Annotated in this window: 42 protein-coding genes and 1 rRNA gene (1 of these 43 running past the window's edge); 31 read left to right on the top strand and 12 right to left on the bottom strand. The window is 73.1% G+C overall.

The features are described from left to right. Together rrf and ACH4E7_RS28605 are read left to right on the top strand one after the other, a co-directional pair. Positions 1-91, top strand: a 5S ribosomal RNA gene (gene rrf, locus ACH4E7_RS28600); the annotation flags it as partial. Between the two features lie 61 nt (positions 92-152). Continuing rightward, the gene (locus tag ACH4E7_RS28605; protein WP_396251941.1) at positions 153-998 is read left to right on the top strand and encodes a phosphatase PAP2 family protein; all 846 of its coding nucleotides are present in this window, start codon (positions 153-155) and stop codon (positions 996-998) included. Here ACH4E7_RS28605 and ACH4E7_RS28610 read toward each other — a convergent pair. Beyond that, positions 991-1554 carry an acetate uptake transporter gene (locus ACH4E7_RS28610; protein ID WP_396251942.1) on the bottom strand — a complete coding sequence of 188 codons (564 nt, stop codon included), beginning with the start codon at positions 1552-1554 and terminating at the stop codon, positions 991-993. The two genes, ACH4E7_RS28605 and ACH4E7_RS28610, sit on opposite strands and share 8 nt — an antisense overlap. 267 nt (positions 1555-1821) lie before the next feature. Beyond that, entirely contained in the window at positions 1822-4368 is a 2547-nt protein-coding gene (locus ACH4E7_RS28615) for a SpoIIE family protein phosphatase (RefSeq protein ID WP_396251943.1), read from the bottom strand. A 584-nt stretch (positions 4369-4952) separates the two neighbouring features. On the opposite strand from ACH4E7_RS28615, the gene ACH4E7_RS28620 reads away from it, so the two are divergent. From ACH4E7_RS28620 to ACH4E7_RS28660, 9 genes are all read left to right on the top strand, one after another. Continuing rightward, on the top strand, positions 4953-9482 hold the full coding sequence (locus tag ACH4E7_RS28620) for a HAMP domain-containing protein (protein ID WP_396252042.1): 4530 nt from the start codon (positions 4953-4955) through the stop codon (positions 9480-9482). A 366-nt stretch (positions 9483-9848) separates the two neighbouring features. Then, positions 9849-10484: a response regulator gene (locus tag ACH4E7_RS28625; protein ID WP_396251944.1), complete on the top strand. Its 636-nt coding sequence runs from the start codon at positions 9849-9851 to the stop codon at positions 10482-10484. A 191-nt stretch (positions 10485-10675) separates the two neighbouring features. Next, on the top strand, positions 10676-13357 hold the full coding sequence (locus ACH4E7_RS28630) for a DNA translocase FtsK (protein ID WP_396251945.1): 2682 nt from the start codon (positions 10676-10678) through the stop codon (positions 13355-13357). Positions 13358-13700: 343 nt separating this feature from the next. Next, on the top strand, positions 13701-14561 hold the full coding sequence (locus tag ACH4E7_RS28635; protein WP_396251946.1) for a helix-turn-helix domain-containing protein: 861 nt from the start codon (positions 13701-13703) through the stop codon (positions 14559-14561). A 97-nt stretch (positions 14562-14658) separates the two neighbouring features. After that, positions 14659-16149 carry a 30S ribosomal protein S12 methylthiotransferase RimO gene (rimO, locus tag ACH4E7_RS28640; RefSeq protein ID WP_396251947.1) on the top strand — a complete coding sequence of 497 codons (1491 nt, stop codon included), beginning with the start codon at positions 14659-14661 and terminating at the stop codon, positions 16147-16149. Beyond that, entirely contained in the window at positions 16146-16784 is a 639-nt protein-coding gene (gene pgsA / locus ACH4E7_RS28645) for a CDP-diacylglycerol--glycerol-3-phosphate 3-phosphatidyltransferase (RefSeq protein ID WP_396251948.1), read from the top strand. Before rimO ends, pgsA begins: the two co-directional genes overlap by 4 nt. Next, a complete protein-coding gene (locus ACH4E7_RS28650; RefSeq protein WP_396251949.1) occupies positions 16781-17278 on the top strand; it encodes a CinA family protein in 498 nt (165 codons plus the stop codon). Before pgsA ends, ACH4E7_RS28650 begins: the two co-directional genes overlap by 4 nt. Positions 17279-17593: 315 nt before the next feature. After that, the gene (locus tag ACH4E7_RS28655; protein ID WP_030290911.1) at positions 17594-17962 is read left to right on the top strand and encodes a helix-turn-helix domain-containing protein; all 369 of its coding nucleotides are present in this window, start codon (positions 17594-17596) and stop codon (positions 17960-17962) included. A 57-nt stretch (positions 17963-18019) separates the two neighbouring features. After that, entirely contained in the window at positions 18020-18313 is a 294-nt protein-coding gene (locus ACH4E7_RS28660) for a hypothetical protein (protein WP_396251950.1), read from the top strand. 61 nt (positions 18314-18374) lie between these two features. Here the strand turns inward: ACH4E7_RS28660 and ACH4E7_RS28665 are convergent, their stop codons facing one another. Further along, positions 18375-23111, bottom strand: a complete 4737-nt coding sequence (locus tag ACH4E7_RS28665; RefSeq protein ID WP_396251951.1) for an ATP-dependent helicase — start codon at positions 23109-23111, stop codon at positions 18375-18377. 194 nt (positions 23112-23305) lie between these two features. Here ACH4E7_RS28665 and ACH4E7_RS28670 point away from each other — a divergent pair, with 194 nt between their 5' ends. The 7 genes from ACH4E7_RS28670 to rny all read left to right on the top strand — a co-directional run bounded on the left by ACH4E7_RS28670 (position 23306) and on the right by rny (position 30934). Continuing rightward, positions 23306-24817 carry a S8 family serine peptidase gene (locus ACH4E7_RS28670; protein WP_396251952.1) on the top strand — a complete coding sequence of 504 codons (1512 nt, stop codon included), beginning with the start codon at positions 23306-23308 and terminating at the stop codon, positions 24815-24817. A gap of 74 nt (positions 24818-24891) precedes the next feature. After that, positions 24892-25497: a GNAT family N-acetyltransferase gene (locus tag ACH4E7_RS28675; RefSeq protein WP_396252043.1), complete on the top strand. Its 606-nt coding sequence runs from the start codon at positions 24892-24894 to the stop codon at positions 25495-25497. Next, positions 25494-25688 (top strand): DUF3046 domain-containing protein, encoded by a 195-nt coding sequence (locus tag ACH4E7_RS28680; protein WP_396251953.1) that lies wholly within the window; start codon positions 25494-25496, stop codon positions 25686-25688. Before ACH4E7_RS28675 ends, ACH4E7_RS28680 begins: the two co-directional genes overlap by 4 nt. Before the next feature lie 37 nt (positions 25689-25725). Continuing rightward, positions 25726-26943: an AI-2E family transporter gene (locus ACH4E7_RS28685; RefSeq protein ID WP_396251954.1), complete on the top strand. Its 1218-nt coding sequence runs from the start codon at positions 25726-25728 to the stop codon at positions 26941-26943. Positions 26944-27139: 196 nt separating this feature from the next. Next, positions 27140-28255, top strand: coding sequence for a recombinase RecA (gene recA / locus ACH4E7_RS28690; RefSeq protein ID WP_396251955.1), 1116 nt, complete (start codon positions 27140-27142; stop codon positions 28253-28255). Between the two features lie 4 nt (positions 28256-28259). Beyond that, complete coding sequence (recX, locus tag ACH4E7_RS28695) at positions 28260-29321, top strand: recombination regulator RecX (protein WP_396251956.1); 1062 nt, start codon at positions 28260-28262, stop codon at positions 29319-29321. 143 nt (positions 29322-29464) lie between these two features. Further along, positions 29465-30934 carry a ribonuclease Y gene (rny, locus tag ACH4E7_RS28700; RefSeq protein ID WP_396251957.1) on the top strand — a complete coding sequence of 490 codons (1470 nt, stop codon included), beginning with the start codon at positions 29465-29467 and terminating at the stop codon, positions 30932-30934. Positions 30935-30985: 51 nt separating this feature from the next. On the opposite strand, the gene ACH4E7_RS28705 is transcribed toward rny, so the two are convergent. From ACH4E7_RS28705 to ACH4E7_RS28725, 5 genes are all read right to left on the bottom strand, one after another. Continuing rightward, positions 30986-32710, bottom strand: a complete 1725-nt coding sequence (locus tag ACH4E7_RS28705) for an FAD-dependent monooxygenase (RefSeq protein ID WP_396251958.1) — start codon at positions 32708-32710, stop codon at positions 30986-30988. A gap of 122 nt (positions 32711-32832) precedes the next feature. Next, complete coding sequence (locus ACH4E7_RS28710; protein ID WP_396251959.1) at positions 32833-33681, bottom strand: amino acid ABC transporter permease; 849 nt, start codon at positions 33679-33681, stop codon at positions 32833-32835. Beyond that, entirely contained in the window at positions 33678-34328 is a 651-nt protein-coding gene (locus ACH4E7_RS28715) for an amino acid ABC transporter permease (protein ID WP_396251960.1), read from the bottom strand. The genes ACH4E7_RS28710 and ACH4E7_RS28715 overlap by 4 nt, the downstream gene beginning before the upstream one ends. Before the next feature lie 56 nt (positions 34329-34384). Beyond that, a complete protein-coding gene (locus ACH4E7_RS28720) occupies positions 34385-35290 on the bottom strand; it encodes a glutamate ABC transporter substrate-binding protein (RefSeq protein WP_396251961.1) in 906 nt (301 codons plus the stop codon). 118 nt (positions 35291-35408) lie between these two features. Further along, positions 35409-36182: an amino acid ABC transporter ATP-binding protein gene (locus tag ACH4E7_RS28725; RefSeq protein ID WP_396251962.1), complete on the bottom strand. Its 774-nt coding sequence runs from the start codon at positions 36180-36182 to the stop codon at positions 35409-35411. A 382-nt stretch (positions 36183-36564) separates the two neighbouring features. Between ACH4E7_RS28725 and ACH4E7_RS28730 the strand changes: the two genes are divergently transcribed. Then, positions 36565-37323, top strand: coding sequence for a response regulator transcription factor (locus tag ACH4E7_RS28730; RefSeq protein ID WP_396251963.1), 759 nt, complete (start codon positions 36565-36567; stop codon positions 37321-37323). A 6-nt stretch (positions 37324-37329) separates the two neighbouring features. Then, the gene (locus ACH4E7_RS28735) at positions 37330-38763 is read left to right on the top strand and encodes a sensor histidine kinase (RefSeq protein ID WP_396251964.1); all 1434 of its coding nucleotides are present in this window, start codon (positions 37330-37332) and stop codon (positions 38761-38763) included. 6 nt (positions 38764-38769) lie between these two features. Here ACH4E7_RS28735 and ACH4E7_RS28740 read toward each other — a convergent pair whose 3' ends face one another. Next, positions 38770-39789 carry a TAXI family TRAP transporter solute-binding subunit gene (locus tag ACH4E7_RS28740; RefSeq protein ID WP_396251965.1) on the bottom strand — a complete coding sequence of 340 codons (1020 nt, stop codon included), beginning with the start codon at positions 39787-39789 and terminating at the stop codon, positions 38770-38772. Positions 39790-39885: 96 nt separating this feature from the next. Here ACH4E7_RS28740 and miaB point away from each other — a divergent pair, with 96 nt between their 5' ends. Both miaB and ACH4E7_RS28750 read left to right on the top strand, forming a co-directional pair. After that, positions 39886-41388, top strand: coding sequence for a tRNA (N6-isopentenyl adenosine(37)-C2)-methylthiotransferase MiaB (gene miaB / locus ACH4E7_RS28745; protein WP_396251966.1), 1503 nt, complete (start codon positions 39886-39888; stop codon positions 41386-41388). An 87-nt stretch (positions 41389-41475) separates the two neighbouring features. Then, a complete protein-coding gene (locus ACH4E7_RS28750) occupies positions 41476-42174 on the top strand; it encodes a hypothetical protein (RefSeq protein ID WP_396251967.1) in 699 nt (232 codons plus the stop codon). Positions 42175-42178: 4 nt separating this feature from the next. Here ACH4E7_RS28750 and ACH4E7_RS28755 read toward each other — a convergent pair whose 3' ends face one another. Continuing rightward, positions 42179-42424, bottom strand: a complete 246-nt coding sequence (locus tag ACH4E7_RS28755; RefSeq protein ID WP_396251968.1) for an antitoxin — start codon at positions 42422-42424, stop codon at positions 42179-42181. Positions 42425-42657: 233 nt separating this feature from the next. Between ACH4E7_RS28755 and miaA the strand changes: the two genes are divergently transcribed. The 5 genes from miaA (at position 42658) to hflX (ending at position 49339) form a co-directional block, all read left to right on the top strand. Then, entirely contained in the window at positions 42658-43617 is a 960-nt protein-coding gene (gene miaA, locus ACH4E7_RS28760; protein ID WP_396251969.1) for a tRNA (adenosine(37)-N6)-dimethylallyltransferase MiaA, read from the top strand. 237 nt (positions 43618-43854) lie between these two features. Then, the gene (locus ACH4E7_RS28765) at positions 43855-44367 is read left to right on the top strand and encodes a hypothetical protein (protein ID WP_396251970.1); all 513 of its coding nucleotides are present in this window, start codon (positions 43855-43857) and stop codon (positions 44365-44367) included. 50 nt (positions 44368-44417) lie between these two features. Beyond that, positions 44418-45323, top strand: a complete 906-nt coding sequence (gene dapF / locus ACH4E7_RS28770; RefSeq protein ID WP_396251971.1) for a diaminopimelate epimerase — start codon at positions 44418-44420, stop codon at positions 45321-45323. A 177-nt stretch (positions 45324-45500) separates the two neighbouring features. Next, the gene (locus tag ACH4E7_RS28775) at positions 45501-47840 is read left to right on the top strand and encodes a RelA/SpoT family protein (RefSeq protein WP_396251972.1); all 2340 of its coding nucleotides are present in this window, start codon (positions 45501-45503) and stop codon (positions 47838-47840) included. Beyond that, positions 47837-49339 carry a GTPase HflX gene (hflX, locus tag ACH4E7_RS28780; RefSeq protein ID WP_396251973.1) on the top strand — a complete coding sequence of 501 codons (1503 nt, stop codon included), beginning with the start codon at positions 47837-47839 and terminating at the stop codon, positions 49337-49339. The genes ACH4E7_RS28775 and hflX overlap by 4 nt, the downstream gene beginning before the upstream one ends. 48 nt (positions 49340-49387) lie before the next feature. Here hflX and ACH4E7_RS28785 read toward each other — a convergent pair whose 3' ends face one another. Both ACH4E7_RS28785 and ACH4E7_RS28790 read right to left on the bottom strand, forming a co-directional pair. Beyond that, the gene (locus ACH4E7_RS28785; RefSeq protein ID WP_396251974.1) at positions 49388-50560 is read right to left on the bottom strand and encodes a trypsin-like serine peptidase; all 1173 of its coding nucleotides are present in this window, start codon (positions 50558-50560) and stop codon (positions 49388-49390) included. 28 nt (positions 50561-50588) lie between these two features. After that, complete coding sequence (locus ACH4E7_RS28790) at positions 50589-51797, bottom strand: trypsin-like serine peptidase (protein WP_396251975.1); 1209 nt, start codon at positions 51795-51797, stop codon at positions 50589-50591. Positions 51798-52133: 336 nt separating this feature from the next. On the opposite strand from ACH4E7_RS28790, the gene ACH4E7_RS28795 reads away from it, so the two are divergent. The 4 genes in view from ACH4E7_RS28795 to ACH4E7_RS28810 are tightly spaced (at most 9 nt apart) and all read left to right on the top strand, a layout consistent with a single transcriptional unit that may run on beyond the window. Next, complete coding sequence (locus ACH4E7_RS28795) at positions 52134-53969, top strand: IucA/IucC family protein (RefSeq protein WP_396251976.1); 1836 nt, start codon at positions 52134-52136, stop codon at positions 53967-53969. Continuing rightward, the gene (locus ACH4E7_RS28800) at positions 53861-54532 is read left to right on the top strand and encodes a GNAT family N-acetyltransferase (RefSeq protein WP_396252044.1); all 672 of its coding nucleotides are present in this window, start codon (positions 53861-53863) and stop codon (positions 54530-54532) included. The genes ACH4E7_RS28795 and ACH4E7_RS28800 overlap by 109 nt, the downstream gene beginning before the upstream one ends. Before the next feature lie 9 nt (positions 54533-54541). Next, positions 54542-55933 (top strand): lysine N(6)-hydroxylase/L-ornithine N(5)-oxygenase family protein, encoded by a 1392-nt coding sequence (locus tag ACH4E7_RS28805; RefSeq protein WP_396251977.1) that lies wholly within the window; start codon positions 54542-54544, stop codon positions 55931-55933. After that, positions 55911-57671, top strand: partial view of an IucA/IucC family protein gene (locus tag ACH4E7_RS28810; protein ID WP_396251978.1) — the 5' portion only. Its footprint extends 63 nt past the window's final position; the window shows 1761 of its 1824 coding nt (coding positions 1-1761); its start codon is at positions 55911-55913; its stop codon lies beyond the right edge, outside the window. The genes ACH4E7_RS28805 and ACH4E7_RS28810 overlap by 23 nt, the downstream gene beginning before the upstream one ends.

The following is a 57671-nucleotide window of genomic DNA, read 5'->3' on the forward strand; positions in this document are numbered from 1 at the left end:
GCCCGGTTACATTCCGAACCCGGAAGCTAAGCCTCACAGCGCCGATGGTACTGCAGGGGGGACCCTGTGGGAGAGTAGGACGCCGCCGAACAATTATTCCAAAAAGACCCCCTCCCATTCGGGAGGGGGTCTTTTTGCGTTAACCTCTGCGAATGCAGAACCTGACCCTGACCTGGCAGTCCGCCGGGGGTGCCGCCGCCGGCCTCTACGGAGGCGCGTACGTCGCCGCGCAGGCCCGGAAGCCGGGGGTCTCGGGCCTGCTGCGGGAGGCCGGCACGCTGTTGGCGCTGTTCGCGCTCTGGCAGCTGGTGGGGCACCTGTCGGTGATGAGCACCGACCACGCGCTGGACCGGGCGAGCTGGATCCACCGCGCCGAGCAGGTGGTCGGACTGCCGGACGAGGCGTCCTGGCAGGCGGCGATCACGCCATACCCGGTGTTGGTGAGGCTGGCCAACTACTACTACGCGGTCATGCACTTCACCGTGATGCTGGGCGTGCTGCTCTGGGTGTTCGTACGGCACCGGGAGCGCTACGCGTGGGTGCGCAACACGGTGGTGATCACGACCGCGGTCTGTCTGCTGGTGCAGTTCATTCCGGTGGCGCCACCGCGGATGCTGCCGCAGAGCGGCTTCGTCGATGTGGCAGCCGAGTACGGGCAGTCGGTGTACGGGGGCGCGGTCGGCGGGGTGGTGGTCGCCGATCAGTTGTCGGCGATGCCCTCGGTGCACGTCGCCTGGTGCGTGCTGGCGGCGGTCGCGGTGGTGCGGGTGTCACGGAGCCCGTTCCGCTGGGTCATGGTGCTGCACGCGGTGCTGACGGTCGCGGTGGTCGTGGTGACGGCCAACCACTTCTGGGCGGACGGAATCGTCGCCGTCGCGATCCTGCTCTTCGCCTGCACCGTCGTGGCGTTGGTGGCACGCCGACGGGGTCGGGTCTCCGTCGAGACGGAGACCCGACCCCGCAGTGGTTCCGAGGAGCGGCCGAAGCAGGTCACTTGACCGGCAGGGCGACCTTCCCCCAGGAGCCGTTGCTCAGCGCGGAGGTGGCCCAGTACCAGGCGACGAGCCCGGAGACGGCCGCGATCCAGCCGGCCGCCTTGGCGAGGCCGCCGTACCCGCCGAAGGCGGCGATGGCGGACAGCACCAGGGAGACCGTCAGCAGACCGTAGACGGCGCGGCTGAACAGACCGGCGCCCCAGCTGGCCGCCGTGAGGCTGAGGGCGAGCAGGGCCCACAGCAGCAGGAACAGACCGGCGGCGTTCTTGCTCGCGCCGCCGGCCGCCGACCAGGTCGCCCAGAAGGCGCCGAGGCTGGTGAAGGCGGTGCCGGTGAAGCCCTCGCCGCGGCGGAGCTGCCACAGGCCCGCGATGAAGAGGGTGACGCCGCCGAGCAGGTGGGCGAGGTGGGCCGCGTCCCCGACACCGGTGCCGTGCAGGATGCCGGTGGAGAGCAGACCGTAGGCGAGCAGTGTCAGGCCGAGGGCGAGGTAGCCGAGGTTACCCGCGTCGGCTCCGGTGGAGCGGGCGTTCGATGCCCCGGTAGCGTCGTTGCTCACCGGAGGCTCCTTTCACTCTGGGCGCGCGCAGGGCGCAGTGACGCTTGGTGTCGTTTCGATGAGTGGGTGCGCGCGACCGCGCCGAGGGCGCACGGCAAAAGGCCTGCGCGGGCGCCGGTCAGAAGTGAGGTCAGAAGTGATGGGCCAGCGGAGAGCCGCTGGTCACGTCCCCGCCGGGGGATTCCCCGGTGAGATCGGTGTACCCGGCCTTGCTTGCTTGTACCCTTGTGAAGATAACAATTTGTGACCGTGTCACCTGTGGAATGCTCACGACTGGCGCTGGTTGGGCACCCGCAGGGTCAGGATCGCCATGTCGTCGGACGGCGGCTCCGGGGCGAAGCGCTCGACCGCGCGTTGCACCCGCATCGCGACCGCACCGGCGGTCAGGCCGGTGCAGCCGGTGAGCACCTCGGCCAGGCCGTCGTCACCGAGCATCCGTCGACCCTCGCGGCGTTCGGTGACGCCGTCGGTGACGCAGAGCAGGACCTCGCCGGGGGCGAGCACCAGGTGTTCGGCGGTGAGGTCGAGGTCGTCCATGACGCCGAGCAGCGGCTGCGGGGTGGCGGCACGGTCGACCCGGCCGTCGGTGCGCAGTCGCAGCGGCAGCGGGTGGCCGGCGCAGACCAGGGACAGTTCGGTGCTGCCGTCCGGGCGGGGTGTCAGTTCGCCGTAGAGCAGCGTGAGGAAGCGGCTGCGCGAACCCTCGTCCAGGATGGCCGCGTTGAGTCGGCGCAGCACCTGCGGGGCGTCCAGGCCCTCGCGGGCGAGCAGACGCAGCGAGTGCCGGGCCAGGCCGGTGACCGAGGCGGCCTCGGGGCCTGTGCCGCAGACGTCGCCGATGGCGAAGCCGTAGGTGCCCTCGCGGATGGTGAACAGGTCGTAGAAGTCGCCGCCGACCTCGTTGCCCTCGCCGGCGGCCTGGTAGTAGACGTCCACCTCGACGCCGGGGATCTCGGGCAGGTCGGGCGGCAGCAGGCTGCGCTGCAGGGCCTGGCTGGTCGCGGTGCGCTCGGAGTAGAGGCGGGAGTTGTCCAGGGCGAGGGCGGCCCGGCGGGAGAGGTCCTCGGCGAGTTCGAGGATCTCCTGGCGGAACCGGACGCCGGCCGGGACGCCGAGCGCGAGCAGGCCGATGACCCGGTTGCGCGCGGTCAGCGGCAGCACCACGGTCTCGCCGAGCAGGCCGGCCAGTTCGGGGCTGTCGGTCAGGCCCCGGGTTTCGGCGGTCTCGGCGGGCGCGGCCCAGAAGCGGACGCCGTGGGTGGGGCCGGCCTCGGGGGCGGGGGTCTTGTCGAGCAGCTCGCGCAGCGGGTCGATCCGGTCCTCGTCCTCGTGCAGGACGAAGGCGAGACCGGCCGAGGAGCCGTGGTCGCCGTTGGTGTAGACGGCGCACCAGGAGGAGAGGGTGGGGACGGCCATCTGGGCCATCAGGGCCAGGGTCTGCTCGTGTTCGAGGGTGCCGGCCAGCAGGTCGGAGGCCTCGACGAGGAAGGAGAGCGAGCCGCGGCGCAGCCGTTCGAGCTCGGTCAGCCGGGTGCTCTCGACGGCCAGGGCGACCCGGTCGGCGGCGAACTGCAGCCGCAGCGCGTCCTCGTTGTCGTAGCGGCCGGGCACGGCGGTGGCGATGCCGAGCGAGCCGATCAGCCGGCCTTCGACCTTGAGCGGGACGGTGACCAGGGAGCGCATGCCGCTGTCGGTGAGCAGCGGCAGGCCGGTGGGGCGGGTGGCGAGGTCCTCGTGGACGGAGGGCAGCCGGGCGGAGTCATAGCGGTTGCCGGTCCCGACCGGGAAGCGGGCGTGCCGGCGGTGTCCGGTGTTGAGGCCGGTGACGGCGCGGACCTCGAACTCGGTCTCGTCGTCGGTGGTGAGCAGCAGGTACGCGGCGTCGGCGTCGAGCAGGTCGCGGGCGCGTTCGACGGTGCGCTGCAGCAGGGTGTCGAGGTCGTCGGTGGCGACCGGGCCGGCCAGCAGGTCGAGCCGGGGACCGGCCGGGTCGGGGCGCTCGCCGGGCAGGGCGCGGGCGGGGGAGCGCAGCACGGCGCGGTCGGGTTCGAGGACGAGCAGACAGAGGGTGGAGGGGACGCCCTCGGTGTCGCGCACGCGCACCTGGACGCCGTACACCTCGACCTCCTCGCCGTCGGCGCGGCGGATGCCGTAGCCGCCCTCCCAGCGGGCCAGCCGCAGGGTGTCGGTGAGGCCGAGGCCGCGGCCGGGGGACTGCGGCCAGGCCGCGAGGTCGGCCCAGGGGCGGCCGAGGACGGCGGCGGTGGGGTACTGGAAGAGGGCCTCGGCGTCCCGGTTCCAGGCCAGGACCCGTCCGTCCTCGTCGAGTTGGACGACGGCGACGTGCACCGGTCCGGGGCTGCTGGGCAGGTCGCTGCCGGGGGTGGCGGGGACGGCGTAGCGGGTGCCGACCACGTGCGCGGGCAGGGCGAGCCGGAACCAGACGGTCTTCTGCCCGGCCGCGTACTCGACGCCCCAGCGTTCGGCGAGGGCGGAGCACATCAGCAGGCCGCGGCCGCCCTCGCCGTCCGGGTCGGCGTAGCGGTGTCCGTCGCTGAGGAAGGGCAGGCCGCGCTCGGGGTGGTGGTCGGTGACCTCGATCCGGACGGTCTCCTCCTCGCGCAGGCAGCAGACCTCGGCGGCGGTGCCGGCGTGCACGACGGCGTTGGTGACCAGTTCGCTGACCAGGACGACGGCGTCGTCGACGACCTCGGGCAGGCCCCAGCCGAGCAGCGCGTCCCGGACGAAGCCCCGGGCGGCGGCCGCGGACCGGCCGTCGGGGTCGAAGGTGGCGGCTGCGCGCGCGGTGACCACGTTGCCACTTCTCCTCTGCTGCTCTTGCCCTGGCTGTCCGGGGTGCGGCGCCGACTCCCGGTGCGCGCCGTCGGGGTGAGCGGCGGCGCTGGGTCGGGTCGTGGCCCGGTGCAGCGCTCCACCCTACTTTCCGCTTGGTTCCCCGTGGGGGCGGGGCCGTGAAACAGGCACCTGAGGGTGATTCTGCCCACCTGTTTCGGACGGTGCGGTACCAACCGAGCGCAACCAGCCGTATACCCGGCGACAGTACTGCCAGACTGGGGGGTCCGCGACGGCCGGTGGGAGCAGTACGGTCGTGTGGGTGCCGGTGTGCCGTGTGAGCCCGCCGGTACGCAGCCCAGCCGGGCCGGTGCCCTGGTGCGTGCCGTACGGCACGGCGGTCACCGGACAGTTCACGATGTGGGAGGGGCCCGTTGAGTTCGGCCACCAAGGACGCAACCAAGGACGCAACCGGTACGACGCCGCCCGCTCCGCGCGGTGGGTACTCCGGGACGGCGCCGCGGAACGCGGCCGGCCGGCGGGCGGTCCACAACCGCGGTGCGGAGCCGGCCGACCTGCGCAAGCTGCTGGCCGCGCTGACCGCGATGCGGGACGGCAACTTCCGCCGTCGGCTGACGGTTCCGGGCGACGGGCCGCTGGCGGAGATCGCCGCGGTGTTCAACGAGGTCGCCGAGCGTAACCAGCACCTGACCGGTGAACTGGCGCGGGTGCGGCGGGCGGTGGGCCGTGAGGGCCGGTTGAACGAGCGGTTGGAGACCGGCGCGGGCGAGGGCGCCTGGATGGCGGCCGTCGACAACTGCAACGCGCTGATCGACGACCTGGCCCGTCCGATGGCCGAGGTGGGCCGGGTGCTGACCTCGATCGCCGAGGGCGACCTGGACCAGAAGATGGAGCTGCGCTCGCTGCACAGCAACGGGGTCAGCCATCCGCTGCGCGGCGAGTACCTGAAGATCGGGCGGACCGTCAACGGACTGGTGGACCAGCTCTCCGAGTTCACCGACGAGGTGACCCGGGTGGCCCGTGAGGTGGGCACCGAGGGCAAGCTCGGCGGTCAGGCCAAGGTCCGTAGCGTGTCCGGCAGTTGGAAGGACCTGGCGGACTCGGTCAACACCATGGCGGGCCGGCTGACCGCGCAGGTGCGCAACATCGCCCAGGTGACCACGGCGGTGGCCAAGGGCGATCTGTCCCGCAAGGTCACGGTGGACGTGGCCGGCGAGATGCTGGAGCTGAAGAACACCGTCAACACGATGGTGGACCAGCTGAACGGCTTCGCCGCCCAGGTCACCACGGTGGCCCGGGACGTCGGCACCGAGGGCCGGCTCGGCGGGCAGGCCCAGGTACCGGGTGTGGCCGGGGTCTGGCGCGAGCTGACCGACTCGGTGAACTTCATGGCCGACAACCTGACCGGCCAGGTGCGCAACATCGCCCAGGTGACCACGGCGGTGGCGCGCGGGGACCTCTCGCAGAAGATCGAGGTGGACGCGCGCGGCGAGATGCTGGAGCTGAAGAACACCATCAACACGATGGTCGACCAACTCTCCGGCTTCGCCGAGCAGGTGACCCGGGTGGCCCGCCAGGTGGGCACCGAGGGGCGGCTCGGCGGTCAGGCACAGGTGCCCTGGGCGGCCGGGGTGTGGCGGGATCTGACCGACAACGTCAACTTCATGGCGAACAACCTCACCGATCAGGTGCGCAACATCGCCCAGGTGACGACCGCGGTCGCCAAGGGCGACCTGTCGCAGAAGATCCAGGTGGACGCGCGTGGGGAGATCCTGGAGCTGAAGAACACCATCAACACGATGGTCGACCAACTCTCCTCCTTCGCGGACGAGGTGACCCGGGTGGCCCGGGACGTCGGCACCGAGGGCATTCTCGGCGGCCAGGCGAGCGTGCCCGGGGTGTCCGGGACCTGGAAGGACCTGACCAACAGCGTCAACCTGATGGCCAACAACCTGACCAGCCAGGTCCGCAGCATCGCCGAGGTGACCACGGCGGTGGCGCGCGGCGACGTCTCGAAGAAGATCACCGTCGACGCCCGGGGCGAGATCCTGGAGCTGGTCACCACCGTCAACACCATGGTCGACCAGCTGTCGGCCTTCGCCGACGAGGTGACCCGGGTCGCCCGCGAGGTGGGCACCGAGGGCATCCTGGGCGGTCAGGCGCGGGTGCGCGGGGTGTCGGGCATCTGGAAGGACCTGACCGACAACGTCAACTTCATGGCGTCGAACCTGACCGGACAGGTGCGCAATATCGCCGAGGTCGCCTCGGCGGTGGCCCGCGGCGACCTCTCCAAGAAGATCACCATCGACGCGCAGGGCGAGATCGCGACGCTCGCCGGCACCCTGAACACCATGGTCGACCAGCTGTCCGCCTTCGCGGTGGAGGTCACCAGGGTGGCCCGCGAGGTGGGCACCGACGGCACCCTGGGCGGCCAGGCGAGCGTGCCGGGCGTGGCCGGCATCTGGAAGGACCTGACCGACAACGTCAACCTGATGGCCAACAACCTCACCGGCCAGGTCCGCAACATCGCGCTGGTGATCACGGCGGTGGCCCGCGGCGACCTCTCGCAGAAGATCGACGTCGACGCGCGCGGCGAGATCCTCCAGCTGAAGACCAGCATCAACACCATGGTCGACCAGCTCTCCGCGTTCGCCGACGAGGTCACCCGGGTCGCCCGTGAGGTGGGCACCGACGGGCGGCTCGGCGGCCAGGCCCGGGTGCCCGGCGTGGACGGCACCTGGCAGGACCTCACCGAGTCGGTGAACGAGCTGGCCAACAACCTGACCCGGCAGGTGCGCGCGATCGCCCAGGTCGCCACCGCGGTGACCAGGGGCGACCTGAGCCTGCGGATCGACGTGGACGCCGCGGGGGAGCTCGACGAGCTCAAGGACAACATCAACCAGATGATCGCCAACCTGCGCGAGACCACCCGCACCAACCAGGAGCAGGACTGGCTCAAGACCAACCTGGCCCGGATCTCCGGCCTGCTCCAGGGCCGCCGGGACCTGGAGGCGGTCGCCTCGCTGATCATGACCGAGCTGACCCCGGTGGTCTCCGCCCAGCACGGCGCCTTCTTCCTGGCCCAGCCGGCCGGCCGCACCGCCGAGCTGATCACCGAGGACGACGACGAGAACGACACCGTGCTGCGGCTGATCGGCAGCTACGGCTACCAGCGGCGGGCGATGCCGACCACCTTCCGGCCCGGCGAGTCGCTGATCGGCCAGGCGGCGGTCGAGAAGCGGGCGATCATCGTCAAGGAGGCGCCGCCCGGCTACCTCAAGATCGCCTCCGGCCTCGGCGAGGCCTCCCCGGCCCACATCGTGGTGCTGCCGGTGCTGTTCGAGGGCCGGCTGCTCGGCGTGATCGAGCTGGCCACCTTCAGCTCCTTCACCACCGTCGCGTTGGACTTCCTCAACCAGATCGCCGACCTGATCGGCGTCACCGTCAACACCATCAGCGTCAACACCAAGACCGAGGGCCTGCTGCTGGAGTCCCAGCGGCTCACCGCCGAACTCTCGATGCGATCCGCCGAGTTGGAGGCGCGCCAGGAGGAACTGGAGCGCACCAACGAGGAGTTGCAGGAGAAGGCCGAGCAACTCGCCCAGCAGAACCGCGACATCGAGATCAAGAACAGCGAGATCGAGGAGGCCCGACAGGTCCTGGAGGAGCGCGCCGAACAGCTCGCCCTGGCCTCCCGCTACAAGAGCGAGTTCCTCGCCAACATGTCGCACGAGCTGCGCACCCCGCTCAACTCGCTGCTGATCCTGGCCAAGCTGCTCTCCGACAACAACGAGGGCAACCTGTCACCCAAGCAGGTCGAGTTCGCCGACACCATCCACGGTGCCGGCTCCGACCTGCTCCAGCTGATCAACGACATCCTCGACCTGTCCAAGGTCGAGGCCGGCAAGATGGACGTCCGCCCGGCCCGGATCGCCCTGGTCCAGTTGGTCGACTACGTCGAGGCCACCTTCCAGCCGGTCGCCCTGGACAAGAACCTGGCCTTCGCGGTGCGGGTCTCGCCGGCCCTGCCGGTCACCCTGCACACCGACGAACAGCGGCTCCAGCAGGTGCTGCGCAACCTGATCTCCAACGCGGTCAAGTTCACCGACGCCGGCGGCGTCGACTTCTCGATCAGCCCGGCCGGCCAGGACGTCCCGCAGCACGTGCGCGAGCGGCTGCTGGAGTCCGGCTCGATCCAGGGCCCGGACGACGAGCTGATCGCCTTCTCGGTCTCCGACACCGGCATCGGCATCCCCGGCAACAAGCTGCGGGAGATCTTCGAGGCGTTCAAGCAGGCCGACGGCACCACCAGCCGCAAGTACGGCGGCACCGGCCTCGGCCTGTCGATCAGCCGGGAGATCGCCCGGCTGCTCAGCGGCGAGATCCACGCCCAGAGCGAGCTGGGCCGGGGCTCGACCTTCACCCTCTACCTGCCGCTGCGCTCCGAGGCCCCGGACGCCGCCCCGGACGGCCGCCCGGCCGAGCGTCCGGGAGTCCCGGCCGTGGCCGCGCCGCGCGCCTCGGTCGGGGTGACCCCGATGGGCCTGCCGGTGCCGGTCGGCGAGAACCCGGCCGACCACTGGGCCCAGGAGGTCCGGGAGATGGCCGAGGAGCGCCGCCGCGGGGCGGTGGAGCGTCGGCGCAGCGCCGCGCTGGAGAGCGCCGCCGTGCCCCGGGCGGTCGAGCCCGCGCAGCAGCTCCGGCCGGTCCGCGGCGACACCCGCTTCGACGGCCAGCAGGTGCTGATCGTGGACGACGACGTACGCAACGTGTTCGCCCTGACCAGCGTGCTGGAGCAGCACGGCCTGACCGTCCTGTACGCCGAGAACGGCCGCGAGGGCATCGAGATGCTGGAGCAGCACGAGAACGTGGCGCTGGTCCTGATGGACATCATGATGCCGGAGATGGACGGCTACGCGACCACCGAGGCGATCCGCCGGATGCCCCAGTTCGCAGGGCTGCCGATCATCGCGCTGACCGCCAAGGCGATGAAGGGCGACCGGGAGAAGTCGCTGGAGGCGGGTGCCACCGACCACATCACCAAGCCGGTGGAGACCGACCACCTGCTGTCGGTGATGCACGAGTGGTTGAACGGGGAGCGCGCGCGTGAGTGAGTGAAGCGAACGGGCCGCCAAGGGGTGCGCGTGGGCGGATGCCCCTGCCGAGCGAAGCGCGGCGGGCGCATGCGCGGTGAGGCGTGAACTCCGGGTCCTGCCCCGGGGTTCACGCCTGCCGGTCGGTCGGTTTGCTGGCGGTCGGGCCCGGGAACCCGGTAGGGTCACCGATCGTTGCGAACAGTGACCGGACGGCAACGCGCTGCTGAGCGTGCGCCGGGGCACTGGCTGCGCGCCGTTCCGGATCGGGTCACGACGGAGCGATGTGCCGGGCGAGGGGGTGCGGCTAGCATGACCGGGGTAGCGGTGGGCAGTACACGGGTGCCTTCACCGGGCGGCAGGCAGGCGACACGAGGGCGGGCCCCCATGCAGAAGGCGAAGATCCTCCTGGTCGACGACCGACCGGAGAACCTGCTGGCGCTGGAGGCGATCCTCTCCGCCCTGGACCAGACGCTGGTGCGCGCCGCCTCCGGCGAGGAGGCGCTCAAGGCGCTGCTGACCGACGACTTCGCGGTGATCCTGCTGGACGTCCAGATGCCCGGGATGGACGGCTTCGAGACCGCCGCCCACATCAAGCGCCGCGAGCGTACCCGGGACATCCCGATCATCTTCCTCACCGCGCTCAACCACGGGCCGCACCACACCTTCCGCGGCTACGCGGCCGGCGCGGTGGACTACATCTCCAAGCCCTTCGACCCGTGGGTGCTGCGCGCCAAGGTCTCGGTCTTCGTCGACCTGTACGTCAAGAACTGCCAGCTGAAGGAGCAGGCCGCGCTGCTGCGGCTGCAGCTGGAGGCGGGTGGCGGCGAGCCGACCCTCGGCGGGGTGCTGCTGGGCGAGCTGTCCGCTCGGCTGGCGGCGGTCGAGGAGCAGGCGGAGGCGTTGGGCAAGCAGCTGGACGGGGTCGAGGACGCCGGGGTGGCCGCCACCGCGGGGCACCTGGAGCGCAAGCTCGCGGGCCTGCGCCGGGCCCTGGACGCGATGCGCCCGGGCAGCTCGTAGGCCTTCCGCCGGACCCGCGCGGACCGCTCGCCGTACGCCCGCGAACCGTTCGCCGCGCGTTCGCCCGTCCGGGTGGTTCGATGGCGCGACCGGGTGAAAGCCGGTCAACGTGACGGTGCGTCTGCGACACGTCCGGGCCCCCGGCTCGGCCACATGTGCACCGGTGGTCCACACCGGTAGGCTGCTGACCCATGGCCACTCGCACGCCCGGAAACGCGGCACGCAAACCGACTCCGGGACCGTCCAAGAAGGCCGCGGCGAAGGCCCCGGGCAAGCCGCCCGCGAAGAAGGCGGCAGCTCGCAAGGCCCCCGCGAAGAAGGCGGCCGCCAAGTCGGCCCCGCCGCCACCGCCGTCGTCCCGCTCGGGACTGATGCGCCTCCTCAACGCCCTGGCGAGCCCGATCGCCGCGGTCTTCCGCGGCGTCGGCGACGGTGCCAAGAACCTCCACCCGGCCCACCGCAAGGACGGGCTGGGCCTGGTGCTGTTCGCGCTCGCGATGGTGACCGCCGCCGGCACCTGGTTCAGCCCCCAGGGCTGGCTGGGCGAGGGGGCCACCGCCGTGGTGTCCGGGCTGTTCGGACGGCTCGACGTGCTGGTGCCGTTCCTGCTGGCCGGGATCGCGATCCGGCTCTGGCGCCACCCGGAGCTGCCGGAGGCCAACGGCCGGATCGTGATCGGGCTGAGCGCGCTGCTGGTCGGCGTCCTCGGCCTGGTCCACATCGGCTGCGGCGCGCCCATGATGGGCAGCGGCGCCTCCCGGATAAGGACGGCCGGCGGGATCATCGGCTGGGCCGCGTCCACCCCGATGATGGCCGCCGCCGGTCCGGCGCTGGCCGTGCCGCTGCTCCTGCTGCTGGCCTTCTTCGGCCTGCTGGTGGTCACCGCCACCCCGGTCAACCGGATCGGCGAGCGGGTGCGGGGGGTGGGGATACGGCTCGGCGTGGTCGAGCCCGGTCCGGAGGACGAGGCGCGCTGGGGGCGTACGCCGGAGCGTGAGCTGTCGACCGACCCGCCGGAGGACGCCGACCCCGACGCGCTGCCCTTCACCGTGGACACCAACGGTGACGACCCGACGGACGAGGTGGCGGCCCGCCGTCGCCGCCGGCGGCGCAAGCAGAGCGCCGACCCCGAGGAGCAGCCGGAGGCCGTCCGGGTCTCGCTGGACAAGGAGCCGCTGGACCCGTACGCCACCCGCGACCTGGCCGCCGGCGCGGCCGCCGACCTGGACGGCGCGCTGGTCTACGGCGTACCCGCCTCCTCGGCGGTGGCGGACATGATGCACCAGGTCAAGGACCTCACCGCCCCGCCGGAGGAGCCCGCCGTCCCGGCCGCCCGCAGCAGCGGCCCGGGAGCGCCCGCGGAGCACGGTCCGGCGCCGGTGCGGATGGAGCAGCTCCAGCTCGCCGGGGACATCACCTACTCGCTGCCCCCGCTCGACCTGCTGGAGCGCGGCGGCCCGGCCAAAGCCCGCAGCGCCCTCAACGACGAGGTGGTGGCCCAGCTCACCGGCACCTTCGCCGAGTTCAAGGTGGACGCCAAGGTCACCGGCTTCACCCGGGGCCCGACGGTCACCCGCTACGAGGTCGAGCTCGGCCCGGCCGTCAAGGTGGAGCGGATCACCGCGCTGGCCAAGAACATCGCGTACGCGGTGGCCAGCCCGGACGTGCGGATCATCAGCCCGATCCCGGGCAAGTCGGCGGTCGGCATCGAGATCCCCAACCGGGACCGCGAGATGGTCAACCTCGGCGACCTGCTGCGCTCGCGCACGGCCGCCGAGGACACCCACCCGATGGTCGTCGGCATGGGCAAGGACGTCGAGGGCCACACCGTGATGGCCAACCTCGCCAAGATGCCGCACATCCTGGTGGCCGGTGCGACCGGTGCGGGCAAGTCGTCCTGCATCAACTGTCTGATCACCTCGATCCTCGCCCGGGCCACCCCGGACGAGGTGCGGATGGTCCTGGTCGACCCCAAGCGGGTCGAGCTGACCGCGTACGAGGGCATCCCGCACCTGATCACGCCGATCATCACCAACCCGAAGAAGGCCGCCGAGGCCCTCCAGTGGGTGGTGCGCGAGATGGACATGCGCTACGACGACCTCGCGGCGTACGGCTTCCGGCACGTGGACGACTTCAACGCGGCGGTGAAGGCCGGCAAGGTCACCCCGCCGCTGGGCAGCGAGCGGGAGCTCACGCCGTACCCCTACCTGCTGGTGATCGTCGACGAGCTGGCCGACCTGATGATGGTCGCGCCGCGCGACGTCGAGGACTCGGTGGTCCGGATCACCCAGCTGGCCCGCGCGGCCGGCATCCACCTGGTGCTCGCCACCCAGCGGCCCTCGGTGGACGTGGTCACCGGTCTGATCAAGGCCAATGTGCCGTCCCGGCTGGCCTTCGCGACCTCGGCGATGGCCGACTCCCGGGTCATCCTGGACCAGCCCGGCGCGGAGAAGCTGATCGGCAAGGGCGACGCGCTCTTCCTGCCGATGGGCGCGAGCAAGCCGATCCGCATGCAGGGCGCGTTCGTCACCGAGGCGGAGATCGCCAAGGTGGTACAGCACTGCAAGGACCAGCTGAGCGCCGTCTACCGGGACGACGTGACGGTCGGCGGCGGACCGAAGAAGGAGATCGACGAGGAGATCGGCGACGACCTGGACCTGCTGATCCAGGCGGCCGAGCTGGTGGTCTCCACCCAGTTCGGCTCGACGTCGATGCTCCAGCGCAAGCTCCGGGTCGGCTTCGCCAAGGCGGGTCGGCTGATGGACCTGATGGAGTCGCGCGGCATCGTCGGTCCGAGCGAGGGTTCCAAGGCCCGCGACGTCCTGGTGAAGCCGGAGGAGCTGGACGGCGTGCTGATGATCCTGCGGGGCTGAGAACGGCCCAGCAGGGCTGACGGGCCGTTCCCTCCGGGTGGGTTCACTCGTTCGGAGGAGGGTAGGCGCGGTCGTGGGGCTCGTCCTCAAACTCCCGTCTGCGGGAGTTTCGAAGACGAGCCCCGAGGAACCGAACGTCCGTACGCCGCGTCACAGGCCGGAAAGCGCACCCGACCAGGGAGATCTCGCGGCCCCGCGAGTCCCCGTTGACGACCGGTCAGCGGGGGACGGACCCCGGTCGGCGCGGGCGCGCGCATTTGCGGCCCGTCCGCTTGAGAAACGATCCGCCCACGCCCCTAGACTGTTCTCCAGCAGGTGGCCATCCGCTCGAAAGGCGTGCCCCGTGACCATCGGCAATTCCTCCGACCACGAGAACGCCCCGTCGTCCGTCGAGCCGACCGACGACGCGGTACAGGCGGCCGATGCCCCAAGCATCGGCCGGGTGCTGTCCATCGCCCGGATCGAGGCGGGACTCACGGTGGACCAGGTGAGTACCGCCACCCGCGTGCGGGTGCCGATCGTCCATGCCATCGAGTCGGACGACTTCGGCAGCTGCGGCGGCGACTTCTACGCCCGCGGGCACATCCGCTCGATCGCCCGGGCGGTCGGCGTGGACGGTGAGGCGCTGGTCGCCCGCTACGACGCCGCGCACGGCGGCTCACCGGGCGTCAAGCGCCCGGCCGCCCAGTTGGTCGACAGCGGCCCGATCAGGGTGCCCCGACGCAGCCGGCCGAACTGGGCGGCGGCCATGGTCACCGCGATCGTCGCGGTGGTCGTGCTGATCGGCTTCAACCTGGTGAGCGGCAAGGGCGGTCACGGCACCACCGGCTCCGCCAGCGCGCCGCTGCCCAGCGGCTCCGGCACCGGCTCGGTCGCCCCGGCCACGCCCACCGTCCAGCCGTCGGCGCCCGCGCCGAGCGCCGCCGCGATCGCCGCCGTCCCGGCCGACAAGGTCACCGTGAAGCTGGTCGCCCAGGGCACCAGCTGGGTCTCGGCGATGGACGGCGACGGCAAGTCGCTGTTCCAGAACAACATCAGCGACGGCCAGGACCAGACCTTCACCGACCCCAAGCAGATCAAGCTGGTGCTCGGCAACGGCGGGGCCGTGCACGCGTACGTCAACGGCAAGGACCTCGGAGTCCTCGGCAAGGACGGCCAGGTGGTGCACGTCACGTACACCCCCGGAGACCCGCAGGCTGGCTGACCACAGGGGTCGGCGAGGGCCGTTGATGATCAGCTGATCCATGGCGTGTGACCTCCGGGGCGAACGGCACCGGAGGCCGCGCGTTAATCTTGGGCCTATGCCTGAACGCCGCACTGTCGCCCTTGTCACGCTCGGATGCGCCCGCAACGAGGTGGACTCCGAGGAACTCGCCGGGCGACTGGAAGCCGACGGCTGGTTGCTCGTCGATGACGCCGCCGAGGCGGACGTCGCAGTCGTCAACACCTGCGGCTTCGTCGAAGCCGCCAAGAAGGACTCCGTGGACGCCCTGCTGGAGGCCAACGACCTCAAGGGTCACGGCCGTACCCAGGCCGTCGTCGCGGTCGGCTGCATGGCCGAGCGGTACGGCAAGGAGCTCGCCGACGCGCTGCCCGAGGCGGACGGCGTGCTCGGCTTCGACGACTACGCGGACATCTCCGACCGCCTGCAGACCATCCTCTCCGGCGGCCACCACGCCCCGCACATCCCGCGCGACCGCCGCAAGCTGCTGCCGATCAGCCCGGCCGAGCGGCAGTCCGCCGCCGAGGCCGTCGCGCTGCCCGGCCACGGCGCCGAGGCCGCCGCCGAGCCGATCGCCGACCTGCCCGAGGGCCTCGCGCCCGCCTCCGGCCCGCGCACCCTGCGCAAGCGGCTGGACGACAGCCCGGTGGCCTCGGTCAAGCTCGCCTCCGGCTGCGACCGGCGCTGCTCCTTCTGCGCCATCCCGGCCTTCCGCGGCTCGTTCATCTCCCGCCGCCCCTCCGACGTGCTGCACGAGGCCCAGTGGCTGGCCGAGCAGGGCGTCCGCGAGATCGTCCTGGTCAGCGAGAACAACACCTCGTACGGCAAGGACCTCGGCGACATCCGGTTGCTGGAGACGCTGCTCGGCGAGATCTCGGCGTTCGACGGCGTCGAGCGGGTCCGGGTCTCCTACCTGCAGCCGGCCGAGATGCGCCCGGGCCTGATCGACGCGATGACCGGGACCACCGACGTGGTGCCCTACTTCGACCTGTCGTTCCAGCACTCGGCGCCCGCCGTGCTGCGCCGGATGCGCCGCTTCGGCTCCACCGACCAGTTCCTGGAGCTGCTGAAGACCATCCGCGACAAGGCCCCGCAGGCCGGCGCCCGGTCCAACTTCATCGTCGGCTTCCCCGGTGAGACCGAGGAGGACTACGCCGAGCTGGAGCGCTTCGTCACCCACGCCGGGCTGGACGCGATCGGCGTCTTCGGCTACTCCGACGAGGACGGCACCGAGGCCGCGACCTACGACGGCAAGCTGCCCGAGGACGTGGTCGCGGACCGGCTGAGCCGACTGAGCCGCCTCGCCGAGGAGATGACCGCCCAGCGGGCCGAGCAGCGGATCGGCACCGAGGTCGAGGTGCTGATCGAGTCGATCGAGGACGGCGTGGTCGAGGGCCGCTCCGCCCACCAGGCCCCGGAGACCGACGGCCTGACCACGCTGATCGGCGTCGAGGACCCGGAGATCGGGCAGTTCTGGCGGGCCACCGTGGTGGCCAGCGAGGGCGTCGACCTGATCGCCGAGGCGCAGGAGCAGGTGCGGGTCCGCCGGGCTCCGGGAGCCGGGGAATGACCAAGGGGCCCGGTGCCCCGGCCGCGGCCCACCCGGGCAGACCGGCGGCCGCCCTGCCGTCGGCGCCGGGGGTGTGGAACATCGCCAACGTGCTCACGATGGTCCGGGTGCTGCTGGTCCCGGTCTTCGTGGCGCTGCTGTTCGCCGACGGCGGGCACAACCCCAAGTGGCGCTCGGTCGCCTGGGCCGCGTTCGCGATCGCGATGATCACCGACCTGTTCGACGGTGAACTCGCCCGCCGCAAGGGCCTGGTCACCGACTTCGGGAAGATCGCCGACCCGATCGCCGACAAGGCGATCATGGGCTCGGCGCTGATCGGCCTCTCGCTGCTCGGCGACCTGCCCTGGTGGGTCACCGTGGTGATCCTGGCCCGCGAGCTCGGCATCACGCTGATGCGCTTCTGGGTGATCCGCTACGGGGTCATCCCGGCCAGCCGCGGCGGCAAGCTCAAGACGCTGAGCCAGGGCACCGCGGTCGGCATGTACGTCCTGGCCCTGACCGGGTGGCTGGCCACCGGGCGGGCGGTCCTGATGGGCCTGGCGGTGCTGCTGACCGTCGGCACCGCGCTGGATTACGTCGGACAGGCGCTGCGACTGCGCCGCGAGGGCATGGCCGCGGAGCGCGCGGACCGGTGAGCGACGGGGGAGACCGGGTGGCGGACTACGAGCTGGCTGAGCGGGCGCACGCCGCGCTGCGGGCCCAGGGGGGCACTCTGGCCGTCGCCGAGTCGCTGACCGGCGGGCTGCTGGCCGCCGCGCTGGTCGACGTCCCCGGAGCCTCCGCGACCTTCCGCGGCTCGGTCACCGCGTACGCGACCGAGCTGAAGGCCTCGGTGCTCGGTGTGGACGAGGGCCTGTTGGACGTGCACGGTCCGGTTCACCCGGTGGTCGCCCGGCAGATGGCCGAGGGCGTGCGCGGGCTGCTGGGGGCCACGTACGGGCTCGCGACGACCGGGGTGGCCGGTCCGGAGCCGCAGGACGGCCAGCCGGTGGGCACGGTACACCTGGCGGTGGCCGGCCCGGGGGGAACTCTGGTCAGTTCGCTCCTGCTGTCGGGCGGTCGTGCCACAATCCGTCACGGGGCGGTGACCGCCGCACTGGAGCTGCTCGTCGGCCGGCTCGCTCGATAGGGGCCCGCCGGAGGATCTCCACCGAACCGAGATCCCTCGAACTGGCGCGCGGGTATGGCACAGCTGGAGGATCGTGTTACATCCAAGGTCCTGGTTGGGCAGAAACCAGGTGGCGAACGAGTTGCGTGACGGTGGCCGGGTGGGTCGCGTCGGGTACCACGAGGGGCCCGCGAACCCGGGTGCGACACCGGAACGAGGAGGGGGGCGGCCTTGCAGCCCAGAGTGAACACGACCGGGGTCCCCGCACGCGAAGCGGGCAAGGCGGTACGGTGGGGGCGTGACATCTCGATCCGCAGTCCGAGGAGGGAGGCACCGATGATCCTGCTCCGTCGCCTACTGGGCGATGTACTGCGTCGGCAGCGCCAGCGCCAGGGCCGCACACTCCGCGAGGTGTCGGCGGCCGCCAGGGTTTCGCTCGGATACCTCTCCGAGGTCGAGCGGGGACAGAAGGAAGCCTCCTCGGAGCTGCTCTCCGCCATCTGCGATGCACTCGACGTCCGGATGTCCGAGGTCATGCGCGAGGTCAGCGACGAACTGTCGCTCGCCGAACTTGCGGCGATGGCCACCCTCTCCGAAGGTGATCTGCTGAGGCCGGTACTCGAACCGGTTCCGCTGCCCGCCCCCGGCGCCGACCGGGCGAACATGTCGCCCAAGGCCGCCGCGATGGACGTGGTCGCCGCCTGATTCCGGCCTCGACACCCGGGCTCCTCCGATGCCCGGGGCGAGCGGAGGAGGGCGGTCGTGCGGAGAGTCGCGACGGTGCGCGCGGTGGCCCGAATACGGCTGCGGGCGCGGCGGTTGGTGCCGTGGCCGACGCGGTGGGTCCTGGTGGCCCTCGTGACCGGGCTCGCCTGGTGGGTCCTGGTCGTCCGCGGGCAACTGGCCGACGGCGCGGTGCTGGGGCTGTTGGCGGCCGGCGGCTGGGGGCTCGGTCTCATCCCGGTCCACGCCGACCGGAACGCGACCGGACCGGTGCGGCGCCGACACGAGGAGGCCGTGGGCCGGGTGGAGGCGCAGCCGCCACCGATCGGGTGATGCGACGTGGACGAAGGCCGCGGGGTCGACGACCCCGCGGCCTTCGGGCTTTCCGTCCGCGCTACGGACGCAGTCGCAGGCCGCGCGGGGTGGCGTGGAAGCCCGCCTCCTCCAGGGCGCGGCCGAGCTCGGAGCCGAGGGCGGGCTCGCCGTTGGCCCGCTCGACCGTGACGCTGCCGAGCGCGCCCTCGCGGACCGCCTCGGCGAGCGCCCCGGCGGCCAGCGCCCGGGTCGCCCCGTCCTCCGGCCAGGCCAGCAGGGACTTGCCGCCCCGCTCCACGTACAGCGCCAACTCGCCGTCCACCAGCACCACCAGGGCACCCGCCTTGCGGCCCGCTCGATGGGCGGTGGAGTCCTTGCGGCCGGGGGCGGTGGGCGGCTCGGGCCAGGGCAGGGCCGCGCCGTAGGCGTTCGCCGGGTCGGCGGCGGCCAGCACCAGCGGCTGCGGTGGCTCGGCGGTCGGGGCGGCCGACCACTCGGCATTGCCGGCCCGCTCCAGCCGGCCGTTGACCGAGCGCAGTCGGTCGGCCGCGCCCTCCATGGCGAACTGGGCGCCGCCCAGGCCCTCGACGAAGTAGCCCCGGCGGGCCCGGCCGCGCTCCTCCATCGCGGTGAGCACCCGGTAGACCCCGGCGAAGCCGCCGGGCACCCGTTCGGCGGCCACGGTGCCCCGGGTGAGCAGGCCGTGCCGGTCCAGCAGGCTCTGCGCCTGGGCGGTGGCCCGGACCGTCGGGTCGGCGGCGAAGGCGGGCAGCAGCGACCAGCGTCCGGCCACCGTCGGCGGGCCGCTGCGCAGGGCGCCGCCGACCCGGCCGAAGGCGCGGCCCGCGCCGCCGTAGCGGCCGCGCGGGGTGGCCCTCGGCGCGCGGTGGGCGGTGGCGCCCGCGGTGCGGCCGGAGCCGAGCAGGGCGCGCAGCGGGGAGAGGGTGTCGTTGGTGACGTAACCGGCCCAGACCAGGTCCCAGAGCGACTCGACGATCTCCGGCTCGGGGGTGTCCTCCGGGAGCTGCTGGACGAGTTGGCGGAAGAACAGGCCGTAGCCGCCGGCCAGGGCCTGCATCAGGGCGCTGTGCACCGGGGTGAGCGCGGGCGGGACTGGCTCGGGGCGCAGCAGGTGGGCGTTCTCGGCCAGGTGCAGGCTGAGCCACCCGTCCTTACCGGGCAGCGCGCCGGCGCCGCACCAGCCGATCTCGCCGGCCGCCATCAGCTCGTCCAGCAGGCCGGGGGAGTAGTCGGTGAGCCGGGCCGGGAGGATCAGCTTCTCCAGGGCGGAAGCGGGCAGGGCGGTGCCCTGGAGCTGTTCGACCACCCGGAGCAGGCCGTCCGGGCCGCGCAGCCGGTGGCCGGCCAGGTGCTGCCACTGCGGCAGGAAGGCGGCCAGGGCGCGCGGCGGGACGGGCTCGACCTCCTGGCGCAGGGCGGCCAGCGAGCGGCGGCGCAGCCGGCGCAGCACCTCGGCGTCGCACCACTCGGGGGCGGTGTGGCTCTCCGCGGGCCGGAACTGCCCTTGGACCAGGCGGCCGGCGGCGGTGAGTCGGTGCAGCGTGCCGGTGACGACGGCGGTGCCGAGGTTGTAGCGGGCGCCGGCCTCGGCGGCGGTGAACGGGCCGTGGGTACGGGCGTGGCGGGCCAGCAGGTCGCCCAGTGGGTCCTTGACCGGCTCGGTGAAGGCCTCCGGGACGCCGACCGGCAGCGGGGTGCCGAGCGCGTCGCGCAGCCGTCCGGCGTCCTCGATCGCGGCCCAGCGCCGCTCGCCGGCGATCCGGACCTGGATCACCCGGCGGGCGGCCTCCAACTCCAGGGCCCAGAGCGGTCCGGCGCCGCGGGCGGTCAACTCGGCCTCGGTGAGCGGGCCGAGCAGTCGCAGGGCGTCGGCGACGCCCTCGGCGTCCTTGATCCGGCGTTCGGGGGTGAGGCGTTGGAGCTCGGCCTCCAACTCGGCGAGCACCTGGGGGTCGAGGAGTTCGCTCAGCTCGGCCTGGCCGAGGAGTTCGGACAGCAGCCGGGAGTCCAGCGAGAGCGCGGCGGCGCGGCGTTCGGCCAGCGGGGAGTCGCCCTCGTAGAGGAACTGGGCGACGTAGCCGAACAGCAGTGAGCGGGCGAAGGGCGAGGGCTCGGGGGTGGTGACCTCGACCAGGCGGACGGCGCGGGACTCCAGGTCGCCCATCAGCTCGACCAGGCCGGGGACGTCGAACACGTCCTGCAGGCACTCCCGGACGGCCTCCAGGACGATCGGGAACGAGCCGTACTCGGAGGCGACTTCGAGCAGTTGGGCGGCGCGCTGGCGCTGCTGCCAGAGCGGGGTGCGGCGGCCGGGGCTGCGGCGCGGGAGCAGCAGGGCGCGGCCGGCGCACTCGCGGAAGCGGGAGGCGAACAGGGCGGAGCCGCCGACCTGGTCGGTGACCAGCTGCTCGACCTCGCCGGGGTCGAACAGGGCGGCGTCGGCGCCGACCGGGGCTTCGTCCGGGGGCGAACCGGCCGGTTCGGAGGGGCTGCTGAAATCGAAGTCGGGGGCCAGGAGGTCGGCGTCCGGCAGGCGGAGCACGATGCCGTCGTCGGCGTGCATGACCTGGGGGTCCAGGCCGTGCTTCTCGCGCAGCCGGGCGCCCAGGGCGAGGGCCCAGGGGGCGTGCACCTGGGCGCCGAAGGGGGAGTGGATGACGATCCGCCAGTCGCCGAGCTCGTCCCGGAAGCGCTCGACCACGATGGTGCGGTCGTCCGGGAGGTGGCCGCAGGCGGTGCGCTGTTCGGCGAGGTAGTCGAGAAGGTTGGCGGCGGCCCAGTCGTCCAGGCCGGCCTGCTTGAGGCGTTCGGTGGCGGCCTCCGGCCGGAGGGCGCCCAGCTCGCGGGTGAACGCGCCCAGGGCCCGGCCGAGTTCGAGCGGGCGGCCGAGGGTGTCGCCCTTCCAGAACGGGAGCCGGCCGGGGACACCGGGGGCGGGGGTGACCAGCACCTTGTCGTGGGTGATCTCCTCGATCCGCCAGGAGGTGGTGCCGAGGGTGAACACATCGCCCACGCGGGACTCGTAGACCATCTCCTCGTCCAGCTCGCCGACCCTTCCACCGCCCTTCTTGGGGTCGGCGCCGGCGATGAAGACGCCGAACAGGCCGCGGTCGGGGATGGTGCCGCCGGAGGTGACGGCCAGGCGCTGGGCGCCGGGGCGGCCGGTGACCGTGCCGGCCACCCGGTCCCACACCACCCGGGGACGCAACTCGGCGAAGGCGTCCGAGGGGTAGCGGCCGGCCAGCATGTCGAGCACGGCGTCGAAGGCCGACTGCGGGAGGGTGGCGAAAGGCGCGGCACGGCGGACCACCGCGAGCAGGTCGTCCACCGGCCAGGCGTCCAGGGCCGTCATCGCGACCAGCTGCTGGGCGAGCACGTCCAGCGGGTTGCGCGGGATGCGCAGCGCCTCGATCCGGCCGGCCCGCATCCGCTCGGTGACCACGGCGGACTGCACGAGGTCCCCCCGGTACTTGGGGAAGAAGACACCGGTGGAGACGGCGCCGACCTGGTGGCCGGCCCGGCCGACCCGCTGCAGGCCGGAGGCGACCGAGGGTGGGGACTCGACCTGGACGACGAGCTCCACGGCGCCCATGTCGATGCCCAGCTCCAGGCTGGAGGTGGCGACCACGGCGGGCAGCCGGCCGGCCTTCAACTCCTCCTCGACCAGGGACCGCTGCTCCTTGGAGACGGAGCCGTGGTGGGCCCGGGCGATCACCGGGGGCGCGCCCTTGGCGGCGCCCGAGCCGCCCATCAGCTGGGCCGGGGCGTGCGCCTCGGGGGCGGCGGTACCGGTGGCGCGCTCGTGGGCGATCTCGTTCAGCCGGTTGCACAGGCGCTCGGCCAGGCGGCGGGAGTTGGCGAAGACGATGGTCGAGCGGTGGGCCTCGACCAGGTCGACGATCCGCTCCTCGACGTGCGGCCAGATGGAGGCGCCCCCAGCCTGGCGGCCGGGAGGTGCCCCCAGGCGCTGCGGGTCGCCGTCGGAGGCGCCGCCGGCGGCCGGGGCGGAGGGCAGGTCGTCCAGGTCGGGGACCGGAACCACCACCGAGAGGTCGAACTCCTTGGCGGCGGCGGGCTGGACGACGGCGGCGCCGCGCTGCGGGCTGAGGAAGCGGGCCACCTCCTCGACCGGGCGCACCGTCGCGGACAGGCCGATCCGGCGGGCCGGGCGGTCCAGCAGCTCGTCCAGCCGCTCCAGGCTGAGCGCCAGGTGGGCGCCGCGCTTGGTGCCGGCGACCGCGTGCACCTCGTCCAGGATCACCGTGTCCACGCCGCGCAATGCCTCCCGGGAGGCGGAGGTGAGCAGGAGGAAGAGCGACTCGGGGGTGGTGATCAGGATGTCCGGCGGGTGGGTCGCGAAGCGGCGGCGGTCGGCGGCGGGGGTGTCGCCGGAGCGGATGGCGACCTGGACCTCGGGCTCGGGCACGCCGAGGCGGACGGCCGCCTGGCGCAGGCCGGTCAGCGGGGCGCGCAGGTTCCGTTCGACGTCCACCGCGAGGGCCTTCAGCGGGGAGACGTAGAGCACCCGGCAGCGGCGCTTGGGGTCGGCGGGGGGTGGGGTGCTGCTGAGGCGGTCGAGGGCGGAGAGGAAGGCGGCGAGCGTCTTGCCGGAGCCGGTGGGGGCGACCACCAGGACGTCGGTCTCCCGCCGGATGGCGCGCCAGGCCTCGGACTGGGCGGTGGTGGGGGCGGAGAAGGCGCCGGTGAACCAGGCCCGGGTGGCCGGGGCGAATCCGGCCAGGGGATCGTCGGCCCGGGGGGCTTCGGCGGGCGGGGTCGGGTGCTGGGGCGCCATGCCCCCATGGTGCCGGGTGGGACTGACAAGTGGGGCGGGACCGCTTCGGGGGTGGGGGGGTGGTCGGAGCGGAGGTGTCGTTGAGGGGCGGGAATGATGATCCGCTCATATGGTGAGGAATCGGACGTGTGATCAACCCGTGACCGTGGCCGCATGGCCGTTTCCTCACCGGACCGACGAGCGGAGACCGTGGGATGGCGCAGGCGCACCAGTCCGGCGGCCCCGACCGTGCGGTCCGCCGTCGCAGGGTCCGCGGGCCGGCCCGGGCGCTGCTGGCGATGCTGCTCACGGCCCTGGTGGTCGGCGGTGCCGTGCCGTACGTGTCCGGGCGGGCGTACCTCAGCTACCTGGTGCTGGCCGACCAGGAGGACGCCGCGGGCGCCGCCCGGGCCGAGGCGGAGAGCCGGTCGGCGGGCGGGCAGGTGGTGCAGGAGTACCCGCAGATCGGGGCGGTGCTGGCCTACGCGACCGGCGCCTTCGCGGACAAGGTCCGGGGCCGACCCGGGATCGCCGCCGTGGGGGCGACCCGGACCGCGCCGGTGGTGGGGCCGCCGCGGGGGGTGGAGGGGGCCGGGGACTTCGCGGCGGGGGCGGAGCAGGGGAGTTCCGACAGGCGTGCCGCCTCGGACGAGCAGAAGGGCGGGGTCCCGACGGTGCCTGACCCGGCGGAGGGCGGCGCCTGGAACCTCGCCATGCTGGGGCCCGCCTCGGGGCGGACCGGCGACGCCGGCGTCGGGGCGCCCAGCGCGGAGGCGCTGCGCGAGGTGCTGGTGGCGGTGCTGGACTCGGGTGTGGACGACACCCACCCGGACCTGCGGGCCGCCGTCGACCCGAAGGCCTCGGCCTCCTGCGCGGACGGGCGGCCGGACGCCCGGACCGGCTCCTGGCGGCCCGACCCGGGGGCAGGGGAGGGCGGGCACGGCACCCACGTCGCCGGGATCATCGGTGCGGCCCGGGACGGGCAGGGCGTCACGGGTGTCGCTCCGGGGGTGCGGGTGGCCGCCGTCCGGCTGCTGGGGCCGCTGGGGCAGTACTACGCGGAGAACATCGTCTGCGGCATGCTCTGGGCGGCCGACCACGGGGCCAAGGCGATCAACAACAGCTACTTCGCGGACCCCTGGAAGTACAACTGCCCCGAGGACCGGGACCAGGCGGCGCTGATCACGGCTGTCAGCCGGGCCTCCGCGTACGCCCAGCGCAAGGGGGCGGTGGTGGTCGCCTCGGCCGGCAACGACGGGCAGGACCTCGGTGCCGCCCGGACCGACGAGCGCAGCCCCAACGACCGGGTCTCCGGGCCGGCCAGTACCCGGTACCTGGGCGCCGAGTGCATCCGGCTTCCCGGCGAGCTGCCGGGGGTGGTCACGGTCACGGCGGTCAACCGGGACGGGCGCTCCTCGCCGTACTCCAACCACGGGCGCGGGCACGTGTCGCTCGCTGCGCCGGGCGGCGATCCGGACGGCGGGCCGCAGGGGGCGATCGTCTCCGACTGGCCCGGGGGGCAGTACGCGGCGCTGGCGGGGACGTCGATGGCGGCGGCCCATGTCACCGGGGCGGTGGCGGTCGCGGCGGCGTTGCACCCGGAGTTGGGGGCGGGTGGGCTGGCGGCTCTGTTGGCGACCACGGCCGCGGCGGGGTGTTCGGTGGGGCCGCGGGCTTGTGGGGACCGGGAGTACTTCGGGGCGGGGTTGGCGGCGTTGCCCCGGTGAGGCAGCGTTTGCCCGGGGGTGGCGCCCGGAAACGCGGGTGACGGGGTGTGGGGGCGGGGGTGAGGATCGGGGGCATGGGTGAATCGGGTGCGGGTGTGTTCCTCGGGACCGAGCGGTTGGTGTTGCGGCGGTTCACGGGGGCGGATGTGGACGACCTCGTGGCGTTGGACGGGGACCCCGAGGTGATGCGGTACCTGACCGGGGGGAAGGCGAGTGCGCGGGAGTGGGTGGAGGGGACGCTGATTCCGCTGTACCTGGAGCACTACCGGCGGTACGGGGACCTCGGGTGGTGGGCGGTCGAGGAGCGGGACGGTGGGGCGTTCCTGGGGTGGTTCGAGTTCCGGCCGACCGAGGAGGGGGAGCGGGGGGAGGTGGAGCTCGGGTACCGGTTGCGGCGGGCGGCTTGGGGGCGCGGGTACGCGACCGAGGGCGCGCGGGCGTTGATCCGCCGTGGGTTCACCGGGTCCGGGGTGGAGCGGGTGGTGGCGTACACGATGGCGGTGAACGCGGGGTCGCGGCGGGTGATGGAGAAGTGCGGGCTGTCGTACGTCCGTACGTTCCACGAGGACTACCCGGAGGCGATCCCCGGGAGTGAGCACGGGGAGGTCGAGTACGCGGTGACGGCCGGGGAGTGGCAGCCCCGGGGCTTCGATGCGGGGTCCGGGATACTGGGGGCATGAGGCTGACGGAGTTCTGGCGACGGATGTACGCGCACTTCGGGGAGGCGTACGCGGAGTCCTTCGCGTCCGACCACGTGATGAGCGAGCTCGGCGGGCGGACGGTGCGCCAGGCGCTGGAGGCGGGCTGGGAGGCCAAGGACGTCTGGCGGGTGGTCTGTGAGACCCAGGGGGTCTCCACGTTGCTGCGCTGAGCCCTCGGCGCCGGGGGTGGTGGGACAGACTGTCCGGGTGACGATCAGCGGAGAGAAGAGCGCGGAAGGGTCGGTGCGGGTCGCCGACGAGGAGCGGACGAACGACGGCGGGGCCCTGTGGGGCGGGATGCCGCGATGGCTGCCCCGGGCGATGGTCATGTTCCTGGTGATGGTCGGGGTGTTCCAGCTCGCCGACTGGGCCTTCCGGCAGTTGATCGACCTCTTCGTGATGCTGCTGGTGGCGTTCTTCCTCTCGCTGGCCCTGGAGCCGGCGGTGGACCGGATGGCGGCGCGGGGGGTGCGCCGGGGGGTGGGTACCTTCCTGGTGTTCGTCGCGGTCGGGATCGCGGTGGCCGGGTTCCTGGCGGCGCTGGGCACGTTGCTGGTGGACCAGGTGGCGAAGATCGCCGGGGATCTGCCGCACCTGGTCGACAATCTGATCGGCTGGGTCAACCGGACCTTCCATCAGGACCTGTCGCTGGGCGAGCTGCAGAAGCGGCTGCTCAAGGACTCCGGCACGATCGAGGGCTACGCCCAGCAGGCCGCCGACAACGTCTGGGGCGTCTCCTCGACGCTGATCGGGGGGCTCTTCCAGACCTTCACGGTCGGGCTGTTCACCTTCTACTTCACCGCCGAGGGCCCGCGGGTCCGCAGGACGGTATGTTCGCTGCTGCCGCCGTCCAAGCAGGGCGAGGTACTGCGGGCCTGGGAGATCGCGCTCGCCAAGACCGGCGGCTACCTGTACTCCCGGGCGGTGCTCGCGCTGGTGTCGGCGGCCGGGCACTGGGTGATGTTCGCGCTGATCGACCTGCCGTACGCGGCCGCGCTGGCGATCTGGGTCGGCGTCATGTCGCAGTTCGTGCCGACGATCGGGACGTACCTGGCGGGCGCGCTGCCGGTGCTGGTGGCGCTCACGGTGGAGCCGGTGGACGCGCTGTGGGTGCTGGTGTTCACGGTGGTCTACCAGCAGATCGAGAACTACGTGCTGCACCCGAGGATCACCGCGAGGACGGTGGACGTGCACCCGGCGGTAGCCTTCGGCGCGGTGATCGCGGGCGCGGCGCTGCTGGGCGCGGTGGGCGCGCTGATCGCGATCCCGGCGGCGGCCACCCTGCAGGGCTTCGTGGGGACGTACGTGCGGCGGTACGAGGTGGCCACCGACCCGCGGATCGACCGCGGTGAGCAGCGGCGGGCCCGGAGGGAACTGCGCCGGGAGGCGGCGCGGCGGCTGCGGCGGATGGTCGGCGGCGAGTGACGGGCGGCGGGGGAGCGGTCCGGTCGCTCGCCCCGCGGTGCGTCCGAACGTGCGAGGCTTGAATCGAACACATGTTCTTTGTACTCTCCGGCGAGGAGTTTTCCACAGGCTGAGCCGGGTGGGGCTCGTTTGTCAGTGGGACGCGCTAGCGTCGATGACGATGAAGCGCACAGCACAGAACCCGAGGGAAAAAGTCATGGCAGGTACGGACCGCGAGAAGGCCCTGGAGACAGCTCTCGCCCAGATCGAGCGACAGTTCGGCAAGGGCTCGGTGATGCGCCTCGGCGAGAAGGCCAACGAGCCCGTCGAGGTGATCTCCACCGGCTCCACCGCCCTGGACGTCGCCCTCGGGGTCGGCGGCATCCCGCGCGGCCGGGTGATCGAGATCTACGGCCCCGAGTCCTCCGGTAAGACCACCCTGACCCTGCACCTGGCCGCCAACGCCCAGAAGGCCGGCGGCACGGTCGCCTTCGTCGACGCGGAGCACGCGCTCGACCCTGAGTACGCCAAGAAGCTCGGCGTGGACACCGACGCCCTGCTGGTCAGCCAGCCGGACACCGGTGAGCAGGCCCTGGAGATCACCGACATGCTGATCCGCTCCGGCGCGATCGACCTGGTGATCATCGACTCGGTCGCGGCGCTCGTCCCGCGCGCCGAGATCGAGGGCGAGATGGGTGACTCGCACGTCGGTCTGCAGGCCCGGCTGATGAGCCAGGCGCTGCGCAAGATCGCCGGTGCGCTGAACCAGTCGAACACCACCGCCATCTTCATCAACCAGCTGCGCGAGAAGATCGGCGTGATGTTCGGTTCGCCGGAGACCACGACCGGTGGCCGGGCGCTGAAGTTCTACGCCTCGGTCCGCCTGGACATCCGCCGGATCGAGACCCTGAAGGACGGCACCGAGGCGGTCGGTAACCGCACCCGCGTCAAGGTCGTCAAGAACAAGGTCGCCGCGCCGTTCAAGCAGGCCGAGTTCGACATCCTCTACGGCATCGGCATCAGCCGCGAGGGCGGCCTGATCGACATGGGCGTCGAGCACGGCTTCATCCGCAAGTCCGGCGCCTGGTACACCTACGAGGGCGACCAGCTCGGCCAGGGCAAGGAGAACGCCCGTAACTTCCTGCGGGACAACCCGCAGCTCGCCGACGAGATCGAGCGGAAGATCAAGGGCAAGCTGGGCATCGGCCCGAAGACCGATGAGCCCGCCGAGGGCGGGGCGGAGGCCGCCGCTGCCGACGGCGCCGCCAAGCCGATCACCGCGACCGCCGCCAAGACGGCCGCGGCGAAGAAGACGGCGGCTGCCAAGGCCTGAGCCGTTGACGCAGTACGACATGGTGGGTGGCGGCCCGGCGGGCCCCGAGGACGACGACTACGGCCCGCCGGACTGGTTCGCCGCGGTCGCGGAGGAGCCGGAGCCGGAACCGCGGCCGTCGGCGGCCCGGCCGCGGTCGCAGTCCCGCAAGGGGCGGCGGGAGCGCACGTCCACCACGCAGCGGGCATCTGGCCCGGAGCCGGAGTTCGACCGGGTTCCGGTCCGGACGGTGCGTGGCGCGGCGTCCGGGCCGGCGTTTGAACGGGAGCGGCCGGCGGAGGCCTCGGTCGAGGCGCTCGGGCTGGTCTCGGCCTCCGAGCTGCCCACCGGCCGCCGTCGGCGCCGCTCGGCGCTGGAGGCCGAGGAGTCCGAGGCCGGAGGCAGCTCGGAGGCCGCGGAGAGCGGTTGGGGCGAGGCCGAGGCAGCCGGTCGCGGGGGTGCGGCCGCCTCGGCCGCCCGCGCCGGTGCGGGTCGGCGCGGGAGCCGTCGGGGTGGGGGGTCCGCCGAGGGGCTGCCGGGCGAGGAGGAGGGCACCGCCCGTACCTCCCGCAAACGGGAGGAAGAGCAGTCCGATCCGGAGACCCGCGCCCGGGACATCTGCCTTCGGCTGCTGACCGGCGCCGCCAAGACCCGCAAGCAGCTCGCCGACGCCCTGCGCAAGCGGGAGATCCCGGAGGACGTCGCCGACGAGGTGCTCACCCGGCTCGAAGAGGTCGGGCTGATCGACGACGCGGCCTTCGCCGCGGCCTGGGTGGAGTCCCGGCACGCCGTCCGGGGGCTGTCCCGGCGGGCACTGGCCCAGGAACTGCGCACCAAGGGCGTGGCCGCCGATCTGGTGGAGCGGGCCGTCGCCCAGCTCGACCACGACGACGAGGCGGACGCGGCCCGGGCACTGGTCGAGCGCAAGCTGCGGTCCACCCGGGGGTTGGACCCGCAGGTCCGGACCCGCCGGCTGGTCGGCATGCTGGCCCGGCGCGGCTACTCCGATGGGCTGGCCTTCCGGGTGGTGCGCGGCGCACTGGAGGAGGAGGCAGCCGACGAACTGTCGGAAACCGGGTGGGAGTAGTGGCAGTTCCGCACACTTCTTGATCTGGGCCAGATCAAGTCTTGACCCTTTCGTGACCCACACCTAGCCTCGCACTCAGTGCGCGGGCGCTTCCGGACGGCGCCCGGCGGGGGCAGCCCGCGCAAGACGGGGAGTGGGGCGGCATGAGCATTTCGGCGGGCACCGGCACGGGTGACACCGTGTTGCCGATCGTCGGGTCGGCCGCCGCCGTCCTGCTGGTGCTCGCGGTGCTCGCCGCCGTGGTGATCGGACGACTGCGGGCGGAGCGGCGGCAGGCCCTCGCCGAGGCCGAGCAGGCCCGACGGCGGGCCGAGGAACAGGCCGGCCGGCAGCGGGCCGAGCTCGCCCGACGCGAGGAGGACCTGGCCGAGGAGCTGCGCCGGGTCCGCCGGCGGGAGGACGAACTGGCCGCCCGCTCGGCCGAGGTGGAGCGATCCCGGGGCGAGGCCGAGGCGCTGGTGGCCCGTCGGACGGCCGCGTTGGAGTGCGCCGCCGGACTCTCCGCCGAGCAGGCGCACGACCAGCTCCTGCGTGAGGCCGAGGGGTCGGCCCGCCGGGAGGCCGCGGTCATGGTCCGGGAGATCGAGCGCGAGGCCAAGGAGGAGGGCGAGCGCCGGGCCCGGTCCATCCTCGCCGGGGCGATCCAGCGGCTGGCCTCGGAGCAGACCGCGGAGACCGCCGTCACCGTCTTCCGGCTGCCGGGCGAGGAGATGAAGGGCCGGATCATCGGTCGCGAGGGCCGCAACATCCGCGCCTTCGAGACGGTCACCGGGGTCAACCTGATCATCGACGACACCCCCGCCTCGGTGCAGCTCTCCTGCTTCGACCCGGTCCGCCGGGAGGCCGCCCGGCTCACCCTGGAACGGCTGGTCGAGGACGGCCGGATCCACCCGACCCGGATCGAGCACCTGCACGAGCGCAGCCGCGCAGAGGTCGAGGCACGCTGCGTACGAGCCGGCGAGGACGCCCTGGTGGACGCCCGGGTCGGCGGGATGCACCCCGAACTCGTCCGCACCCTGGGCTCGCTGCGCTACCGGGCCTCGTACGGGCAGAACGTGCTCGGGCACCTGCTGGAGTCCGCGCACCTGGCCGGGATGATGGCCGCCGAGCTGGGGGCGGACCCGGAGCCGGTGCGCCGGGCGGCGCTGCTGCACGACATCGGCAAGGCGCTCACCCACGAGGTGGAGGGCAGCCACGCGGCGGTCGGCGCGGACCTCGCCCGGCGGTTGGGCGAGTCCCCCGAGGTGGTGCACGCGATCGCCGCGCACCACGGCGAGGTGGAACCGCGGACGGTCACGGCCGTGCTGACCCAGGCGGCGGACGCCTGCTCGGGCGGGCGGCCGGGGGCGCGCAAGGAGTCGCTGGAGGTGCACGTACGGCGGCTGGCGCGGTTGGAGGAGATCGCGCGCTCGCACACCGGGGTGTCCGAGGTGTACGCGATGCAGGCCGGGCGCGAGGTACGGGTGATGGTGCGGCCGGAGGCGGTGGACGACCTCGGGGCGGAGCTGATCGCCCGTGAGGTGGCCCGGCAGGTCTCGGCGGAGCTGACCTACCCGGGCCAGATCCGGGTGACAGTGGTCCGGGAGAGCCGGGCCACGGCGGTAGCGGGCTAGGGCCTGTCCCCTGGGACCCGCCGGGGCCGCCGAAACCCACGAGGCAGGCCCCTAGCCCGTCGCCGAGTCCACCTGCTGGGGCTCCGGAGCGGGCTCGGGCGAGGGCTCGGGCGTGCCGGCGATCGGTGCCGGGCCGCCGCGGGCCCGGTCGGCGAGCACCAGCAGGTCCTCGGTGGCCGCGCCCTGGGTGACGCCGACCAGATGGCCGTCCGGCCGGATCAGTAGCACCGTGTGCGGCCCGGCGCCCGGGTACTCCTCGGTGACCAGCACCTCGGCCGGCACGGGCAGCGCGGCGGAGACCTCGGCGAGCCGGGGCATCAGCCCGGCGCCGAGCCAGTGCTCGGACGACCAGACGGCGGTGCCGGGGGCGACCAGCAGCAGCAGGAAGGTGGCGCCGAGCCGGGCGTGCAGGTGGTCGGGGGTGCCGTCGGCGGCGAGCACCGGCAGGTCGGGGACGAGCACCCCGGGGGCGGTGGCGGGCAGCAGTTCGCTGAGCGAGGTGGTGCCGCGCGCGCCGTGCTGCGCCGGCACCCGGCCGGGGATGCCGGAGGGCGCCGCCGGGTAGGCGGGAGCGCCGCCGAAGCGGCCGGTGCCCAGCTGGCCGTCGGCGAGCAGCGGGGCGTGCTTGCGGAAGCCGCCGACCAGCAGCGAGCGCCGGGTCTGCTGCCAGCCGCGCAGCGGGCGCAGCAGCGGCATGGACTGGTCGACGGCGCGCAGCCGGGCGCCGACCGCCCCGCGCCGCTCGGCCTCGTAGCCGTCCAGCAGGGGGCCGCCGGGCTGGGGGCCGCCGGAGTGGAGGTGCCAGGCGAGGGCGAGCCGCCAGGCGAGGTTGTCGGCGTCGCGCAGCCCGTCGGCCAGGTTCTGCATGCCGAGCGCGCCGTGCAGGTGGGCGGCGTCGCCGGCCAGGAAGCAGCGGCCGCTGCGGAAGCGCGCGGCGAGGCGCTGCTGGGCGGTGTGGTCGGCGGCGGCGAGCAGTTCGAAGCGGGGCAGTTCGCCGCACCAGCCGGTGAGGGTGGAGGTGACCCGGGTGAGCAGGGTGTCGCCGGTGACGATGCCGGGCCAGGTGGCGTGCGGGTCGACCTGTTCGGTGGGGGCGGGCCGGCCGGGGGGCAGTCGCCAGTCGAGCCGCCAGACGCCGTCCGGCAGCGGACGGGCGGAGGCCTCGCGGTCGCCGCGCCACGGGGGTTCGCGGTGCAGCCGGGCCCCGTCGAAGGGCAGGTCGACCCGGACGGTGGCGATGGCGTTGCGGTCGACCGCCGGGCGGCCGGGGAAGCGGATCTTCAGCAGCTTGCGGACGGCGGAGCGGGCGCCGTCGCAGCCGACCAGGTGGCTGCCGCGCCACCAGGTGCTGGAGCCGTCCTGGGTGCCGTGGGTGCGGACGCTGACGCCGTCGCGGTCCTGTTCGAGCTCGACGACCCGGCTCAGTGGGACCAGCTTGACCAGCGGGGTGCCGGTGAGGGCGTCGCGCAGGCCGCGCTGGAGGCGGTGCTGGGGCAGGTGGAAGGTGGGGGAGTCGGTGAGGTCGATCCGCAGCACCTCCTGGCGGCGCCGCCAGACGGCGAAGGAGTCCCACAGGGCCGAGTCGGAGACGGCCCGCGAGTAGCCGATCCGGGTCAGGAAGGCGGTGGTGTCGGCCCCGAGGACGACGCTGCGAGGGCCCTCGGGGCAGAGCCCGGAGCCCTCGTCCAGGACGACCGTCGGCACCTCGTGCCGGGCCAGCGCGAGGGCCAGGGCCAGACCGACCGGTCCGGCCCCGACCACGATCACCGGGTCCATGAGGGGACCTCCGGGCACGAACCGGCCCATGGGCCGGCGTCAGTTACCGCTGCCGCATATGCCGCGTGGATGCTCCCGGGAGGTGTCACGAAGAGCAATGCAACAGTTCACCTGCGTGTCCGTCAAGCAGCAGATGAAGTGCGCCGGTTCGCGCCGCGACGGCCACGTGCTTCGATCCACCGTGCGAGCGCGGTCAGCAGCAGGCACAGGAGGATGTAGATCGGCCCGATCACCAGTACCACGGGGATGTAGGGGAAACCCGCGGCGTTCAGTGGCTGGCTGGCGATCCTCTTACCCATGAACAGCAGCTCGTTGTACGTGATGATGTAGCCGAGCGAGGTGTCCTTGAGGGTGACGACCAGCTGGCCGATCATCGACGGCAGCATCGAGCGGACGGCCTGCGGCACCAGGACGGACGACATCACCTGGGTCTTGCGCATCCCGATGGCGTACGCCGCCTCGCCCTGGCCGCGCGGGACGGCGTTGACGCCGCTGCGGATGATCTCGGCCTGGACCGAGCCGTTGTAAAGGGTGAGGCCGAGGACCAGCGCCCACATCGGGTCCTTGGCGAAGAACGCGTAGTAGAGCGCGACGATCAGGATCAGCAGCGGCATCGCCCGGAAGAACTGGACGAAGGCGGTGCAGGCCCAGCGGACCGGCTTGTGGTCGGACAGCTGGCCGGAGGCCAGCAGCGCGCCGAGGGAGAGCGAGAAGACGGCGGCCAGCCCGAAGGCCTTCAGGGTGGCCAGCAGGCCGTCCACGACCATCTGCTGGACGGCGTTGTACTGGAACGGGTCCCACAGGTCGGCGTCGAACTGGCCGTTGTCGGCCAGCGCGGCGATGACGTACCAGAGCAGTCCGGCGACGCCGATCAGCGAGAGGATGCCGAACAGGCGGTAGCGGGCGCGGGCCTTCGGGCCGGGGGCGTCGTAGAGGACGCTGGCCGAGGCGGGGCGCTGGAGAATGTTCATCGGGCCACCGCCAGTCGGGATTCCAGGAAGCGGAAGAGGGTGGCGACCGTCGCGCTGATCAGCAGGTAGGCGCAGGCCACCCAGAAGAAGATCGCGAAGATCGAATAGCCGCGCTCGGAGAAGGTCTGCTGGGCGCTGTACAGCTCGGGGACGCTGAACGCGCCGGCGATCGCCGAGTTCCTCGGCAGTGCGATGAACACGCTGCTCATCGGGGCCAGCACGGTTCGGGTGGCCTGCGGCAGGACGACCAGGGTGAGGGTCTGGCCGAAGGTCATGCCCAGGCTGCGGGCCGCCTCCGCCTGGCCGAGCGGCACGGTGTTGATGCCGGAGCGGATCACCTCGCAGACGAACGAGGCCGTGTACCCGCCGAGCGCCAGCACCGCGAAGACCAGGTGGCTGAAGTGCACGCCCAGCGGCGGCAGTCCGAAGGTGACGGCGAAGAACAGCAGGGTCAGCGGGGTGTTGCGGAACAGCGTCACCCAGGTGGTGCCGAAGGCGCGCAGGACCGGCACCGGGGAGACCCGGAAGGCCGCCAGCAGGGTGCCCAGCAGCAGGGCGAGCAGGGCGCTGAGCGCGCTCAGCTCGATCGTCTGCAGGAAGCCGTCGCGGAACAACGCGAAGTTGTCCTGCTCGAACAGGAACCCCATCCGGCGGCCCTCCTCTCACAGATGGTCGGAACAGGTGGTCGGGTACGGCGGTCGGATCAGTAGCGGTCGAGGGTCGGGACCTCGGGCGCGGCGGAGCCGGAGAGGCCCAGGGTCGCGTCGTAGGCCTTCTTCCAGTCGCCGTTGTCCTCGTGGGCCTTGAGGGCGTCGCTGATCGCGTCGCGCAGCGCCTTGTCGTCCTTGTTGAGGCCGACGCCGTAGTTCTCCTTGGTGAACGGCTTGCCGACGACCTTGAGCTTGCCGGCGTACTTGGAGGCGTAGCCCTTGAGGATCGCGTCGTCGGTGGTGACCGCGTCGACCTCGTTGGACAGCAGCTTCTCGACGCAGGCCGAGTAGGTGTCGAACTGCGTGATCTTCGGGTTGTACTGCTGGATGTTCTTGATCGAGGTCGAGCCGGTGGCGGTGCAGACGTTCTTGCCGCCGACGCTCTCCGGGCCGGTGATCGAGGTGTTGTCGTTCTTCACCAGCAGGTCCTGGCCGGCGATGTAGTACGGGCCGGCGAAGGAGACGGTCTTCTTGCGCTCGTCGTTGATGCTGTAGGTGCCGACGTAGAAGTCGATCTGGCCCTTGGCGATGGCCGGCTCGCGCTGCGAGGAGACCAGGGTCTGCCACTTGATCTGCTGCGGGGTGAAGCCGAGGTCGGCGGCGATCATCTTGGCGACCTCGATGTCGAAGCCGCTGCGGTCGCCGCTGGCGACGTCCTCCCAGCCGAGGAACGGCTGGTCGGCCTTGGCGCCGATGATCAGCTGGCCGCGCTTCTTGGCCTCGGCGATGATCGAGGAGTCGATCTTGACGTCGGTCTTGACCGTGTAGGTCGGCAGCGCCGGGGCGTTGCTCGCGCTCGCGGCGGTGGAGCCGCCCGGGGTGCCGTCCTTGCCGCAGGCGGCGGTGGCGGTGAGCGCGACGGCACAGAGCGCCACGGCGAGGGTGCGAGAAGTCCTCATGAGGGTTGTTCTCCTGGGGCTGGGCCACGGCGTCAACCGGGCTCTGGCGTCTGGAAGTTGTGCACGGGCAGGGCCGACCGGCAACGGTGCCGGGACGGCCTTGCGTGATCTCGAAGTGTCAGTGGTGCAGGATCTTCGAGAGGAAGTCCTTGGCGCGGTCGGAGCGCGGCGCGGTGAAGAAGGCGTCCGGGGTGTTCTGCTCGACGATCCTGCCGTCGGCCATGAACAGCACGCGGTTGGCGGCGGAGCGGGCGAAGCCCATCTCGTGGGTGACCACGACCATCGTCATGCCGTCGGCGGCCAACTGGCGCATGACCTCCAGCACCTCGTTGACCATCTCCGGGTCGAGCGCCGAGGTCGGCTCGTCGAAGAGCATCACCTTGGGCTTCATCGCCAGCGCCCGGGCGATCGCCACGCGCTGCTGCTGCCCACCGGAGAGCTGGGCCGGGTACTTGGCGGCATGCGCCGCGAGGCCGACCCGCTCCAGCAGTTCGCGGGCGGTCTTCTCGGCGTGCGACCGGATCACCTTGCGCACCTTGACCTGGCCGATGACCACGTTCTCCAGCACGGTCTTGTGCGCGAACAGGTTGAAGCTCTGGAACACCATGCCGACCTCGGTGCGCAGCCGGGCCAGTTCCTTGCCCTCGGCGGGCAGCGGGCGGCCGTCGATGGTGATGGTGCCGGAGTCGATGCTCTCCAGCCGGTTGATCGTCCGGCAGAGCGTGGACTTGCCCGAACCGGACGGGCCGATCAGGACGACGACCTCACCCTGGCGGATCTCGAGGTCGATGTCCTGCAGCACGTGCAGCGCGCCGTAGTGCTTGTTGACCTTGTTCAGCACGACCAGTGGGGCGGCTGCGGGGGTGGAGTCCTCGACCGGGCTCTCGGTCATCGCGCCTGCTCCCTCTGTGTCGGTTCATGCCTACCCGAGAAGTCTCAACTCCCTTGGGTGGCAATGGTGGTACGAATCCGGGAGCCGCGACCGGCGGAGCCGCAGCCCCCGGTGGGGCGACCTTAGGAGCGCTGACGGTGCCTCGTCAGCCGATCTGAGCGGAACTTGAGGATCACGAAAAGGACACACGGAGCGTACGTACTGTTCGCGAAGGCGTCTACGGGGCATGTCACAGCGGGAATCCGCGCCGGTGCTCCCCGTTCCCCACGAGCCCGGTGCGCGGTCGAACCTGGCGCCGGGCCGCCCGCTGGCCCATACTGCGCAGGAGCCGGGCCCCGACCGATCGGGTCCGGAGACCACGTGGGGAGAGGAGGAGAACAGGATGCGACTGCTGCTCGTCGAGGACGACGAACGCGTGGCCGCGGCGCTGGTCGCGGTGCTGGGCCGGCACGGCTTCCAGGTGCGGCACGCCCGCAGCGGGCACGAGGCACTGGACGCCCTGGTGCCGGACGGCAACGAGCCGTACCGGGTGGTGCTGCTCGACCTCGGGCTGCCCGATCGCGACGGCTTCGAGGTGTGCAGCCGGATCAGGGCCGGCAGCGGCGTGCCGGTGATCATGGTGACCGCCCGCGCCGACATCCGCTCCCGGATCCACGGTCTCAACCTGGGCGCCGACGACTACGTCACCAAGCCGTACGACATGGGCGAGCTGCTCGCCCGCATCCACGCCGTCGCCCGCCGTGGCGCGCTGCCCTCAGCGGTGTCGGTGCCCGCGCCCGACGCCGTACCGCAGCAGCGCGGCCCGCTGGAGTCCCGCGGCATCCGGATCGACCGGGAGCGCCGCCGGGTCAGCGTGGACGGCCGCGACGTGCCGCTCACCCGCAAGGAGTTCGACCTGCTGGCCCTGCTCGCCCAGAGCCCCGGCGTGGTCTACCGGCGCGAGCAGATCTTCAGCGAGGTCTGGCGCAGCGGCTGGGAGGGCAACGGGCGCACCCTGGAGGTGCACATCGGCTCGCTGCGCAACAAGCTCGCGCTGCCCGGCCTGGTCGAGGCCGTCCGCGGGGTCGGCTACCGGCTGATCCCCGACTCGCCGACGCCCACCGCGGCCGACCCGGCCCCACCCGCCCCCGCGGAGCACTGACCGCACGTGCGCACCCGCCTGCTCGGCATCCTGATCGCCCTCATGCTCTGCGTCCTGGCCGCCCTGGGGCTGCCGCTCGCGGCGGCGTTCGCGGCGGCCGAGCAGAGCAAGGTGGTCGTCGACCGGCTCGACGACGCCGCCCGCTTCGCGCAGGACCTGCCCACCTCCGGTGCCGCCTCGTTGGACTCCGCCCTCAAGGGCGACCCGGAGCCCGCTCCCGGCGACCTCAGCCGCCGGCACGCGATCGACGCCGAGGTCCGGCGCTACTTCGACCTGTACGGCGTGCGGCTGGGCATCTTCCAGCGTGACGGCATGCCGATATCGGTCGCCCCCGCGGACTGGCGGGTGCCCGCCGTCGGCTGGGGCGCCCAGGCCTTCCAGGAGGCCTTGGACGGGCGGCGCAGCCACAACCCGCCGCAGGTGTGGCCGTGGACCGAGGACCGCACGATCACCGTGGCCACCCCGGTGGTGCGCGACGGCGACGTGGTCGCGGTGGTGCTGAGCGAGTCCCCGACCGCGGCGCTGCGCACCCGGGTGCTGCACAAGTGGCTGGTGGTGGCCGGCGGCGAGTCGGTCGCGATGATCGTCGCCGTGCTGCTGGCCGTCCGGCTGACCGAGTGGGTGCTGCGTCCGGTGCGCACCCTGGACCGGGCCACCCACGACATCGCCACCGGCCGGATGGCCGCCCGGGTCGCGCCCGGCGGCGGGCCGCCCGAGCTCCAGCGGTTGGCGCGCTCGTTCAACGAGATGGCGGACCACGTGGTGCACGCCATGGACCAGCAGAAGGCCTTCGTCGCGGACGCCTCGCACCAGCTGCGCAACCCGCTGTCGGCACTGCTGCTGCGGGTCGAGGTGCTCGGCCTGGAACTGCCCGAGGGCCACGAGGAGGAGCTCAGCGGCGTCCGGGAGGAGGGCACCCGGCTGGCCCGGGTGCTGGACGATCTGCTCGGGCTGGCCACCGCCGAGCACGCCCGCCCCGAACCGGAGCAGACCGACCTCACCCAGCTGACCCTGGCCCGGGTGGACGGCTGGCAGCCGGTGGCCGAGCAGCGCGGGATCGAGCTGCGCTGGGACGGCCCGGCGCTGGCGATCGGCATGGCGGACCCGATCGGCTTCGGCTCCGCGCTGGACGCGGTGCTGGACAACGCGCTCAAGTTCAGTCCGTCCGGCAGCCAGGTGCGGCTGCGGGTCGCGGTGCGCCGGGACGAGGTCGCGGTGACCGTCACCGACGCCGGGCCGGGGCTCACGGAGGACGAGCTGTCCCGGGCCGGCGACCGGTTCTGGCGCAGCCCGCGGCACCAGAACGTGGACGGCTCCGGGCTGGGCCTGTCCATCGCCCGCACCCTGCTGGCGGCCGGCGGCGGCTCGCTCGGCTTCGCCCCGGTCGAGCCGACCGGGCTGGCGGTGACGCTGGCGGTGCCGCGTCCTCGGAAACCCTAGGGCCTCTCAGGGCTTCACCGAGCGGTAGTAGCGCGCCGCGCCCTCGTGCAGCGGGAGCGGGTCGGTGTAGACGGCGGTGCGCAGGTCGACCAGCTGGGCGGCGTGTACCTGGGCGCCGATCTGGTCGCGGCTGTCGATCACCGCCCGGGTCATGCCCTCCACCAGTTCCGGGTTCACGTCGTCCCGGGTGATCAGCAGGTTGGGCACGGCCACGGTCGCGACGGCGTCCTTGGGCTCGGCGTTCGGATAGGTGCCCTTGGGCATGGTGGCCGCCCGGTAGGCGTCGGTGCCGCCGCCCTCGGCCTTGTGCAGCGCCTCGGACAGGTCGCTCAGCGGGACGATCCGGATCCGGACGTGGTCGGAGAGGTCGGTGAGGGCGCTGGTCGGCAGGCCGCCGGACCAGAAGAAGGCGTCCAGCTTGCCCTCGCGCAGCTGGTCGGCGGCGTCGCCGACGCCGGCCATCACCGGGGTGATGTCGTGGTCCGGGTCCAGGCCGGCCGCGGCCAGCAGCCGCTTGGTCACCAGGTTCACCCCGGACTGCGGCAGGCCCACGCCCACCCGCAGGCCCTTGAGGTCGGCGGTGCGGCGCACGGTGGAGGAGGCCGGGACGATCAGCTGCAGGTAGTCGTCGTACAGCCGGGCGATCGCCCGCAGCTTGTCCTTGCCGGGCCCCTGGTAGTCGGCCACCGCGTCGGCGGTGGCGATCGCGAAGGTGTCCTGACCGTTGATCACCCGGGTGAGGTTGTCTATCGAGCCCTCGGTGTTGTCCAGAGCCAGCCGCACCCCCGGCATGGCCCGGGAGACGTGGGTCTGCAGCAGCTGCCCGTACCGGTCGTAGACGCCGCGCTGCACACCGGTCGCGAAGCGGGTCTCCCCGCGCGGGTACCCGGGCGAGCGGCCCGCCGACAGCCACCAGCCGCCCAGTCCGGTGACCAGCAGCACCAGCACCAGCACCGTCCGCCACAGCGGGCTGCGGGCCGCGCGGCGGACGGCGGCGCCGAGACGTGATGGATTGGTGGGGGCCATGCAGGGATACTGCCAGGCGCTCCGGCCGAACGGGAGGGGAACGGCTTGTGGAAAGCTCCGGGAAAACCGGCTCGCGGCTGCCCGTACCCTGGTCTGGTGAGCGGTGAGAGCGGATTGAAGAGCTACAAGGTCGTCACGCACGGCTGTCAGATGAACGTCCACGACTCCGAGCGGCTGTCCGGCCTGCTGGAGGACGCGGGCTACGTCAAGGCCGGGCCGGAGGGCGACCCGGACCTGGTCGTGTTCAACACCTGCGCGGTGCGGGAAAACGCCGACAACAAGCTGTACGGCAACCTCGGCCAGCTCGCGCCGGTCAAGAGCCGCCACCAGGGCATGCAGATCGCCGTCGGCGGCTGCCTGGCCCAGAAGGACCGCGAGACCATCGTCAAGCGCGCCCCCTGGGTCGACGTGGTGTTCGGCACCCACAACATCGGGCACCTGCCGGCGCTGCTGGAGCGGGCCGCGGTCGAGCGCAAGGCCCAGGTCGAGATCCTGGAGTCGCTGGAGACCTTCCCCTCCACGCTGCCCACCCGCCGCGAGTCCGCGTACGCCGCCTGGGTCGCCATCTCGGTCGGCTGCAACAACACCTGCACCTTCTGCATCGTCCCCGCGCTGCGCGGCAAGGAGGAGGACCGCCGCCCCGGCGACGTCCTCGCCGAGATCGAGGCGCTGGTGGACGAGGGCGTCATCGAGGTGACCCTGCTCGGCCAGAACGTCAACGCCTACGGCTCCGACCTGGGCGACCGCGAGGCCTTCTCCAAGCTGCTGCGCGCCGCCGGTCAGATCGAGGGCCTGGAGCGGATCCGCTTCACCTCGCCGCACCCGCGCGACTTCACCGACGACGTGATCGCCGCGATGGCCGAGACCCCGAGCGTGATGCACCAGCTGCACATGCCGCTGCAGTCCGGCTCGGACCGCGTGCTCAAGGCGATGCGCCGTTCCTACCGGCAGGAGCGTTTCCTCGGGATCATCCGCAAGGTCCGCGAGGCGATGCCGGACGCGGCGATCTCCACCGACATCATCGTGGGCTTCCCCGGCGAGACCGAGGAGGACTTCGAGGAGACGATGCACGTCGTCCGCGAGGCCCGCTTCACCAACGCCTTCACCTTCCAGTACTCCAAGCGCCCCGGCACCCCGGCGGCCGAGATGGAGGACCAGATCCCGAAGGAGGTCGTCCAGGCCCGCTACGACCGGCTGATCGCCCTCCAGGAGGAGATCTCCTGGGACGAGAACAAGAAGCAGGTCGGCCGCACCCTGGAGATCCTGGTCGCCGAGGGCGAGGGCAAGAAGGACGACCAGACCCAGCGCCTCTCCGGCCGCGCCCCCGACAACCGCCTCGTTCACTTCACCAAGCCGGACGAGCCGGTGCGCCCGGGCGACATCGTGACCGTCGAGATCACCTACGCCGCCCCGCACCACCTTTTGGCTGAGGGCCCGGCGCTCGCGGTGCGCCGCACCCGGGCCGGCGACGCCTGGGAGAAGCGTCAGGCCAAGCCCGCCGCCAAGCCGGCCGGCGTGCTGCTGGGCTTGCCGAAGATCGGCGCCCCGGCCGAGCTGCCGCTGGCCGCCCCGGCGGGCGGCGCCTGCTGCGGCGACTGACGCCCCGTTCCGGACGGCTTCGTCCGGCGGCCCGGTGGGAGCTCCGACTCCCGCCGGGCCGTTCGGCTCCCGGCTAGAGTGATCCACATGCTGGTAGCCGCCGCCGTGTGCCCCTGTCCGCCGCTGCTCGTCCCCGAGGTCGCCGCCGGGGCCGCGCCCGAGCTGGACGAACTGCGCGCAGCCTGCGACGAGGCCCTGGCGGCGCTGGTCGCGGCCGAGCCGGAGCTGGTCGTGGTGGTCGGCGCCGGGCCGGAGGCCGAGGTGTGGACCGAGGGCGGGGCCGGGTCCTTCCATCGGTACGGGGTGGCGCTGGTCGCCAAGCTGCCCGGCGAGCGGGTCGAGGGGCCGGAGCTGGCGCCCTCGCTGACCGTCGGCGCCTGGCTGCTGGAGCGCGCCGGGGTCACCCTGCCGACGCACGCCTGCGCGGTGCCCGCCGACGCCCCCGCCGACCGGATGCTCGGGCTGGGCCAGGGCCTGGCCGGCCTCGCCGACCGGGTCGCCCTGCTGGTGCTGGGCGACGGCAGCGCCTGCCGCTCGGTGAAGGCGCCCGGCTACCTGGACGAGCGCGCCGAGGGCTTCGACGCCGCGCTGGCCGCCGCACTGGCCTCGGCCGACCTGCCCGCCCTCGCCGCCCTGGACTCCGGGCTCGCCGCCGAGCTCAAGGCCGAGGGCCGGGCGCCCTGGCAGGTGCTGGCCGGCGCCGCCGAGGGCGCCGGCCTCACCGCGCGGCTGGGCTACCAGGACGCGCCGTACGGGGTCGGGTACTTCGTGGCCTCCTGGAGCTGACCCGTCAGGACCGGGGGGCCTGGCCCCCCTCGCCCGGCTTCGGCTTGTGGGCGAACTCGCCCACCGCGTCCTTGGCCTTGCCGGCGCCGTGCTCGATCTTCTCGCTGTACTTGCCCTTGGTGGCCTTGTCGATCGCGCCGCCGGCCTTGTCCACCATGCTCTCGATCTGGTCGCTGTGCTTGCCCGCGAGCTCGCTGGCCTTCTCCTTGAGCTCCTCGGCCTTGCCCTTGAGGTTGTCCATCAGGCCCATGGCGATCTCCTTCTCTCCCTGTCACCCTGCACAACGCCGGTGGCCGGTAAAGCGTTCGCAAAACCGGGGCCAGCTGCGGAAACGGCCGGAAACAGGCACGGAAGCGGTTCTCGAAGCACTCCTCGAAGAGTCCTCGGAACACTCATATCGTCGCGCGGCCGGGGGCGGGCGGCAGCCCGGCCTCCGGTGTCCCGGCGGCCGTCCCCGGAGCGGGGCAGTGGGAGACTGGAGCGGTGAGCAGCTCCCGTACCCCGCGCGTCGCCCCTCCCCGTGTGATCTGCATCGTCGGCGCGACCGCCGCCGGCAAGTCCGACCTGGCCGTCGCCATCGCCCGCACCCTCGGCGGCGAGGTGATCAACACCGACTCGATGCAGCTGTACCGGGGCATGGACATCGGCACCGCGAAGCTCACCATGGGCGAGCGCGCGGGAGTGCCGCACCACCTCATGGACGTCTGGGAGGTCACCGAGGCCGCCAGCGTCGCCGAGTACCAGCGGCTGGCCCGGGCCGAGATCGACCGGCTGCTCGCGGCCGGGCGCACGCCCGTCCTGGTCGGCGGCTCCGGGCTGTACGTCCGGGCGGCGATCGACGAGATGGAGTTCCCCGGCACCGACCCGGCGGTGCGCGCCCGGCTGGAGGCCGAGCTGGAGCAGGCCGGTCCGTACGCGCTGCACCGGCGGCTGGCCGAGCTGGACCCGGCGGCCGCCGAGGCGATCCTGACCGGCAACGGGCGGCGGATCGTCCGGGCGCTGGAGGTCATCGAGATCACCGGGCAGCCGTTCACCGCCAACCTGCCCGGCAACACCGCCGTGTACGAGGCGGTGCAGATCGGCGTCGCCGTGCCGCGCCCCGAGCTGGACGAGCGGATCACGCTGCGGGTCGACCGGATGTGGGAGGCCGGACTGCTGGACGAGGTGCGGGAGCTGGAGAAGGTCGGACTGCGGGAGGGGAGGACCGCCTCCCGGGCGCTCGGCTACCAGCAGGTGCTCGACCACTTCGCCGGCGAGTGCACCGAGGACGAGGCGCGGGCCGAAACCGTACGGGCCACCAAGCGCTTCGCCCGCCGTCAGGAGTCCTGGTTCCGTCGCGACGACCGGATCCACTGGCTCTCCCGCCCGGCCGGCACCGACCCGGTCGAGCTGCTGGAACGGTCCTTCGAGCTGATCGGGCGTCAGGGCGTTTCGGCCGCATAGGGCCTGGGGACGGGTTCCGGCCAATCCGGCGGTGCACTTGCGCGCGCAGGTGGCCGTGCAGGACGAGCCGGGGGTCACGGCCCGATCACGTGATGGCCACGGATCACCCGAGGACCCCGGTCACGTCCCGAACGGCCCCTCTGGACATGCCATCATCGATGCCATAGGGGTCGGCCCGCGTGGGCCGACCGTGCCCGGCCGCGAGTCCGCTCGTGTCGAACTGTCAGGGGAGGCCGTGTGTCGACGGGTACCGGCCCCGAACCCGGTCAGGGCGGGAGTGTCACCGCACCGGCCGAGGAGTTCGACGAGTCCACGATGGGGGACCTCCCGGTGCTGACCGGTCTGGAGGCGCCGACCTCGTACGCGGTCGCGGTGCCCGCGCTGGACACCCGCACCCCGCCCGACGCCCCGGTGCACGAACGCGAGATCCGACCGCTGCGCCGGCTGCGCTGGTGGCAGACCCTGCCGATCGCCCTGCTGGGCACCCTCGGCTCGCTGATGTTCGCCTTCCCGCTCGCCTTCGGCTCGGCCGGGGCGCGCGCCACCATGGTCGGGATGCTCGGACTGCTGTTCACCGCCGCCTCGGTCGGCTGGGGCGCGATGGCCGCCCGGCACGCCGGCTACAAGTGGCCGGGGCTGCCGCGCCGGGGCTCCGGACGGCGGGCCGGCTGGAAGGCCATCGTGGTCTACACCCTGATCGCGCTGGCCGCCTGCGCGCTCGCGGTGTGGCGGGTCGCGTACCTGCGCTGAGCCGACCGCGCGCCACGGGCGTGCGGGCGAGTGTCAGTACCATCGGAGGGGTGAGCGCATCCTCTCCTCAGCAGGCCGGTCTCCCCTTCTTCAAGGGGCACGGCACCCAGAACGACTTCGTGATCGTGCCGGACCCGGACGGTGTGCTGGAGATCGGCCCGGAGGCCGTCGCCGCGCTGTGCGACCGGCGGGCCGGTATCGGCGGGGACGGGCTGCTGCGCGTGGTGCGCGCCGCCGCCGACCCGGCCGCCGCCCACCTGGCCGACCGCGCCGAGTGGTTCATGGACTACCGCAACTCCGACGGCAGCATCGCCGAGATGTGCGGCAACGGCCTGCGGGTCTTCGCCCGCTTCCTGGTCGAAGCCGGCCTCGCCAAGCCCGGCGAGCAGGCGATCGCCACCCGTTCCGGGGTGCTCACCGCGAAGGTCGCCGAGGACGCCGAGGACGGCACCCCCGGCGAGGTCACCATCGACATGGGCCGCGCCCGGCTGCCCGGACCGGACGGCATCGAGGTCACGGTCGGCGAGCGGCGCTGGCCCGCCCTGAACGTCAACATGGGCAACCCGCACGCGGTGGCCTTCGTCGAGAGCCTGGACCACGCCGGTGAGCTGCGCACCGCGCCGCTGACCAGCCCCGAGGGCGTCTACCCGGAGGGCGTCAACGTCGAGTTCGTGGTGGACCGCGGCCCCCGGCACGTCGCGATGCGGGTGCACGAGCGCGGCTCCGGCGAGACCCGCTCCTGCGGCACCGGCGCCTGCGCCGTCGCGGTGGCGGCCATCCGCCGGGACGGCCTGGACCCGGCGGCCACCGGCGAGACGGTCTCCTACACCGTGGACGTGCTGGGCGGCCGGCTGGTCATCGCCGAGCACCCGGACGGCCGGGTGGAGATGACCGGGCCGGCGGTGATCGTGGCCGAGGGGCGGCTCGACGCGCGCTGGTGGGAGTCGCTGCGTTAGGGCCCGTCGGCCCGGTTTGCCCATTTCGTGCGGCGACGAATCCCCCCGATCGGGTGATACCGGTCGCGGACGGGAATCGCGGCATCGCGGAACGTGCTCTGCTCGGTAGCATGGACCACCGGGTCGATCAACCCCCTGGGGAGGGGTTGCACCCGGCGACCGTTGCCGGAGGTGCCGATGACCATCGAAGCCGGGCAGCCCCTTGCGGGGCAGCCGACGACCGCACGGCAGGCCGGGGCCAGGAGGCCCCTCGGGGAGCTCGGCCGGGCCGCCCTCGGCCGGGCCGGGCGGGCCGCCTTACTGGCCACCGGCCGTCCGCCCGTGCCGGACGCCCTGGAACCGCTCGTCCGGGTCCACCGCCGACATCACCCGCAGGCCGACCTCGGGTTGCTCGCCCGGGCGTACCGGCTGGCCGAGGCCAGCCACCGCGGCCAGAAGCGCAAGAGCGGCGAGCCGTACATCACCCACCCGCTGGCCGTCACCATGATCCTGGCCCAACTCGGCTCCGGGACCACCACCTTGGTCGCCTCGCTGCTCCACGACACGGTCGAGGACACCGATCTGACGCTGGACCAGGTGAGCGCCGGGTTCGGGCCCGAAGTCGCCTACCTGGTCGACGGGGTGACGAAACTGGAGAAGGTCGACTTCGGCGCGGCCGCCGAGGCCGAGACCTTCCGCAAGATGCTGGTCGCCACCGGGGACGACGTCCGGGTGATGGTGATCAAGCTCGCCGACCGGCTGCACAACATGCGCACCATCCGGCACATGAAGCCGGCCAGCCAGGTGCGGATCGCCAAGGTCACCCGGGACGTGCTCATCCCGCTGGCCGAGCGGCTCGGCATCCAGGTGCTCAAGGCGGAGCTGGAGGACATCGTCTTCGCCACCCTGCACCCCGAGGAGCACGCCCGCAGCCGGGCCCTGATGGCCGGTCACGAGGCCGAGCCGGACGCCCTGCTGGAGCCGTTCGCCCGGCGGCTGGCCCGCCAGCTGGCCGAGGCCGGGGTCGCCGCCGAGGTGACGGTCCGGCCCCGGCACTGCGTCTCGCTGCACCGGGTGCTGCTCAAGCGGGACGCCGCGCCGGGGCCGGACGGGCGGCCGCAGGGGCCGCAGCCGGCCGACTTCGGGCGGCTGCTGGTGGTGGTCGAGGAGAACGCCGACTGCTACGCCGTGCTCGGCGAGCTGCACACCTGTTGGACGCCGCTGCCCGGAGAGTTCAAGGACTTCGTGGCCGCCCCCAAGTTCAACCTCTACCAGTCGCTGCACACCGCCGTGGCGCTGGAGAGCGGCGCGGTGGTCGAGGTGCTGGTCCGGACCCGGCGGATGCACGAGGTGGCCGAGACCGGGGTGGTCGCGCTCGGCGACCCGTCCCCGGCCGGCACCGCCCAGGACGCCGAGGAACTGGACCGCACCGACCCGGCCCGGCCCGGCTGGCTCAGCCGACTGCTGGAGTGGCAGCAGGAGACGCCCGACCCGGACGCCTTCTGGTCCGCCCTCACCGCCGACCTGGCCGGCGACCGCGAGATCACCGTGGTGACCGAGAGCGGCGAAACGCTTCAGCTGAGGGTCGGGGCCAGCTGTGTGGACGCGGCCTACCTGCTCGGCGAGGAGACCGGGCACCGATGTATCGGCGCCCGGGTCAACGGCCGGCTCACCGCGCTGTCCACCGTGCTGCAGGACGGCGACGTGCTCGCGGTGCTCACCGAGAACCTCCCGGCCGGCAGCGGCCAGCCCTCGGGCCCGTCGCCGGAGTGGCTGGCGCACGCCCGCACCCCCGCCGCCCGGCTGGCCATCGAGCGCTGGCTGGCCGACCACCCGGCCCGGCTGCCGGTGGTGCGCACCGGCCCGGCCGGCGGCCAGCCCGCCCCGCCCGCGCACCGGGCGGGCGAGCGCCGGGCGGCCCCGGTCGCGGTGGACGGGCGGCCCGGGGCGCCGGTGCGGCTGGCCCGCTGCTGCACGCCCGTCCCGCCGGACGAGGTGGCCGGCTACCCGATCCGCGGCGGCGCGGTGGCCGTGCACCGCACCGGCTGCCCGGCCGGGCAGCGGCTGCGCGCGGACGGGCGCGCCGAGCTGGAGGTCCGCTGGCGGCCCGAGGGCGCCCCGGCCGCCGGGCACCGGGCCACCCTGTTGGCCGAGGCGCTGAACCGGCCCCGGCTGCTCGCCGACCTCACCGCGGCGATCTCCGCCGAGGGCGTCGGCATCGTCTCGGCCGAGGTCGAGCCGCCGCAGGAGCTCCGGGTGCGGCACACCTACACCGTCGAACTGCCCGAGCCGGGCGCGCTGCCCGCGCTGATGCGGGCGATGCTCAAGGTGTCCGGGGTGTACGACGTGAGCCGCCCGCACGCCCCGGAAGGGGCCGGGGCCCGGCACGCCGGGGGAAATGGGGGTGACCGGCCCGTGCCGGGCGTGCGACCATCGTGGGGAATTCACGGCCGGTCCACGGCGTTCACAGGGCACAGGAGCCCCGGTGACAGCCGAGGGTCCTCGCCGCAGCCGTACAGCGACCAAAGGACAGAATGACCTCCACGTTCGACACCCGCGACCACGCCGACGCCTCGCGCCGCCTCGGCGGTCTGCGGGCGGAAGCCCTCATGGACGAGGACCTCGCGGCCATCGACGAGGACCTCGGCCACAGCTACGACGGCGACCAGTACGACCGCAGCGAGCGTGCGGCCCTGCGCCGGGTCGCCGGCCTCTCCACCGAACTCGAAGACGTCACCGAGGTCGAGTACCGCCAGCTCCGCCTGGAGCGCGTGGTGCTCGTCGGCGTCTGGACCGACGGCACGCTGGAGGAGGCGGAGAACTCGATGGCCGAGCTCGCCGCGCTCGCCGAGACGGCCGGCTCCCAGGTGCTGGACGGCGTCATCCAGCGTCGTGACAAGCCCGACGCCGCCACCTACATCGGCTCCGGCAAGGCGAAGGAGCTGCGCGACATCGTCGCCTCCACCGGCGCCGACACCGTGGTCTGCGACGGTGAGCTCACCCCCGGCCAGCTGATCCACCTGGAGGACGTGGTCAAGGTCAAGGTCGTCGACCGGACGGCCCTGATCCTGGACATCTTCGCCCAGCACGCCAAGTCCCGGGAGGGCAAGGCGCAGGTCTCGCTCGCGCAGATGCAGTACATGCTGCCGCGCCTGCGCGGTTGGGGTCAGTCGCTGTCCCGGCAGATGGGTGGCGGTGGCTCCGGCTCCTCGGGCGGCGGTATGGCCACCCGTGGTCCCGGTGAGACCAAGATCGAGACCGACCGTCGTCGGATCCGCGAGAAGATGGCGAAGCTCCGCAAGGAGATCGCCGACATGAAGAAGGGCCGCGACACCAAGCGCCAGGAGCGCAAGCGCCACCAGGTGCCGTCCGTGGCCATCGCCGGGTACACCAACGCCGGCAAGTCCTCCCTGCTCAACCGGCTCACCGGCGCGGGCGTGCTGGTGGAGAACGCGCTGTTCGCCACCCTGGACCCGACCGTGCGCCGGGCCGAGACCCCGAGCGGGCGGCTCTACACCCTGGCCGACACCGTCGGCTTCGTCCGGCACCTGCCGCACCACCTGGTCGAGGCCTTCCGCTCGACCATGGAGGAGGTCGCCGACGCCGACCTCATCCTGCACGTGGTGGACGGCTCGCACCCCGAGCCCGAGACGCAGCTGGCCGCCGTCCGCGAGGTCATCGTCTCGGTCGAGGCACAGAACGTGCCGGAGATCGTGGTGATCAACAAGGCGGATGCCGCCGACCCCCATGTGCTGCAGCGCCTGCTGCGCCGCGAGCCGCACGCCATCGTGGTGTCGGCCCGCAGCGGCGCGGGCATCGAGGAGCTGCTGAAGCTCATCGACGACGAGCTGCCGCGCCCGGCCGTCGAGGTCCGGGCCCTGGTGCCCTACACCCAGGGCGCCCTGGTCTCCCGGGTGCACAAGGAGGGCGAGCTGCTCGCCACCGAGCACACCGGCGAGGGCACGCTGCTGCACGCCAAGGTGCCGGCCGAGCTGGCCGCGGAGCTGGAGCACTTCTCGGTGGCCCTGCAGGGCTGACCGGTGCTACGGAAGGGCCCCGGACAATCCCGTCCGGGGCCCTTCGCGCTATTTGACGTTCTTGGCGAAGTAGTCGAAGGCCTGTTTCGCCTGGTCCTGCAGCGACGGCCCGGCCAGGTACCCGGCCGGGTCGCGGTTGCCGATCGCGCTGACGCTGACCAGGTTGGGCTTGCCGTCCTTGGTGATGAACCAGCCGCCGCCGCTCGCGCCGCCGGTCATGGTGCAGCCGATCGCGTACATCGGCGGGCGGCTGCGGTCGAAGGAGAGCAGGCCCGGCGCGGCCGGGGAGTCGCAGCGGTGCAGCTCCATGCCGTCGAAGGGCCGCTCGACCGGGTAGCCGTACGCGACGGCCGAGCCGACCTGCTCGCGCGGGGCGTTGAACCAGACCGGGACGGAACCTCCGACCGTCTCCTCCAGGGACGGACCGGGGTCGGACTCCCCGCGCACCCGGACGACGGCGTAGTCGTACTGGCTGTGGGCGCCGACACCGCTCTCCTGCAGCCAGGTCGGCGACACCAGCGCGCGCACCGCCGTCCACCGGCCGTACGGGGCCGCCTGCTGGTCGCCGTACGGCTTGCCGCGGGCCGCCCGGCCGTCCCGGTTGAAGCCGGGCACGAAGACCAGGTTCTTCACCCAGCCGCCGCCCTTGCCGTCGTTCAGGCAGTGCGCGGCGGTGTACACCAGGTCGCTGCGGCCCGGGTTGACCGGGTCCGAGACCACCGTGCCGGAGCAGACCGCGTCGCCCTGCGGTGTGGTCATCAGCAGCTTGCCGACCACGGCGGAGTCCGGGCCGTAGGGGTGCTGCTGGGGCTTGGCCGGGACGGCGGCCGGCGGGGCGTCCCGCTGGACCGTGCCCGGCGCGGTGGCGGTCAGCGAGTACTCCGGCGTGGGCCTGGCCTTGGCGGCCTCCATCCGGGAGACCGACCAGTAGCCCGGGGCCACCGGGTTGGCGAAGCCGCTGTCGGTGACGTACCGCGCCCAGTCCTCCAGCTTCCAGCCGCTGAGGTCGCCGAGGCTGCTCGGCGCGGCCTTGGGCAGGGCGGAGGGCGGGGTGGCCGGGGCGGCGGGGCCGTCCGGCCCGCAGGCGACCGCGGTGAGCGTCAGGGCGGCGAGCAACGCGGCGGCGGCCGTGGCAACCCGGCGCCCCCTGGTATGAGGGCCGGTCCTGCGGATCAGCCCGGATCCGACCTGCCCCACACGACCGGCCCTGATGGTGCGCATGCTGATTCGTCCCCCGTGGTGATACCGGCTACTGCTTCCTGGAGATCCAGTCCAGGGCCTGCTTGGCGACCGCCTCCAAGTACGGGCCGCTCAGTGAGGTGTGCTCCTGGGTGCCGATCGAGGTGTTGCTGACCAGGGCGGTCCTCCCGTCCGGCATGGTGGCGAACCAGCCGCCGCCGCTGGCGCCCTGGGTCATGTTGCAGCCGATGGTCAGCATGGACGGGCGCTTGGCGTCGAAGGACAGCCGGGTGGGCTTGCCGCCGTCGCACTTGTAGAGCTCCTGGCCGTCGAACGGCTTGACCAGCGGGTAGCCGGAGGCCGAGACCCTGAGCTGGTCGCGGGGCGCGTCGAACCACACCGGGACGGCCGAACCGACCGTCTCCTCAAGGGACTTGCCGGTGTCGTTCTGGTTGTGCACGCGCATCACGGCGAAGTCGTACTGGTTGGCGGCGTCGCCGGTCGGGCCGCCCTCGACCATCCACTGCGGGGAGGTGGTGACCTGGTCGGCCCACCAGGTGCCGAGCGGGGCCAGCTCGGACAGCGGGGCCTTCTTGCCGCCGCTGGAGGCACCGGAGTTGTTGTAGGCGGGGACGAACACCAGGTCCTTGTAGAAGTCGCCGCCCTTGCCCTCGTGCACGCAGTGCGCGGCCGTCCAGACCAGGTTGCTCTTGCCCGGGTGCTGCGGGTCGGCGACCACGGTGGCCGAGCAGTTGCCCCGGCCGCCCTGGGCGGAGAAGAACACCTTGCCGGAGGGCTGCTTGAGGTACGGGCGGGGCACCGGTACGGCCTTGACCACCGGCGGCTCGGGGTCGGTCACCCCGTCGTCGGTGGAGGGCTTCGAGGTGGCCGGGGCCGGCTTGGCGGTGGGCGGGGCCGGGTCGGCGGGCTTGGCGTCGCCCATCTTGTCCGGATCCCAGAAGTCCTTCACCACCGGGTTGTTGAAGACGTGCTTGGACGCCCACTTGTCCCAGTCCTCGAACTTCCACTTCTTCAGGTCGTCCCAGGTCCTCGGCAGACCCTCCAGCAGGCTGGTCGGCAGACCGGAGGGCAGGGTGATCCCGCCGATGACGCCGCCACCGCCGGGGGTGGCGGCGCCGCTCGCCGCGGTGGCGTTCGGTGGCGGCGCGGCGGTCTTCCCGCCGACGCCGGCCGGGCCGTCCGGTCCGCAGGCGCTCGCGGCGAGCAGTGTTCCGGTGACCAGGGCGGCGGCCAGGGCTGACCGGTGGATCGATGGCATCTGTGCGCTTCCCCCTGTGCTCGGTCGGGCTTCGGTGTGGCGGCTCGCCGCCCTGGAGTCTTCCATCGCCGTGCAGGACGGCCGTGGCCGCCCCCCGGGTTGCGGGGCTGGCCCGAGGTCACCGATCCGTGACGCGGGACCAGGCGAGTCGTTGGCACAGCAGGGCCTTCCGCCGCCGGGGCGGACAATCCCCGTTCTTCACCCGGACGAGTGAGCCGTCCTTGTGATCACCCGTCATGGATAGGTAACCCTTACCTGACGCGACGGTGCGAGCGCCCGCCGACCCTCTCCACCACCAGCGCGCGTCCGCACCCCCACGCGCACCAAGGAGCAGCCTTGAGCACCGCCCTCACCGGAGCCCCGCCCGAATCGCCGCAGCGAGGAGCGTCGACGCCGGACCAAGAGCGCCCGGAGGCGAGCGGGGAGCGCCAGCCCGGGCCCGACCCGCTGCTGCACCCGGACCCGGCCGTCGCCGCCGAACAGGCCGCCCTGGAGGCCCTGTTGCGCTGCTGGACGCGGGAGACCGGCGCCCGGCCCGGGGCGGACGGACGGTTGCGGATCGACGTCCTCGGCAGCGCCGCCCGGCTCACCGCGTCGGTCCGTTACTGGTCGCCCGGCGGCTGGCACCGGTTCGGGCCGGCCACGCTCTCGGCCGGGGAGGGGACCGCCGAGGCCCCGGTGGACGCCGTCACCGCCGCCGCGCTGCTCGCCGCCGCGGCCGCCGAACGGCCCGATCCCGGGCAGGTCGCCGACCTCGCCGCCCGCGTCGCCGACTCGGTGGTGCGCACCGCCGAGATCCTCGCCCACCGCCGCACCGCCGCCGAACCAGGCGGGCCGGAGCGCTCACACTTCCTCGCCGCCGAGCAGTCCCTGTTGCTCGGCCACCCGCTGCACCCCACCCCGAAGAGCCGCGACGGCCTCGGCCCGGCCCAGAGCGCCGCCTACTCGCCCGAACTGCACGGCTCCTTCCAACTGCACTGGTACGCGGTCGACCGCGGGCTGCTCGCGGCCGGCTCCGCCGTCGCCGAGAGCGCCGACCGGCTCACCGCCGACCTGCTCGGCGGCCGCACCGCCCTGCCGCCCGGCACCGCCGCCCTGCCGCTGCACCCCTGGCAGGCCCGCGAACTCGCCCACCGCCCGGCCGTCGCCGCCCTGCTCGCGGACGGGCTGCTGCACGATCTCGGCCCGGCCGGCGAGCCCTGGCACCCCACCTCCTCGGTGCGCACCGTCTACCGGCCCGGCGTGCCGTGGATGCTCAAGCTCTCGCTCGGTCTGCGGATCACCAACTCCCGCCGGGAGAACCTGCGCAAGGAGCTGCACCGCGGCCTGGAGATGCACCGGCTGCTGGAGAGCGGGCTGGCCGCCGAGTGGCGCGCCGCCCACCCCGGCTTCGACATCGTCCGCGACCCGGCCTGGATCGGCGTCGACCGCCCCGGGCTCGGCGACCCGGGCGGCCTGGACACCGTCCTGCGAGCCCAGCCCTTCGCGCCCACCGACCGGGCGCTGTGCGTGGCCGGACTGGTCGCCGAACAGCCGCTCGGCACCGGCACCACCGTGCCGTCCCGGCTCGGCGACACCCTGCGCTCGCTCGCCGCCCGCACCGGCCGCCCGCTGCGCACGGTGGCCGCTGAATGGTTCCTGCGCTATCTGGACGCGGTCGTGCTGCCCGTCCTCTGGCTGGACGGCCGGGGCGGCATCGCCCTGGAGGCGCACCAGCAGAACAGCATCGTGCTGCTGGACGCCGAGGGCTGGCCCATCGGCGGCCGCTACCGCGACAACCAGGGCTACTACTACCGGGAGAGCGCCGCCGAGCGGCTCACCGCCAGGCTGCCCGGGCTCGGCGCGGAGAGCGACACCTTCCTGCCCGACCCGGTGATCGACCACCACTTCGCCTACTACCTCGGCATCAACCACGTGCTCGGCCTGATCGGGGCCTTCGGCTCCCAGGGGCTGGCCGACGAAACGGTGCTGCTGGCCGGACTGCGCCGGTTCCTGGCCGGCCCGCAGGCCACCGCCACCGGCTCGGCACTGCCCGCGCTGCTGCTGGACGCGCCCGTCCTGCCCTGCAAGGCCAACCTGCTCACCCGGATCAACGGCCTGGACGAGCTGGTCGGCCCGGTCGCCACCCAGTCCGTGTACGTGGACATCCCCAACCCGGTGGCGGACGTCTGATGCTGGACGATGTGCCCGGGTGGGGGGTCGTCCCCACCCCGGCCGGCGAGTTCCGGCTCAGCCCGGTCCGGCTGCCCGCCGACCTGGAGCTGCTGGCCGGCTGGATGAACGACCCCGAGGTCGACGAGTTCTGGGAACTCGCCGGGCCGCCCGCCGTCACCGAACGGCACATCCGGGCCCAACTCGACGGCGATGGCCGGAGCGTGCCCTGCCTGGGCCTGCTCGACGGCACGCCGATGAGCTACTGGGAGGTGTACCGCGCCGACCTCGACCCGCTCGCCGGGCACTACCCGGCCCGGCCGCACGACATCGGGGTGCACCTGCTGCTCGGCCCCGCCGCCAGCCGCGGCCGGGGCCTGGGCGCCCTGCTGCTGTCCGCCCTCACCGATCTGATCCTCAGTCGACGACCTTACTGCGAGCGGATGGTGGCCGAACCGGACGTCCGCAACCGGCGCTCGGTCCGGGCCTTCGAACGGGCCGGATTCCGGGCCGCCGCCGAACTCGCCCTGCCCGGCAAGCGCGCCGCCCTGATGGTCCGCGACCGAGACTTACTTTCTGCCTAGGACACCCCTGTGGACACCTCGACACCCCCGCCGTACGACCTGCTCGGCGTCGGCATCGGCCCGTTCAACCTGTCGCTCGCCGCACTCGCCGAGCCCGTACCCGGCCTGCGCACGCTCTTCTGCGACCAGCGTCCGGAGTTCCGCTGGCACCACGGGATGCTGGTGGACGGGGCCCGGATGCAGGTGCCCTTCCTCGCCGACCTGGTCTCCCTGGTCGACCCGACCAACCCGTGGTCCTTCCTCAACTACCTGCGTGCCCAGGACCGGCTGTTCCCGTTCTACTTCGCCGAGCGCTTCCAGCTGCCCCGCCGCGAGTACGACCACTACTGCCGCTGGGCCGCCGAACGGCTGGCCAGCTGCCGCTTCGGCACCGAGGTCACCGCGCTGCACTGGGAAGGCGGCTCGTACCGGGCCGAGTTGACCGACACCGCGACCGGCCGGCGCTCCACCGTACGGGCCCGCAACCTCGCGCTCGGCGTCGGCACCCGGCCGGTCCTGCCCGAGGCCTTCGCGGGGCTCGCGGGCCACCCGCTGGCCTTCCACTCCGCCGAGTACCTCGACCGCCGCGCCGACCTGGCCGGCGCCCGGGACATCACCGTGGTCGGCAGCGGGCAGTCCGGCGCCGAGGTCTTCCTCGACCTGCTCCGCCGTCACGAGGGCGACGGGGTCCGGCTGCGCTGGCTCACCCGCACCCGGGCGCTCGCCCCCATGGAGTACTCCAAGCTCGGCCTGGAGCACTTCACCCCCGACTACACCCGCTACTTCCACAGCCTCCCCGAGCCCGTCCGGGACGCCCTGGTCGCCGCTCAGTGGCAGCTGCACAAGGCCGCCAGCGCCGAGACCCTCGCCGAGATCCACGACCACCTCTACGAGCGCACCATCGGCCGCCCGATCGACACCGCCCCGGTCGAGATCACCTCCGGCACCGCCGTCACCGACGCCCGCCCCGGCCCCTGCGGCGGCCTCGAACTGCACTGCCGGCACACCGACTCCGGCGCCGAGTACCTGCTGCGCACCGATGCCGTGGTGCTCGCCACCGGCTACCGCGCCGCCCGCCCGGCCGCGCTCGAACCGCTCGCCCACCTGATCGACTGGGACGAGTCCGGGCGCTACCGGGTCGACCTCGACCACCGGGTCGCCACCCGGCCCGAGCTCACCGGCGGCCTCTACGTCCAGAACGCCGAACTGCACACCCACGGCGTCGGCACCCCCGACCTCGGCCTCGGCGCCCACCGGGCCGCCGTCATCCTCAACGCCGTCACCGGTCGGACCGTCCACCGACTGCCCGACCGCACCGCCTGGACCGGCTTCGCGCCGCCGGCCCCCGCCGGTCACGCACAACCCACCCCCGTCGTCCCCCGCCCCCAGGAGCTGACCCGTGCCGCAACCGTCGGCCGCTGAACCGCCGCTCTACCTGCCCCCGCACCTCACCGCCGGGCACTGGCGGCGGGCCGGCCGCGCCCTGCTGGCCAAGATGTTCGGCGAGTTCGCCTACGAGGAACTGCTCACGCCCGCCCCCGGGGCCCTCGACGGCGACTACCTGCTGAAACTGCCCGAGGTCGAGTACCGCTTCACCGCCCGCCGCGGCGCCTACGACAGCTGGCAGGTCGACCCGGAGTCCATCCGCTGCTCCCAACCGGACGGCCTGGACCCGCTGCGCTTCCTCCCGTACGCCCGGCAGACCCTCGGGATGCGCGGCGAGACCACCGCCCACCTGATCCGCGAGCTCTCCGTCACCCTGACCGCCGACGCCCGTCAGCTCGCCACCGCGCTCACCGCCGCCGAACTCGCCGAGCTCGACCACCCCGCGCTGGAGGGGCGGCAGGGCGGACACCCGTGGATCGTCCCCAACAAGGGCCGGATCGGCTTCTCCGGCAGCGACGCCGCCCGCTGGGCCCCGGAGGCCCGCAGCCCGCGCCCGCTGCCCTGGATCGCCGTCCACCGCCGGCTCGCCCAGTACCGCGGCGTGCCCGGCCTGGAGCGGCCCGAGCAGCTGTACGCCCGCGAGCTGGACGACCCGGACGCGCTGCGCGCCCCGCTCGGCCCGGACGCCGACGACTACCTGCTGCTGCCCGTCCACCCCTGGCAGTGGGACGAGACGGTGCTGCCGCTGTTCGCGCCCTGGATCGCCTCCGGCGAGATCGTCCCGCTGCCCTCGGACGGCGACCCACGGCTGCCCCAGCAGTCCATCCGCTCCTTCTTCAACACCGCCCATCCCGAGCGCTGCACCGTCAAGCTGCCGCTGTCCATCCTCAACACCCTGGTCTGGCGCGGCCTGCCGGTCGAGCGGACCCTCGCCGCGCCCGCCGTCACCGCCTGGCTGCACGGGCTGCGCGACGCCGACCCGTACCTGCGGGACGAGTGCCGGGTGATCCTGCTCGGCGAGATCGCCTCCGTCACCGTCGACCACCCGGTGTACCGGGAGATGCCCGAGTCGCCGTACCAGTACAAGGAACTCCTCGGCGCGATCTGGCGCGAACCGCTCGGACCCTTCCTCGCCGGGGACGAACGCGCCCGTACCCTGGCCGCGCTGCTGCAGACCGGCTCGGACGGCCGCGCCCTCGCCGTCGAGCTGATCACCCGCTCCGGCCTCACCCCCGCCGAGTGGACCGGCCGGCTGTTCGCCGCGATGATGCCGCCGCTGCTGCACTTCCTCTACCGCTACGGGCTGGTCTTCTCCCCGCACGGCGAGAACGCCATCGTGGTCTTCGACGACCGCGGCACCCCGACCCGGCTCGCGGTCAAGGATTTCGTCGACGACGTCAACCTCAGCGACCAGGACCTGCCCGAACTGCGCGAGCTGCCCGCCGAGGTCGCCGACGTGCTGCTGCGGGACAGCCCGCCGGGGCTCTGCCAGTTCATCCACTCCGGGCTGTTCATCGGCGTCTTCCGCTACCTCGCCCCACTGCTGGAGGCGCAGACCGGACTGGCCGAGACCGAGTTCTGGGCCCTGCTGCGCGCCGAGATCCACCGCTACCAGGACCGCTTCCCCGGGCTGCGCGAGCGCTTCGCGCTGTTCGACCTGTTCCAGCCCCGGATCACCCGGCTCTGCCTCAACCGCAACCGGCTGTTGCTGGACGGCTACCAGGACCGCCCGCACCGTCCGCACGCGGCCCGGCACGGTACGGTGCCGAACGCG

Origin of the sequence: Kitasatospora sp. NPDC018058 (assembly GCF_044327205.1) — a bacterium.
Lineage (GTDB): Bacteria > Actinomycetota > Actinomycetes > Streptomycetales > Streptomycetaceae > Kitasatospora.

Excerpts from the sequence above, each read along its gene's own strand:
- ACH4E7_RS28790 (WP_396251975.1), bottom strand. The coding sequence starts at position 51,797 with ATGCCATCGATCCACCGGTCAGCCCTGGCCGCCGCCCTGGTCACCGGA.
- ACH4E7_RS28620 (WP_396252042.1), top strand. The coding sequence starts at position 4,953 with ATGCGGGACGGCAACTTCCGCCGTCGGCTGACGGTTCCGGGCGACGGG.
- ACH4E7_RS28625 (WP_396251944.1), top strand. The coding sequence starts at position 9,849 with ATGCAGAAGGCGAAGATCCTCCTGGTCGACGACCGACCGGAGAACCTG.
- ACH4E7_RS28720 (WP_396251961.1), bottom strand. The coding sequence starts at position 35,290 with ATGAGGACTTCTCGCACCCTCGCCGTGGCGCTCTGTGCCGTCGCGCTC.
- ACH4E7_RS28630 (WP_396251945.1), top strand. The coding sequence starts at position 10,676 with ATGGCCACTCGCACGCCCGGAAACGCGGCACGCAAACCGACTCCGGGA.
- ACH4E7_RS28775 (WP_396251972.1), top strand. The coding sequence starts at position 45,501 with ATGACCATCGAAGCCGGGCAGCCCCTTGCGGGGCAGCCGACGACCGCA.
- ACH4E7_RS28665 (WP_396251951.1), bottom strand. The coding sequence starts at position 23,111 with ATGGCGCCCCAGCACCCGACCCCGCCCGCCGAAGCCCCCCGGGCCGAC.
- hflX (WP_396251973.1), top strand. The coding sequence starts at position 47,837 with ATGACCTCCACGTTCGACACCCGCGACCACGCCGACGCCTCGCGCCGC.
- ACH4E7_RS28730 (WP_396251963.1), top strand. The coding sequence starts at position 36,565 with ATGCGACTGCTGCTCGTCGAGGACGACGAACGCGTGGCCGCGGCGCTG.
- recA (WP_396251955.1), top strand. The coding sequence starts at position 27,140 with ATGGCAGGTACGGACCGCGAGAAGGCCCTGGAGACAGCTCTCGCCCAG.
- ACH4E7_RS28785 (WP_396251974.1), bottom strand. The coding sequence starts at position 50,560 with ATGCGCACCATCAGGGCCGGTCGTGTGGGGCAGGTCGGATCCGGGCTG.
- ACH4E7_RS28675 (WP_396252043.1), top strand. The coding sequence starts at position 24,892 with ATGGGTGAATCGGGTGCGGGTGTGTTCCTCGGGACCGAGCGGTTGGTG.
- ACH4E7_RS28705 (WP_396251958.1), bottom strand. The coding sequence starts at position 32,710 with ATGGACCCGGTGATCGTGGTCGGGGCCGGACCGGTCGGTCTGGCCCTG.
- ACH4E7_RS28755 (WP_396251968.1), bottom strand. The coding sequence starts at position 42,424 with ATGGGCCTGATGGACAACCTCAAGGGCAAGGCCGAGGAGCTCAAGGAG.
- ACH4E7_RS28725 (WP_396251962.1), bottom strand. The coding sequence starts at position 36,182 with ATGACCGAGAGCCCGGTCGAGGACTCCACCCCCGCAGCCGCCCCACTG.
- ACH4E7_RS28670 (WP_396251952.1), top strand. The coding sequence starts at position 23,306 with ATGGCGCAGGCGCACCAGTCCGGCGGCCCCGACCGTGCGGTCCGCCGT.
- ACH4E7_RS28750 (WP_396251967.1), top strand. The coding sequence starts at position 41,476 with ATGCTGGTAGCCGCCGCCGTGTGCCCCTGTCCGCCGCTGCTCGTCCCC.
- rny (WP_396251957.1), top strand. The coding sequence starts at position 29,465 with ATGAGCATTTCGGCGGGCACCGGCACGGGTGACACCGTGTTGCCGATC.
- ACH4E7_RS28715 (WP_396251960.1), bottom strand. The coding sequence starts at position 34,328 with ATGGGGTTCCTGTTCGAGCAGGACAACTTCGCGTTGTTCCGCGACGGC.
- ACH4E7_RS28605 (WP_396251941.1), top strand. The coding sequence starts at position 153 with ATGCAGAACCTGACCCTGACCTGGCAGTCCGCCGGGGGTGCCGCCGCC.
- pgsA (WP_396251948.1), top strand. The coding sequence starts at position 16,146 with ATGACCAAGGGGCCCGGTGCCCCGGCCGCGGCCCACCCGGGCAGACCG.
- ACH4E7_RS28680 (WP_396251953.1), top strand. The coding sequence starts at position 25,494 with ATGAGGCTGACGGAGTTCTGGCGACGGATGTACGCGCACTTCGGGGAG.
- rimO (WP_396251947.1), top strand. The coding sequence starts at position 14,659 with ATGCCTGAACGCCGCACTGTCGCCCTTGTCACGCTCGGATGCGCCCGC.
- ACH4E7_RS28710 (WP_396251959.1), bottom strand. The coding sequence starts at position 33,681 with ATGAACATTCTCCAGCGCCCCGCCTCGGCCAGCGTCCTCTACGACGCC.
- ACH4E7_RS28655 (WP_030290911.1), top strand. The coding sequence starts at position 17,594 with ATGATCCTGCTCCGTCGCCTACTGGGCGATGTACTGCGTCGGCAGCGC.
- ACH4E7_RS28740 (WP_396251965.1), bottom strand. The coding sequence starts at position 39,789 with ATGGCCCCCACCAATCCATCACGTCTCGGCGCCGCCGTCCGCCGCGCG.